52 protein-coding genes (2 of these 52 cut by a window edge) are annotated in these 57,671 nt (G+C 41.1%); 36 read left to right on the forward strand and 16 right to left on the reverse strand.

Translation table 11 applies throughout. The features are described from left to right. The 5 genes from IEW82_RS03505 to IEW82_RS03525 all read left to right on the forward strand — a co-directional run. On the forward strand, positions 1 to 546 hold the 3' portion of the coding sequence (locus IEW82_RS03505) for an aldo/keto reductase (RefSeq protein ID WP_188689281.1). The gene continues 381 nt to the left of window position 1, outside the view; the window shows 546 of its 927 coding nt (coding positions 382-927); the start codon falls outside the window, past its left edge; it ends in the stop codon at positions 544 to 546. A gap of 32 nt (positions 547 to 578) precedes the next feature. After that, on the forward strand, positions 579 to 785 hold the full coding sequence (locus tag IEW82_RS03510) for an NUDIX domain-containing protein (protein ID WP_229672303.1): 207 nt from the start codon (positions 579 to 581) through the stop codon (positions 783 to 785). Between the two features lie 195 nt (positions 786 to 980). Continuing rightward, positions 981 to 1,397 (forward strand): BlaI/MecI/CopY family transcriptional regulator, encoded by a 417-nt coding sequence (locus IEW82_RS03515; protein ID WP_188689287.1) that lies wholly within the window; start codon positions 981 to 983, stop codon positions 1,395 to 1,397. A gap of 2 nt (positions 1,398 to 1,399) precedes the next feature. Continuing rightward, positions 1,400 to 2,248, forward strand: a complete 849-nt coding sequence (locus IEW82_RS03520; RefSeq protein WP_188689291.1) for a M56 family metallopeptidase — start codon at positions 1,400 to 1,402, stop codon at positions 2,246 to 2,248. Positions 2,249 to 2,342: 94 nt separating this feature from the next. Then, entirely contained in the window at positions 2,343 to 3,044 is a 702-nt protein-coding gene (locus IEW82_RS03525) for a DsbA family protein (RefSeq protein WP_188689294.1), read from the forward strand. A 106-nt stretch (positions 3,045 to 3,150) separates the two neighbouring features. Here the strand turns inward: IEW82_RS03525 and IEW82_RS03530 are convergent, their stop codons facing one another. Further along, the gene (locus IEW82_RS03530; protein ID WP_188689297.1) at positions 3,151 to 3,519 is read right to left on the reverse strand and encodes a MerR family transcriptional regulator; all 369 of its coding nucleotides are present in this window, start codon (positions 3,517 to 3,519) and stop codon (positions 3,151 to 3,153) included. Positions 3,520 to 3,697: 178 nt separating this feature from the next. Here IEW82_RS03530 and IEW82_RS03535 point away from each other — a divergent pair, with 178 nt between their 5' ends. Further along, entirely contained in the window at positions 3,698 to 4,711 is a 1,014-nt protein-coding gene (locus tag IEW82_RS03535) for an alcohol dehydrogenase (RefSeq protein ID WP_188689300.1), read from the forward strand. Between the two features lie 453 nt (positions 4,712 to 5,164). Here the strand turns inward: IEW82_RS03535 and IEW82_RS03540 are convergent, their stop codons facing one another. The 7 genes from IEW82_RS03540 to IEW82_RS03565 form a co-directional block, all read right to left on the reverse strand. Beyond that, positions 5,165 to 6,556, reverse strand: coding sequence for an MATE family efflux transporter (locus IEW82_RS03540; RefSeq protein ID WP_188689302.1), 1,392 nt, complete (start codon positions 6,554 to 6,556; stop codon positions 5,165 to 5,167). Between the two features lie 280 nt (positions 6,557 to 6,836). Beyond that, a complete protein-coding gene (locus tag IEW82_RS03545) occupies positions 6,837 to 6,968 on the reverse strand; it encodes a DUF4023 family protein (protein WP_188689304.1) in 132 nt (43 codons plus the stop codon). Positions 6,969 to 6,985: 17 nt separating this feature from the next. Then, positions 6,986 to 7,147 carry a hypothetical protein gene (locus IEW82_RS03550; protein ID WP_188689306.1) on the reverse strand — a complete coding sequence of 54 codons (162 nt, stop codon included), beginning with the start codon at positions 7,145 to 7,147 and terminating at the stop codon, positions 6,986 to 6,988. 528 nt (positions 7,148 to 7,675) lie between these two features. Then, positions 7,676 to 8,518 (reverse strand): aldo/keto reductase, encoded by an 843-nt coding sequence (locus IEW82_RS03555; RefSeq protein WP_188689308.1) that lies wholly within the window; start codon positions 8,516 to 8,518, stop codon positions 7,676 to 7,678. A gap of 103 nt (positions 8,519 to 8,621) precedes the next feature. Continuing rightward, a complete protein-coding gene (locus tag IEW82_RS20355) occupies positions 8,622 to 9,077 on the reverse strand; it encodes a PTS sugar transporter subunit IIA (RefSeq protein WP_373285689.1) in 456 nt (151 codons plus the stop codon). An 18-nt stretch (positions 9,078 to 9,095) separates the two neighbouring features. Next, positions 9,096 to 10,493: a PTS fructose transporter subunit IIC gene (locus tag IEW82_RS03560; protein ID WP_373285690.1), complete on the reverse strand. Its 1,398-nt coding sequence runs from the start codon at positions 10,491 to 10,493 to the stop codon at positions 9,096 to 9,098. A 1-nt stretch (position 10,494) separates the two neighbouring features. Beyond that, on the reverse strand, positions 10,495 to 12,444 hold the full coding sequence (locus IEW82_RS03565) for a BglG family transcription antiterminator (protein ID WP_188689310.1): 1,950 nt from the start codon (positions 12,442 to 12,444) through the stop codon (positions 10,495 to 10,497). Positions 12,445 to 13,025: 581 nt separating this feature from the next. Between IEW82_RS03565 and IEW82_RS03570 the strand changes: the two genes are divergently transcribed. Next, positions 13,026 to 13,898: an aldo/keto reductase gene (locus tag IEW82_RS03570; protein ID WP_188689312.1), complete on the forward strand. Its 873-nt coding sequence runs from the start codon at positions 13,026 to 13,028 to the stop codon at positions 13,896 to 13,898. Positions 13,899 to 14,618: 720 nt separating this feature from the next. On the opposite strand, the gene IEW82_RS03575 is transcribed toward IEW82_RS03570, so the two are convergent. Then, a complete protein-coding gene (locus IEW82_RS03575) occupies positions 14,619 to 15,983 on the reverse strand; it encodes a sugar porter family MFS transporter (protein WP_188689314.1) in 1,365 nt (454 codons plus the stop codon). Between the two features lie 940 nt (positions 15,984 to 16,923). Next, on the reverse strand, positions 16,924 to 17,094 hold the full coding sequence (locus IEW82_RS03580; RefSeq protein WP_188689317.1) for an aldo/keto reductase: 171 nt from the start codon (positions 17,092 to 17,094) through the stop codon (positions 16,924 to 16,926). Positions 17,095 to 17,316: 222 nt separating this feature from the next. Here IEW82_RS03580 and IEW82_RS03585 point away from each other — a divergent pair, with 222 nt between their 5' ends. After that, positions 17,317 to 17,856, forward strand: coding sequence for a D-lyxose/D-mannose family sugar isomerase (locus tag IEW82_RS03585; RefSeq protein ID WP_188689320.1), 540 nt, complete (start codon positions 17,317 to 17,319; stop codon positions 17,854 to 17,856). A 224-nt stretch (positions 17,857 to 18,080) separates the two neighbouring features. Here the strand turns inward: IEW82_RS03585 and IEW82_RS03590 are convergent, their stop codons facing one another. After that, a complete protein-coding gene (locus IEW82_RS03590) occupies positions 18,081 to 18,635 on the reverse strand; it encodes a helix-turn-helix domain-containing protein (protein ID WP_188689324.1) in 555 nt (184 codons plus the stop codon). A gap of 115 nt (positions 18,636 to 18,750) precedes the next feature. Here IEW82_RS03590 and IEW82_RS03595 point away from each other — a divergent pair, with 115 nt between their 5' ends. Then, positions 18,751 to 19,338 (forward strand): LysE family transporter, encoded by a 588-nt coding sequence (locus tag IEW82_RS03595; protein ID WP_188689327.1) that lies wholly within the window; start codon positions 18,751 to 18,753, stop codon positions 19,336 to 19,338. 84 nt (positions 19,339 to 19,422) lie between these two features. Beyond that, the gene (locus IEW82_RS03600) at positions 19,423 to 19,893 is read left to right on the forward strand and encodes a DinB family protein (protein WP_188689329.1); all 471 of its coding nucleotides are present in this window, start codon (positions 19,423 to 19,425) and stop codon (positions 19,891 to 19,893) included. 353 nt (positions 19,894 to 20,246) lie between these two features. Here IEW82_RS03600 and IEW82_RS03605 read toward each other — a convergent pair whose 3' ends face one another. Both IEW82_RS03605 and IEW82_RS03610 read right to left on the reverse strand, forming a co-directional pair. Continuing rightward, positions 20,247 to 21,548: a thermonuclease family protein gene (locus IEW82_RS03605; RefSeq protein ID WP_188689332.1), complete on the reverse strand. Its 1,302-nt coding sequence runs from the start codon at positions 21,546 to 21,548 to the stop codon at positions 20,247 to 20,249. A gap of 18 nt (positions 21,549 to 21,566) precedes the next feature. Then, positions 21,567 to 22,655: a DUF4236 domain-containing protein gene (locus tag IEW82_RS03610; protein ID WP_188689337.1), complete on the reverse strand. Its 1,089-nt coding sequence runs from the start codon at positions 22,653 to 22,655 to the stop codon at positions 21,567 to 21,569. Positions 22,656 to 23,190: 535 nt separating this feature from the next. On the opposite strand from IEW82_RS03610, the gene IEW82_RS03615 reads away from it, so the two are divergent. The 11 genes from IEW82_RS03615 (at position 23,191) to IEW82_RS03660 (ending at position 38,700) form a co-directional block, all read left to right on the forward strand. Beyond that, entirely contained in the window at positions 23,191 to 24,354 is a 1,164-nt protein-coding gene (locus tag IEW82_RS03615; protein ID WP_188689340.1) for a YhgE/Pip domain-containing protein, read from the forward strand. Positions 24,355 to 24,404: 50 nt separating this feature from the next. Beyond that, positions 24,405 to 24,944 (forward strand): PadR family transcriptional regulator, encoded by a 540-nt coding sequence (locus IEW82_RS03620; RefSeq protein ID WP_188689343.1) that lies wholly within the window; start codon positions 24,405 to 24,407, stop codon positions 24,942 to 24,944. A 625-nt stretch (positions 24,945 to 25,569) separates the two neighbouring features. Beyond that, entirely contained in the window at positions 25,570 to 27,468 is a 1,899-nt protein-coding gene (locus tag IEW82_RS03625; RefSeq protein WP_188689347.1) for a site-specific DNA-methyltransferase, read from the forward strand. A gap of 11 nt (positions 27,469 to 27,479) precedes the next feature. Then, the gene (locus IEW82_RS03630; protein WP_188689351.1) at positions 27,480 to 30,455 is read left to right on the forward strand and encodes a restriction endonuclease; all 2,976 of its coding nucleotides are present in this window, start codon (positions 27,480 to 27,482) and stop codon (positions 30,453 to 30,455) included. Positions 30,456 to 30,495: 40 nt separating this feature from the next. Then, positions 30,496 to 32,640 carry a DNA helicase RecQ gene (gene recQ / locus IEW82_RS03635; RefSeq protein ID WP_188689354.1) on the forward strand — a complete coding sequence of 715 codons (2,145 nt, stop codon included), beginning with the start codon at positions 30,496 to 30,498 and terminating at the stop codon, positions 32,638 to 32,640. Positions 32,641 to 33,359: 719 nt separating this feature from the next. Then, entirely contained in the window at positions 33,360 to 34,442 is a 1,083-nt protein-coding gene (locus IEW82_RS03640) for a type I restriction endonuclease (protein ID WP_188689358.1), read from the forward strand. Between the two features lie 98 nt (positions 34,443 to 34,540). Further along, a complete protein-coding gene (locus IEW82_RS20550; RefSeq protein WP_505891271.1) occupies positions 34,541 to 34,711 on the forward strand; it encodes a putative holin-like toxin in 171 nt (56 codons plus the stop codon). Positions 34,712 to 35,183: 472 nt separating this feature from the next. Further along, positions 35,184 to 35,834 (forward strand): PspA/IM30 family protein, encoded by a 651-nt coding sequence (locus IEW82_RS03645; protein WP_188689359.1) that lies wholly within the window; start codon positions 35,184 to 35,186, stop codon positions 35,832 to 35,834. A 33-nt stretch (positions 35,835 to 35,867) separates the two neighbouring features. Next, positions 35,868 to 36,896 (forward strand): TFIIB-type zinc ribbon-containing protein, encoded by a 1,029-nt coding sequence (locus tag IEW82_RS03650; protein ID WP_188689361.1) that lies wholly within the window; start codon positions 35,868 to 35,870, stop codon positions 36,894 to 36,896. Then, positions 36,893 to 37,684: a TPM domain-containing protein gene (locus IEW82_RS03655; protein ID WP_229672254.1), complete on the forward strand. Its 792-nt coding sequence runs from the start codon at positions 36,893 to 36,895 to the stop codon at positions 37,682 to 37,684. The genes IEW82_RS03650 and IEW82_RS03655 overlap by 4 nt, the downstream gene beginning before the upstream one ends. Before the next feature lie 32 nt (positions 37,685 to 37,716). Continuing rightward, the gene (locus IEW82_RS03660; protein ID WP_188689365.1) at positions 37,717 to 38,700 is read left to right on the forward strand and encodes an SPFH domain-containing protein; all 984 of its coding nucleotides are present in this window, start codon (positions 37,717 to 37,719) and stop codon (positions 38,698 to 38,700) included. Positions 38,701 to 38,816: 116 nt separating this feature from the next. Here the strand turns inward: IEW82_RS03660 and ybaK are convergent, their stop codons facing one another. After that, positions 38,817 to 39,302 carry a Cys-tRNA(Pro) deacylase gene (ybaK, locus tag IEW82_RS03665; protein WP_188689367.1) on the reverse strand — a complete coding sequence of 162 codons (486 nt, stop codon included), beginning with the start codon at positions 39,300 to 39,302 and terminating at the stop codon, positions 38,817 to 38,819. A gap of 540 nt (positions 39,303 to 39,842) precedes the next feature. Between ybaK and IEW82_RS03670 the strand changes: the two genes are divergently transcribed. The 10 genes from IEW82_RS03670 (at position 39,843) to IEW82_RS03715 (ending at position 49,335) form a co-directional block, all read left to right on the forward strand. Further along, positions 39,843 to 40,868 carry a LacI family DNA-binding transcriptional regulator gene (locus IEW82_RS03670; protein WP_188689370.1) on the forward strand — a complete coding sequence of 342 codons (1,026 nt, stop codon included), beginning with the start codon at positions 39,843 to 39,845 and terminating at the stop codon, positions 40,866 to 40,868. 261 nt (positions 40,869 to 41,129) lie between these two features. Next, positions 41,130 to 42,392: an ABC transporter substrate-binding protein gene (locus IEW82_RS03675; RefSeq protein WP_188689372.1), complete on the forward strand. Its 1,263-nt coding sequence runs from the start codon at positions 41,130 to 41,132 to the stop codon at positions 42,390 to 42,392. A 65-nt stretch (positions 42,393 to 42,457) separates the two neighbouring features. Next, positions 42,458 to 43,342, forward strand: a complete 885-nt coding sequence (locus IEW82_RS03680; RefSeq protein WP_229672256.1) for a carbohydrate ABC transporter permease — start codon at positions 42,458 to 42,460, stop codon at positions 43,340 to 43,342. Further along, positions 43,339 to 44,181 carry a carbohydrate ABC transporter permease gene (locus IEW82_RS03685; protein ID WP_188689375.1) on the forward strand — a complete coding sequence of 281 codons (843 nt, stop codon included), beginning with the start codon at positions 43,339 to 43,341 and terminating at the stop codon, positions 44,179 to 44,181. The genes IEW82_RS03680 and IEW82_RS03685 overlap by 4 nt, the downstream gene beginning before the upstream one ends. 36 nt (positions 44,182 to 44,217) lie before the next feature. Then, positions 44,218 to 44,682 (forward strand): VOC family protein, encoded by a 465-nt coding sequence (locus IEW82_RS03690; protein WP_188689377.1) that lies wholly within the window; start codon positions 44,218 to 44,220, stop codon positions 44,680 to 44,682. Between the two features lie 12 nt (positions 44,683 to 44,694). Next, complete coding sequence (locus IEW82_RS03695; protein WP_188689380.1) at positions 44,695 to 45,102, forward strand: VOC family protein; 408 nt, start codon at positions 44,695 to 44,697, stop codon at positions 45,100 to 45,102. Between the two features lie 120 nt (positions 45,103 to 45,222). Then, the gene (locus IEW82_RS03700; protein WP_229672258.1) at positions 45,223 to 46,380 is read left to right on the forward strand and encodes a mandelate racemase/muconate lactonizing enzyme family protein; all 1,158 of its coding nucleotides are present in this window, start codon (positions 45,223 to 45,225) and stop codon (positions 46,378 to 46,380) included. 120 nt (positions 46,381 to 46,500) lie between these two features. Continuing rightward, positions 46,501 to 47,664 (forward strand): Gfo/Idh/MocA family protein, encoded by a 1,164-nt coding sequence (locus IEW82_RS03705; RefSeq protein WP_188689383.1) that lies wholly within the window; start codon positions 46,501 to 46,503, stop codon positions 47,662 to 47,664. 46 nt (positions 47,665 to 47,710) lie between these two features. Beyond that, on the forward strand, positions 47,711 to 48,559 hold the full coding sequence (locus IEW82_RS03710; RefSeq protein ID WP_188689384.1) for a sugar phosphate isomerase/epimerase family protein: 849 nt from the start codon (positions 47,711 to 47,713) through the stop codon (positions 48,557 to 48,559). A 68-nt stretch (positions 48,560 to 48,627) separates the two neighbouring features. Beyond that, positions 48,628 to 49,335 (forward strand): SDR family oxidoreductase, encoded by a 708-nt coding sequence (locus tag IEW82_RS03715; RefSeq protein WP_229672260.1) that lies wholly within the window; start codon positions 48,628 to 48,630, stop codon positions 49,333 to 49,335. A 60-nt stretch (positions 49,336 to 49,395) separates the two neighbouring features. Here the strand turns inward: IEW82_RS03715 and IEW82_RS03720 are convergent, their stop codons facing one another. After that, positions 49,396 to 51,111 (reverse strand): alpha-keto acid decarboxylase family protein, encoded by a 1,716-nt coding sequence (locus tag IEW82_RS03720; protein WP_188689387.1) that lies wholly within the window; start codon positions 51,109 to 51,111, stop codon positions 49,396 to 49,398. Between the two features lie 446 nt (positions 51,112 to 51,557). On the opposite strand from IEW82_RS03720, the gene IEW82_RS03725 reads away from it, so the two are divergent. Together IEW82_RS03725 and IEW82_RS03730 are read left to right on the forward strand one after the other, a co-directional pair. Beyond that, on the forward strand, positions 51,558 to 52,538 hold the full coding sequence (locus IEW82_RS03725; protein WP_188689390.1) for an aldo/keto reductase: 981 nt from the start codon (positions 51,558 to 51,560) through the stop codon (positions 52,536 to 52,538). A 490-nt stretch (positions 52,539 to 53,028) separates the two neighbouring features. After that, on the forward strand, positions 53,029 to 53,727 hold the full coding sequence (locus IEW82_RS03730; RefSeq protein WP_188689393.1) for a GOLPH3/VPS74 family protein: 699 nt from the start codon (positions 53,029 to 53,031) through the stop codon (positions 53,725 to 53,727). A 198-nt stretch (positions 53,728 to 53,925) separates the two neighbouring features. Here IEW82_RS03730 and IEW82_RS03735 read toward each other — a convergent pair whose 3' ends face one another. After that, positions 53,926 to 54,795 carry an aminoglycoside 6-adenylyltransferase gene (locus IEW82_RS03735; RefSeq protein WP_188689396.1) on the reverse strand — a complete coding sequence of 290 codons (870 nt, stop codon included), beginning with the start codon at positions 54,793 to 54,795 and terminating at the stop codon, positions 53,926 to 53,928. Positions 54,796 to 55,061: 266 nt separating this feature from the next. On the opposite strand from IEW82_RS03735, the gene IEW82_RS03740 reads away from it, so the two are divergent. The 3 genes from IEW82_RS03740 to IEW82_RS03750 all read left to right on the forward strand — a co-directional run. Continuing rightward, positions 55,062 to 55,763: an SDR family oxidoreductase gene (locus IEW82_RS03740; protein WP_188689399.1), complete on the forward strand. Its 702-nt coding sequence runs from the start codon at positions 55,062 to 55,064 to the stop codon at positions 55,761 to 55,763. Positions 55,764 to 55,870: 107 nt separating this feature from the next. Continuing rightward, complete coding sequence (locus IEW82_RS03745; protein ID WP_308422116.1) at positions 55,871 to 56,962, forward strand: tartrate dehydrogenase; 1,092 nt, start codon at positions 55,871 to 55,873, stop codon at positions 56,960 to 56,962. Between the two features lie 145 nt (positions 56,963 to 57,107). Next, on the forward strand, positions 57,108 to 57,671 hold the 5' portion of the coding sequence (locus IEW82_RS03750) for a flavin monoamine oxidase family protein (protein WP_188689403.1). The gene runs 891 nt beyond the window's last position; the window shows 564 of its 1,455 coding nt (coding positions 1-564); its start codon is at positions 57,108 to 57,110; its stop codon lies beyond the right edge, outside the window.

The following is a 57,671-nucleotide window of genomic DNA, read 5'->3' on the forward strand; positions in this document are numbered from 1 at the left end:
ATTATTGAGGCTTTGAATGCACATATTGAGGCAGGGCGCATCAAGGCTATTGGAGGGTCTAATTGGACAACAGCCCGTTTAGAAGAGGCTAATACTTATGCTGAAAAAAATGGTTTAGTTGGGTTTACTTTTAATAGTCCCAATCTAAGCTTAGCCAAAGCACAAGAGCCTTATTGGGAAGGCTGTATTTCTGCAGATGCTGCTTATTGTGAATGGCATAAAGCGCAGCAAATGCCGCTGCTCTCATGGTCCTCTCAAGCTCGGGGCTTCTTCACAGGACGTTTCACACCGGAGGATCGTAGCAATGAAGATCTTGTTCGTGTTTTCTATAATGAAGCTAACTGGGAAAGATTGCGCCGGGCAGAATCTCTTGCTAAAGATAAGGGGGTTACAACTATTCAAATTGCCCTAGCTTATGTCATCAATCAGCCGTTCCCAACCGCTGCAATTATTGGTGCGCAAAATGAAGAGGAGTTATCCTCTTGTAATGAAGGCTCCGAAATTGTGCTAGCTGAAGACGAATGGCATTGGTTAGAGCATGTCTAATCAATAAAAAATAAAGAAAGCTTAGATTGTACGTGTTTCCTGGTGGTGGCATTAAAGCAGGAGAAATGCCTGAAGAGGCAGCCATGCGAGAAGCCTATGAGGCATTAGGCATGCGCGTTAAACTGGAAAGGTGTTTAACGACAGTCGCGTATCAGGGGACACAGTATTTTTTTGGGGCTAAACGACAAGCAGGGCTTTGGGGGTACGGGCGATGGAGCAGAATTTACGGACCCTCATAGAATTAGGGGGAGCTATCAGCCTGTATGGGTAATTTTAGATCGTCTCTTTCATCTAAACATTAAACGTTTTGTAGTGGCTCGCGAATTCAAGAGTTTTTTTAGTTTAGGAAATAGGAGGCAAATATAGTCTTCAAAATGAAAAGACTTGATCTTTGTAAGTGATGGCACTACAATCTGTAGTGGAGGGTTTTATAAATGACGATTAAAAATTTTAAATATGATCAGGTCGGCCTGGATCGTTTCTTTGGTCCTTTAGAGGCTAAGATTATGGATTACTTATGGGCAAAAGAAAGTGAGCAATCGATCAAACAGGTTCAGCAACATCTAGAGAAGGACAAGCCTATCAATTTTAACACTGTGATGACTGTCATGAAGCGATTGGTTGATAAAGGAATTTTAATGAAAAGAACAGAAGGACGTCTCTCGCTCTTCCGCCCTGTTCAATCTAAGAAAGCCTTCATTGATGAGCAGTCAAAGCAATTAACAGAAACTCTTTTGGACGAATTTGGTGGTGTTGTCATTAATCATATGCTTGATGCGATGGAAGATGTGGATGAGGATTTACTAGCCAAGCTTGAACAGAAAATACACTCTCTTAAAAAGGAACATTGATAATGTGGAAAAAAAGAGCGTTGTACCTATTTGGCATAGGGGTGTTGATGGCGGGGATTGTCTGGGGGCAAATGGGGATGTATGTCCTGCATTTGTTATTTGGCATACGACTTCCTCTCAATTTCTTTGATTTTTGTCTCGGTCTTTTTATAAAACATTCTGTTTACTATATGCTGATTCTGTCTTTACTGAATGCGTGGGTTACTTATAGTTTTTTAGCTATTTTCATGGGGGGCATCATGCACTCTATTCGATCGAAGCGATTTAAGGCGAGGTTGTCTCGACTTGTGAATATTGAATTAACAAATGTGATCAGCCAAAGGTTCGAATTAAACAGGCATCAATTGATCGTGATTGATCAGAAGGATATATCGGCCTTTACAGTTGGATTACGCCGACCGCTGATTGTCGTTAGCACAGGTTTATTGACATTACTTGATCCGCAAGAGCTTCAAGCTGTGATGAAACACGAGCTCAGTCATCAACAGCATGTCGACCCTTTAAAGCTTTTTATTCTTGAACAGATATCGAGATCTCTGTGGTTTATTCCTCTAGCAAAGTGGCTGTATCATAATTATAAAATTATCTGTGAATTGGCGGCTGATGAATTTGCGATAAGGAAGACGGGATCAGAGTTAGGTCTTAGCAAGGCGCTACTTAAATTGATCAATCATTGTCCTAGGCGGATGCCTTCGCCAGTTGTTGTGCCATTTGCTGATACAGCAGTGAATTATCGTTTACAGCATTTGCTGGAGCCAAGGTATAGCATTCCGTTACGGCTGAACACACAGTCACTCCTCTTGTCGCTTTTTGCGATGAGTATGAGTGCGCTTATAGTGGCAGTGGTCTGACTCTGTCACTTATTTTTACTCCTTTACACTACGTTGTGTAGTGTTGTTTGAGGGTTCTATTTACAAAAAATCTATCAACGAATGAGGTGTCATTATGGCCACGAAGAAAAAGGGAAAACAAGTTAAGAAAACTCATACAAAGAAGCGAGGCGCTCGAATATGGATTTTTGCAGCTATTGGAGTGTTTGCTGTCGCACTTATCGTTCTTTTAGTTGTAGGGAACGTCCAAAACGGTCAAACAACCTTTGATTATACAGGACAGCCTTACTTAGGAGATAAACATGCGCCAGTAAAAATTGTGGAATTTGGTGATTATAAATGCCCTTACTGCAAGAACTTTAATGAAACAGCTTTTCCTGACATGCAAAAGGATCTTGTGGACACGGGAAAGGCTACCTTCTACTTTATGAATGATCCATTTATCTATACGGATTCCTCAAGAGCGGCTTTATTTGCTGAGACTGTCTATCACAAATTAGGCAATAAGGTGTTCTGGCAGTTTCATGATGAGCTATACGCCAGGCAACCAGACGGGGCAAAGTATGAACAAATGGATGTTTATAAGCCAGCCTTTTTAGAAAAAACATTGAAAACAGTGACCAACGAAACGAATGTTAATAAAGTTGTTAAAGCATTTAATGCAGGCACATATAAGAAGGGGTTGAAAACGGATCAATCTTATGTGAAGAAATTAGGGATACAAGGCACCCCTGCCTTTTATGTCAATGGAAAAGCGTTTAAAGGTACAACCTATGATGAACTCATCGATATGGTCAATAAAGCAGCAAAAAAATAAGGGACAAAGAATGGAGAGGGACGGGGCGATACCTGTCCCTATTGTTATGGGTATATTTGCCTTCGAGTGACCTCTAACTCATGAGGTTTTATTCCAAAATTGTTCCTTAGGAAAGGATATCAGTTCTGTTCGAATTATAAAAAGCAACCTTTAAATCGATGATGTTGAGATTTTTCTTTAATTCACTGATTTGTCGCATGACTTCTTTACGATGATCTAAAATGATTTGCTTTCGGGTGTCGAAGGTTTCATCACCTTCCATGAGTAAGTCAATATAATGTTTGATGTCTTTGATTGGCATCCCGGTATTTTTTAAACAACAAATCAGCTTTACAATTTCCAAATCGTCTTCGGAAAACATGCGATTGCCAGTTTTATTTCTTGAAATAAATGGGAGGAGGCCTTCTTTGTCGTAGAATCGTAAAGTATGCGCGGATAAATCGCATATTTGAGCCACTTCATTAATCGTATACATTGCTTCTTGTCACCCCCAAAATTTTTTATCTTGACTTAGATATAACTCTAAGTAATACCATTAGTATAAACCATGGGTGATGAATTTCAAGTTCACCTTAGGGGAGCATTCATGAAGTGAATGTAAGCTGACGTTGGCACCCATAGTTTAAAACTGAGTAAAAAAAGGAGCAATGACAATGGTATTAATGAAAGCAGCACAAATATCCCGCCCAGGCGGTTCATTTGAAATTGTAGAAAGAGAGATTCCAGAGCCGGATAAAGGCCAAGTCCGCATTAAAGTTGAGGCTTGTGGTGTTTGTCACAGTGATTCGTCGGTGAAGGATGGTCTCGTACCGGGGATTGTCTATCCACGCATTCCAGGCCATGAGGTAGCTGGCTATATTGACGCTGTGGGGCAAGGGGTGACTAACTGGAAAGAAGGTCAGCGTGTCGGAGTCGGCTGGCATGCGGGACATTGCCACGAGTGTGACGCTTGTCGCAGAGGGGACTTTATCAATTGTGAGCATGGTTTAGTCAGTGGTCTCTCTTATGATGGGGGATATGCAGAATATATGGTAGCTCCTCAAGAGGCCTTGGCCTTGATCCCTGACCAGCTTAGAGCTGTAGAAGCAGCACCGCTTCTTTGTGCAGGAATCACGACTTACAATGCTTTGCGCAAAAGTGGGGCAAAAGCTGGGGATGTTGTTGCCGTTCAAGGAATTGGTGGATTAGGTCATTTAGGCATACAATTTGCTAATAAAATGGGCTTTAAGACCATTGCTATTTCCGGAGGCAGTGATAAAGAAGCGCTTGCCAAGCAACTTGGTGCTCATCACTATATTGATGCCAGTGCGCAGGATATTGGTGAGGCATTAGGTGCTTTTGGTGGGGCACAGGTTATTCTTGCGACCGCTCCAAATGGTAAAGCAGCCTCAGAGCTTGTAAATGGCCTGAATAATAATGGAAAGCTGATCATTGCCTCAGTCATGGGAGAACCGATTGAGATTAATCCATTTGTGTTCTTCGGTACAAGAAAATCAGTACAAGCCTGGAATAGTGGTTCGTCGATCGACTCACAAGACACCTTGAATTTTAGTGCCTTATCGGGAGCAAAGCCTATGATCGAAACCTTTGATTTGGAACAATTAAATGAGGCTTATGATGAAATGCTGAAAGGGAAGACAAGATTTCGTGCGGTCATTCAGTTTTAAGTAGGAGACAATAGGGGAAGGGGACTTTGTCCCCCTGTACCTGTCCCTAATGTCAAACAGATGCCACATGAAGGAGATACTATATTAATTATTTTATTTTGGCTGTTAAGAGGATATGCTGACATATTGCCAATGGGAGTTATTAATTTTATGAAGCATAGGCTGGCAGTTGCATTACCTTACAGCAATTAATAGAGGATATAGATTGACTATACGATCGACCTAGTCTTACCTTTTCGGCATTAATTTAGAGAAAGTGATAAGAATAGGTGGATTAAATGGGAATTTTATACAAAAATTATAACTTTAGATCCAACATAATAACCTTTGCTAACAAGAGCACTTTTCAAATAGAAAAATGCTCTCTAACCTTACTCCAAGGTTCACTTCGTTTTCCCCCTGTAGGTTTGTAGAATATAAGCTTGGGCTCTACGATCATGAATGCATAGATGTTTAGCTCACAGGGAGTACTTCATCCTCTTTTTTATCAGTAGGCGATTGAAACGTGCGAATCCAGCGATAACGATTGACTTTTACAATAGCAACAAAGCATTTTAAAATCTGATCGGACTTGAGACAAATAAAAACCATTAGTGGTGAAAGGTGCAAGGCAAAGGCACATAAGGATGAGGCTGGAAGGACAATCAACCACATAAAAATACTATCATTGTACAGTACAAAGCGCGTATCTCCTCCCGCACGGACAATGCCTGTCAAAGCCGGCATCTGATAAGCCGTTCCACAGACTGTGATGGAAAGCACGATCATGAACTGTAGCGAAAGGTCGCGAGCTTCTGCTGTAATTGAATAAAAATCGAGTACGAAATCCTTTAGAATAAAAAGAATGAGACCGGTAAAAAGTCCAAATGCGAGATATAGGATCTGAAGTGTTTTGGCATAGGCCCTAATTTTATCCATATCCCCCTTGCCAATGGTTTTGCCAATTACAACAGTGGTGGCATTCGCAGAGGCATAAATTCCCACCGTTACAATGCCAAAGAGGGTCGTTGCGATACTGTTTGCGGCAATTGCGGTACCTCCCATATGCCCCAAAATAGCGGTTTGTATGGCCATCGCAACACCCCAAATAAAATTGGACATAAGGATGGGGGACCCGATCTTAATGTATTGTTTTAGCAACTCTTTTTCCATCTTAAAGAAATCATGTAGTTTTAACATAAGCTTCCGGTCAAAGCGTTTAACGTAGAGACAAATGATCACGAGCTCGATGATTCTTGCTGCTAATGTGGCGATGGCGGAGCCTTTTATACCCAGCTCTGGAAAACCTAAATGGCCATAAATTAAAAGGTAGTTCAGACAGATGTTAATGATCAGCGTAGAGGAGGACAGGATAAACCCAATTTTTACTGTCTCTACACTTCGGAGTGTTGCAAGCAGTATGTTGGTTATGGCAAAAAAGATATAGGAAAAGCAGATTATCTGTACATATTTTGTTCCTTCGTGGATCACGCTCGTATCGTTAGTAAATAAAGCCATGCAGCCTTCAGGAAAGAAAAAGACAACCGCCCATATGATTAAACCGACGAGGATAGACAGGCGCATGCCAATGCTAGCGATTTTTTTTATGGAAGGGATATCCTTGGCCCCCCAATATCTTGAAGCCATAATGACCAAACCTTCTCCTACACCCATCACCAGCATTTGCAGCACAAACTGAATTTGATTAGCAAGCGCGACCCCAGATAGTGCAGATTCACTATATCCGCCTACAAGGAAGTTATCGGACAGGTTAACGCCAAATGTAATCATATTCTGGAGGCCAATGATGATGGTTAAGGCAAAGAATGAGTGATAAAATGGCTTTTCACGGACGAATAAGCTCATAAGTAGAACCTTCTTTATATTAGATTGTCATTGCATAAATTGCTCTAAATACAAATTGTTAACGTTATCATAAAAGGGGTTTAAAAGAAGCTGCTGCTGATTAGTGCAACGTGTAACGCCTTCCTTTTTACTTTTTATAGAGATAGTGTGATTTTATCAGATTATTAATAAAAAACAAGAATTTTGCATCGTTTATTTTTCCTGCACTATAGTACTTTGCAAGGGCAAAAGAAAAGGACAGCTCCCTTGTTGTTCATCAACAAAAGAAGTGTCCAGAGACTCATTTATTAGTGCTGTGCTGTTTGCCCGGGAGCTGACGATTGTCATGCCCTTTGTTTTGCCGCTTTTCGTTTTTCTCAGCTTTCGCTTGACGCTCATGTATTTTTTCCACAAATTCATGCGTGTCTTCCATACCGTGTTCCTCCTAGGTTATCCTTGGCTATCTTCACTATTTTTGTGTGCCTCGTAGGTTGCAAAATCGGCAACGACTCTTCCAGACTTATCTGGGGTCTTCTCCTCAGTCATTGATGTGTTAAGACCATTTTCTGGGTGTCCCTTTTTCTTATGATTAAAGCTTTTACCTCGACCCATCCTCATTTTCTCCTTTCCTAATTTTAGTTTAGTTTTAGCCAACATTGCGAATTTATAACTGTAAGGTTTTTACTTTTAATGAGATTGCGTCGTGCATTAAGAAATTTTACTTATTCGTTTTAACTTTGTACCTTTTTAAATCATACAAAGTCGCAGATGAGAGAGGCTACGTTTCCATAGGGAACATCAGCATAGGACTGAAAAAGGGTGGGATAAAACTAAAATAGACACTCTAATAGCAAACGATAGGATTTTGAAAATTGACAGGAAGAACAGAAGTGCAGCCACTCCTATGGGGAAAAGCACATGGCCACTAAGAAGTTCCCTTTTCTTATTTTTATGGTGTAGAAAAAGAAGGTCTTTCGGGGGTCCCGATTGTATGTCGGAGGCGGTGCCAGTGGAAAGTGGAATGTTTGATGGAGCGCTTTATGACTCCATCAAAAAGCCGAACGCATTCACCAATTCTATGCGTTCGACTTCTCTATGAGCTTCAATACTTCTGTTCCAGCCTCTTTAAAATTCTTAGCATTAAAATTCCTCGTAAGTCGCTGGATCTTGGTTTTTTAGGCGACCATCGGAGTGAGAGAGGTCAGAAATTTTCTTCATTTCAGCTTCATCTAAAGAAAAATCAAAAATGGAGATATTCTCAAGCTGACGCTTTGGAGAAGCAGACTTTGGAATGGAAATGTCCCCGAGTTGATAATGCCAGCGCAAGATGATCTGCGCTATCGTTTTTTGATGGTGCTGAGCAATATGTTGGAGAACAACATTGTCCAGGATTTCACTTGCTCGTGCTAAAGGACTCCAGGACTCTGTTACAACTTGACGCTCCTGGTGCCAGCTTCTTTGAGCCTCTTGATTGAAAAAGGGGTGCAATTCGATCTGATTGATGCTTGGCATCACTCCAGTTTCGGTTTCTAAACGCTCAAGATGCTCAGGGAGGAAATTGCAGACACCGATAGAACGAATGAATCCCCATTTTTGGGCGTCAATTAAAGCCTGCCAGGCTTCTACATATTGGTCTTGTTTTGGGTTAGGCCAGTGGATCAAATAGAGATCATAATAGTCAAGGTTAGCGCGATATAAAGACTCCTGGATGGTCGTAACCGCTTTGTTATAGGAGTGGTAGCGTCCAGGCAATTTTGAGGTAATCTTGAGTGCGTGTCGAGGAATAGACGTGCGTCTGATGGCTTCTCCGACAGTGCCTTCATTTTCGTAATTATAAGCAGTATCAATGAGTCGATAGCCGATATCAATGGCGTTTACGATGGCATTGGCTCCTTCATTCCCATTGAGATTATATGTACCAAGGCCGATAACAGGTAACGTCATGCCATCATGAAGGGTGATCTCAGGAATTGATGGTTTCAAAACATAGCACTCCCTTTCATTTTTGTTTTAGGTTAACACATTTGTAATCGCTTGTATAATGGAAGCCACCGTTTATTCTGAACGGTGGCTTTTGGACAATGAATTAGGCAATTTCCTTTAAAAGGGTTATGACTTCGTCTTTGTTCTCAGCATGGATGAGGGCCTCTCTAAAGTCTTCGTCCATCAATTTTCGAGAGAGCATTTGCAGAATTTTTAAATGTGTGTCGCCAGCAGCTTTTTCTGGGACAGCTATCATAAAGATCAAGTTGGCTTTTGTTCCGTCAATGCTCTGCCAGTCAACGCCCTCCTTTTTAAGACCAAAGGCAACGCGTGGGGCTTCAACAGCCTTCGATTTTCCATGGGGAATAGCGATGCCGTAGCCGATGCCTGTACTGGATTCCTTTTCGCGCCCATCTAAGGCTTTACGGAATTTTTTCTTCTTTTTGATGACGCCTGTGGCATCAATTTTATCAACGAGCTCGTCCATCACTTCGTCTTTGCTATTTCCCTGAAGCTCCATTATGATTAAGTCTTCACTCATTAGATCAAATAATCCCATTATACGTCAAACCTTTCCTTAAGCTTTTACTTTTCGTTTTAAAAGATTGGCCATCAAGGCGGTGACTAAGACGCCGACGATAATGGCTACAAAGAACATAATGACATGACTGACCGCACCGAACGCTGCGACAATTGGACCGCCATGGGGCACTCTGTCAGTGACACCAAAGACCATGCCAATAATGGCACCAACGATTGCCCCAGCCATATTGCTTGGGATGACACGCAGTGGATCGCCAGCTGCTAGGGGAATCGCACCTTCAGTGATTCCAAATAAGCCCATAGTAAAGGAGGCTTTCCCGGCTTCTTGCTCTTCTGGAGCGTATTTCTTTTTCCCTAAAAATGTCGCGAGTCCCATGCCGATAGGAGGAACACAAATAGCAATGGCAATTGGACCCATGATCTCAGTGTTTCCTTGAGCAATCATTGCAGAGCCAAATAGAAAGGCAACCTTATTGAATGGGCCTCCCATATCAAAGGCAATCATTGCCCCGAGGATCACCGCTAGGATGATTTTGCTGGCTCCTTGCATACCGTTTAATCCATTTTCAAGCCCCGTCATAAGTGAAGCAATAGGATGACCTAAGACAAGAATGAAGATGCCTCCAGCAATGGCAGCAGTCAATAAAGGAATGACCAAAATAGGCATAATGGGTTGAATCATCTTCGGCGCTTTCCACATCTTAATTAGTTTAGCGATATAGCCTACAAGGAAGCCTGCTATAATACCACCGATAAATCCAGCACCAGCATCACTGTGATAAAAGCTTCCTGTATTAGCGATGAAGCCGACAATCATACCGGGTGCAAGTCCAGGACGGTCAGCAATACTCATTGCAATAAAGCCCGAGAGTATGGGGACCATGAGTTGGAAGCCAAGACCACCGATTTGTTGGACTTGGTACCAGAATGAATCTTTAGGAATTTGAATGCCATTTGCAGTCGCGTGCCCACCGAAGGCAAGAGCAATCGCAGTGAACAAGCCACCAATGACAACAAACGGAATCATATAGGAGACCCCATTCATCAAATCGCGATAAAAGGCAGGCTGTCCAGATTTACTGGTGCCCTTTTGAGCGGTCTCTTTATTACCAGTGCCTTGATAGACCGGTACATCGTCCGTCTTAAAACGGGTGATGAGTTCCTCAGGTTTACGAATTCCATCCGAAACAGGCACCTCGATGAGCCTTTTTCCGACAAAACGATCTTTAGCTACGGTCTTATCGGCAGAAATAATAATGCCGTCGGCTTCAGCAATTTCTTTTTCGGTCAATGCATTGTCGACACCCACAGAACCTTGTGTTTCGACTTTCATACCAACGCCCATTTCATCGGCTGCCTTTTGCAGATTTTCAGCCGCCATATACGTATGGGCAATCCCGTTAGGACAGGATGTAATAGCAAGTAATTTCATGTTAGTGGCCTCCTTCACGGACAAGGTGTTGATAAAATGTCTGGTGATCTGTTGATTGCTTTAAAAGATTAAGTCTTTGTAAATCATCGGTAAGATCACTTATTTCTCTAAATAATGCACTTAATTGTTTTTTATCGAGCGCGCTGGTTGCAAGCATGAAGACAAGCTGAACAGGCTCTCCATCCCAGTCTGTCGGTTGCGCTAATTGTGCCACGGCGATGGTAGGATAATGTATCTCTTTGGCTTCACCGTGGGGAATGGCTACACCATTGCCAATATTTGTTGTTGCCAGCTTTTCTCTTTGTAAAGCAGAAGCTTTATAGTGGCGAGACACCGCTTCCTTTTTATAAAGCTGGTCGCTTAAAAACTCGATGATGGCTTTAGGCCCCTCCAGATTTACCTGTGTAAAGACTAAGTCCTTTGGAATGAGCTCTTTAAGCATGCTAGATTGGACAAAAGGATCACGTTGCTTGCGTCTGATTTTATCGATCACTTGGTCAATCAATTTGATCTCAGCCTCCTTTAATAAAGGCGAGACAACAAGCATTTCTGTGGAAGGTTTCTCAATAGGCACGGTACTGATGATCAGATCCGGCTTATAGAACTGTATGGCTTGTCTGAGTTCATAAATTGAAACGGTATCCTTGATGTCAAGCTCGGGAAAACTGGCCTGACATTTTGCCGCAAGCAATTGAGAGGTGCCTGTTCCTGTCGTGCATACGATGAGTGACGACACACGCTGCATCTGAGATTTATTAATTCGCTCCAATGCTGCTTGAAAATGTAAGGTTAAGTAACCGATTTCGTCTTCCGGCATTTCAACGTCTAAGCCGATTAGACGGGTGCTTTCAGAAAGAATAATGTCAAACATGTACCCGTACATTTTTTTAATATCGGCAAGCAATGGGTTATAAAGCTTTAAGTGATAACGCAAACGGTTAAGGGTGGATTGTAAATGAATCATGAGACCATTTACGAGATCCTGATCATTTAAAAAGCTAATAGAAGTGGCTGCTGAAACCCTTTCAATTAACTGAGTGGCAAGCTCATAGCTCTCGGAATTGTTCAGGCGCGCTTGCGTCGATACGTCTTTTTTATAAGCTAATCTGGCACCAATCAGATGAATGGTTATATAGGCCACCTCGGTATCAGGAATGGTGACAACAAAGACTTTTTCTAATGCTTGAGCGAGATCGCTTGCAAAATGAGATTCGCTAACCCTCTTCAGTTGTTTCACTTCTTCTATGGACAACTGAATGTGCTGGCCAAGCTTGATTCTTTTGATTGCGATGGCGATATGGATCACTAAGCTGATCATGGATTGGTCAGTAAAATGTATCCCTGATTGTGAGGCAAGCTGCCTTATTTCGTTTTGAATGAAAAGAAATTCATAGGGAGCGATGAGCTCAGTTAAGGCAGAAAGCTCATCCGAACCTTCATAAACGCTTTCGGTGGCCTTCGATAAAGCAAGCCTTTTATTCTTTTCAGTGCCAATGATTTGAATGCCGATTTTTTGGCGGCGTTCAAGGGTAAGATCAAACCTCTGTATAAAGGCCTCGATTTCTCCAAGTGCATTGGCAAGCTTTGTTCGACTTGTGAAACACTGAGCAGCCAAATCCTGCATTCTCATAAAATGATTGGTGAGAATCAGCGTTTCAATAATCTTATAGGACAGCCATTGGTCCGAAAGAACAGTCTCATCCTTTCTTTTTAGAAAAAGAAGAAGGCGCTGTTTCTCTTCAGCTGTTCCCTTTACAAATACCCCTTGCCCACGCCTGCGAATGAGAGCAATAGCAAAGGCATGCTCTTTAATGTAATGATCAAGTACTTTAAGATCATTGCGAATGGTTTTTTCTGAGCACTCAAGTGCGGTACAAATCTCTTGAATAGAAATGGGCTCCTGCTTTTTCTGTAAAAGTAATTCCAGCGTTTGTTCTTGTCTTTGATTCATAACACCACTGCCTTCAGGATCAGTTTTATCCTGTATATTTATCGTACAACTAAAGTCATGCGCAATGCGTCTATCTTTTACCGTTGCAGCGGTAAAATGAAAATGCTTATCCTAAAGGGCACTTAGTTAGATGGCCCGTTATAGAATATGACGAATTTGGTCGCGTGCATTTTTATTTCATGCTTAAGGAAAATATAAAAGGAGGAGGATAACCTATGACTTTGGCCAAGGGAAATGGGACCCTCTCTGTTTTCTTTATATCATGACCGCTGCTTAAACTCCATCCCCTTTTGTACGGTCAGAATGTATACCTTTACTGAGGCCCTCTAAGGATGATCGTACATCAGGGAGTACGAAGCAAAGGGGTTCAAGCTCAGTTTTCTTTATTGACTTTTTATGAAAGCTCTATGATGGGTCGTATTATTAATTGAGCGTCAAAAGCATGGGCGAATTGAAAGGGGTGTCGGGCAGATCGTTTGACTTAAAGGGATAGCCTAGTGATAATATAGGAAAAATAGGTAAAGCACAACCCTAGTCGTACATAAAGTGTCATCATTATTTGAAAAAAGGAGAGAGAGTACATGACCAATCAACACATCACCGCAGCTCAGTCTGGCACGTTTAAGATCGGTGGAGAATTAATGGTTAATCGGTTAGGCTATGGCGCAATGCAGCTCACTGGAAAGGGGATCTGGAAGGAACCGCGTGATCCTGAGGAAGCGATTCGCGTCTTGCAAAAGGCTGTGGAACTTGGTGTTAATTTTATCGATACCGCTGATTCATATGGTCCTTTTGTTTCTAATAGACTAATCAAAAAGGCTTTACATCCTTATAAAGAGGATCTTGTCATCGCTACAAAGGTGGGTCTCACACGGAGCGGTCCGGATGATTGGCGTCCTGTTGGTCGCCCTGAGTATTTGCGACAGCAGGTTGAACTCAATCTCATTGATCTTGGGTTGGATACGATTGATCTAATGCAATTGCATCGCATCGATCCAAAGGTTCCACTTGAAGATCAGATCGGTGAACTCGCGATGATGAAAGAGGAAGGGAAAATTCGTCATATTGGTTTAAGTCAGGTTAGCATTGAGGAGTTTGAAGCAGCAAACAAAATCACACCCATAGCTTCTGTACAGAACTTATATAACTTAGCTAATCGTGAATCTGAGGATTTATTAAATTATTGTGAAGCTAACGGCATTGCCTTTATTCCTTGGTTCCCATTAGCTACAGGGCAACTCGCAAAAGAGGGCAGTCCATTGAATCAGCTTGCAAGTGAGAAAGGTGTACAGCCTGCACAACTTGCTTTAGCATGGTTGCTTAAACGCTCCCCGGTTATGTTACCTATCCCAGGTACATCTTCTGTAGGACATCTGGAAGATAACGTTGCCTCAGCAGGCATCGAATTAAGTGAAGATGAATTTAATGCATTGACCGAAGCGGTAAAAAGCTAATTTACGTGTAATTTGTACAAGCCTCTTGTATTTTGAAGGCACCTCATAAAGTGAGGCACGATTTTTTCAAGTAAATAGCTTGTTGGGCAGGAACTCGATGGTGTATCGGGTTCCTGCCTTTTCATCTTGCCAAAACTCATATCAGAAGTACAAAACAAAGTGGGCAAGTACAAGCCAAGTTTTTCTAATGATATCAGTTTTTAAATCTGTGGTGGGGGGAATACCAGTGAGAGTTAAACATGGAAGAAAATGAAAAGAGATCACCCTCATACCGAACGCAAACGATAAGAGTTAAAAAGGATCTGGAGAAACCGGAAGCGTAGTCAAAATACGGAGCCGCCTATTGGAACGGGGCGGGCGTTGTTACTTCAGGAATAGACCCCTGAGTTGTTCCGAGGAAACGGACTACAAAGCCTATTTAGTAGACACAGGAACTACTACCCCAAAAAGTAAAGCACACTTTCGGGGACCGATTGTGCCCCTAAGGTCGTGCTCGTGGAAAGCGGAGTGTCTTGACGGCGCGCTTCATGGCTCACTATAATAACAAATGGATTAAGGCGAAATAAAAGGCAAGAGTCCGATACACTATCGAACCCTTGCCCAACAGGCTGCCTAATAACTAACCTGTCTAAATGTCTAACCTTTTGGGTCACTTCATAAATATGAATGCGTTCGGATTCTCTATGAGCTGCATCCTTTTGTCTTAGCCCCTTCCAAGCATTAAATAATGTGCTGTTTGCCTTTTTCAGCTAACTGTGATGGTACTCGCTTTTTTAAATCCAGTTCAATTTCTTCAAGACTGCGTCCTTTTGTTTCTGTGACGTATATGGAGCCGAAGATAAAGGACAGAATGCCCATAACGCCATAGACGACAAAGAGCATGTTACCGAATTGATCGAGCAAGGATGGGAAGGTTAAGGAAACAATCAAGTTCGCAGCCCAGTTCGCCACACCACTAATACCAATGCCTAGACCTCTCACACTAAGAGGGAAAATCTCTCCCAACATAACCCAAACGACAGGGCCCCATGTTGCCGCAAAGAAGACGATGTAAGCCGCCAAGCAAATGAGTGTAATATAGCCAGTAGCACTAGAACCCCCGCCAAATTTAGTCAATAATCCGAGAGCGAAAAGACAAACCGCCATACCAATGCTTCCGATTAAAAGCAGCTTTTTACGACCAACCTTATCCATTAGCCAAACAGCAAGGATCGTTACAACGACGTTGAGAACCCCAATGCCAATGGTTCCTAAAAGAGCAGCCGAATTGCCTAAGCCAACCTTGGTGATCGTTGTTGGTGCATAATAAATGACCGTGTTACAGCCGATAATTTGTTGGAAAATCGCTAAGCCGATGCCCACAATTAATGCAGGGCGGATCCATTTTTCTTTAAGTGTTTTCCAACCGCCGTTTTCTTCTGAATTTGTTTTCCGAATTTCAGCTAATTCTTCCTCAACCCCAACCCCTTTACGGAGGTGATTTAAGACCTTCCGAGCTTCTTGTTCACGGTGCTGTTTGAGAAGCCATCTTGGGCTTTCAGGTAAGAAGAGCATGCCAATAAGTAAGATAATACCAGGGATTAAGGCGAGACCAAGCATCCAACGCCAGCCTTCGATCGGTGCAAAAATATAGTTGATGATATAGGCAATTAAAATTCCGGTAACAATCATTAATTGATTGAGACTAGACAAGGCGCCGCGAATATTGGCTGGGGCCATTTCTGAAAGATATAAAGGGACAAGAGCAGAGGCACACCCGACTGCAATGCCAAGCACAATTCTAAAGAGTATCAAGACGACTGTGTCTGGGGCGAATGCGGTTCCAATTGCGCCAATACAAAAGATAGCGGCAGCGACCATGACGTTTTTTCGGCGTCCATATTTATCGGATAATTTACCGCTAAAGGCTGCACCAATCATTGCTCCAACTAAAATAGAACTGACAACAATCCCCTCTGTCATAGATGTTAAGCCCAAACTTTTCTTAATGTAAAGAATAGCGCCAGAGATGACACCGGTATCATAACCGAATAACAGACCACCTAATGCTCCAAAGAAGTAAATGACAGCGTTATTAATTTTCATTGTAAATCCTCCCCTGAGATGTCTAGTGTTGTCTAAAAGCAGATTGCTGATTGAGAGCACTGTATTTGATTGCGGTTCCATTTTTATAAACTTAAGGTGTGTCTATGCAATCTTAAAGAGAATGCAGCACAATTAAGCGCATACAGAGCACTCTGGAAAATAAAGCGTATTCATAATCGTGAAAAAATAATAAAATAACTTTGTTTATTTATTAAACTATCATAATATGGATATAGCATAACAAATCTTAATAAAAAAATCAATACATGCAATATTTATTAAACAGTTAGACTGCTTTATATGCGTATAAAATATTTATACTGCTGACATAATGAAGTCATTTTGATTATTAATTTAAATTTTAATAGTACCTATTTTGATATATTGCTTAGATTATGAATGGGATTATTTCTTATAGAGGGAAAAGGAGTGGCTAGAAGATGGAGGAGGCTTATTTATTTTAAGTAAAGAATAATTACAAGATAATGGTATGGTTATGAAGGTATTGCAGAGGAATGAGCCTTTGAGGCAGTGGATTTAGCGAGCAGGCCGTAGAAATACTTACATGTAAAGGGAACACTTAGAATAAGCGCTGGCACGTTATTACGATGCACTGCTTTGTATATTTAGTCATACATAAATAACTACATTTTCAAATGGTAGTGGTGTCTAACATGTGAAGGTGTAGTTCAGTGTTGATGCGGCCTTGTTGTTTAAGGGGAAAATGCGTGACTGCCACTATCTTTTAGGGTGTCGATGTTAGCTTGGAAGTTGCTGTTATTTTTCACTATCTAACATTTGCATTTCTCCGGCTGCTACCTGTCTCCAGCGACTCAAGACGCTGGAACGGCTTGTTCGATCCGTGTGAGGTCCTCTTGACTGAGTTCGATGGTACGGCCATCAAGAGCATCTTCAAGTTGACTTCTTTTATGTGCACCGATCAGGGGAATAGCAACAGCTCATTATGTCCAATACCGTAAAAATCTCCAGTATCGAACAGCGTGATGTCTGCGTCTAAGGCTTCATGGATCGTCGCACTGCTTTCCGCACGATTGGCTTCACCATATAAATCAGACATCCCCATACACCCGAGACCAATTTGGGAAACCATAGGCCCTTCTTTCCCGATCTTTCTTTTTTCTAAAGGACATCCCTCCTTATAAGTTGATAAAAGAGTAACAAATGACAAAGCTAATCACAAATATATGGAACGTAAAGCCATGTAAATAGAGCGAGGTGGCAGCACAGGAGAAGTATATTAATTGTAATGTGAATGCGCTTTAATTTATTTGAGTTTCAAGCTATACTTATTAAAATGATGGGAGGGCTATATATGGAGCGGCAAGAATATGAAGCGATCAAAACAAGAGCTTTAGAGCTGTTTGAAAAGGCAAATATTGTACTCACAGAACACGAAAAAGCAACACTGGAAGTTGCTGATTTTGGCTTGAACACCATCGAGGTTTCAGGGCTACAGTTGATTACTTATGTTAATACCAATAGAGTCTGTGCCAAGGAACTGGCACTACTTCCGAATCAAACCTGCCCAGAGCATAAGCATCCTAAGCGTTCATTCGATGAGGGGAAAGAAGAGACCTTCAGATGCAAATACGGTCAGGTGTTTCTTTATGTTGAAGGTCCAGAAACGAGTCTTCGTGCTGTTGATCCTCCTTTAGGTGATGAGGCCTATTACACCGCAGGGCAGGAAGTGCTGCTTTCACCTGGTGAGCAATATACGATCCCACCCAATACCCTTCATTGGTTCAAGGCAGGAAGTGAAGGGGCAATCGTCTCTGAATTTTCGACCAAAAGCACAGATGAGGAGGATATTTTTACTGATCCAAGAATTAAAAGAGTCCCCGAAATCTTATAAAGGCGATGGGAGGCTTGGCTGGTCCTGCGTGTGCCAGATAGGCTTCGTAATCAGCCTCCTCGGAACAACGCGGGGCGTCTATTCGTGAAGTGACCCTCGCCTCCTTCCTGAAGGCGTCTCGCACCTTGTGCACCAATCCACTTGACTTAGGCAATGAAGCCTCTTCCATATAGAATGCTCTATGCCCAGACAAGGACTGGGCACGCTTTTAAATCCGGTTTTTGTTATAGGGGATAGTAGATGACCATGCTTAATCGCGTCACTGTATCCCCCGAATTATGATAGGTGTGGGGACGGTCTGCTTTAAATCTTATTGAATCCCCGTCTTTGACAACATAATCATTTCCGTTGACACCTATCGTGATTTGACCCCTAAAAACTGTCAGGAATTCTTCCGTTCGGTCTCCGTGAGATTCAGAGCTGAGATAGCCATCCTTTTCAAGATCAACAGAAAAGATTTCGAAGCGTCGATCCTCTTGAAAAGGGAAATAGGGGTAGAGCATATATTTTCCCTCACCCTCCGAAAGGGGATGCACCTCACTTTTTCTGATCAGTTGCGTGTCAGGCTGTGGCTGATTGATTAATGATGTGAAGGAAATCCTAAGCCCGTTAGCAATCTTCCAAATGGTTGTAATAGTCGGACTGGACTCACCTCTTTCGATTTGTCCAATCATTGTTTTACTGACCCCGCTAAGCTCTGCAACTTTTTCTAAGCTTAATTTCTTACTTTCTCTCAATGCTTTTAAATTTCGAGCAACGATGAGGTTGATTTCTTCCATATGGACACCTCGATTTTTGTTTACAATATAACGTCTATATCGTACAATAAAACGTAATAAACGTTATAGTGTTCATTTGGGACATTATAGCATACATCAGGGGGAGGAAACACGCTTGTCCTTATTTTCCTTTTTAATTTACGTTTTTGTAATGACCTTTACACCAGGGCCAAATAATATTATGGCCATGGTTACTGCCAATCAGCAGGGGTTTAAAAGGTCATTTTGCTTTTGTTCTGGGGTGGGGCTCGGCTTCTTTGTCATTATGATTGCCTGTAGTTATTTTAACCTTATGTTAAAAACGAGTGTGCCTAAAATAGAATGCATCCTAACTGTGGTAGGCTCACTTTATATGCTTTATTTAGTGGTAAAAGTTTTTATAAGTCATGCGGATGATGAAGACAATGAAAAAGGCAAGAATAAGGGCTTCTTTTCAGGGATGCTTTTACAATTTATTAATCCCAAGGTGTTTGTGTTTGGACTCACAGTTATTGCGAGTTTTGTTATCCCTTTTTATCACTCTAATATGAGCTTAATTCTATTTTCATTATTTCTGGCTGGCGTTGGTCTACTTGCACCCGTGTGTTGGAGTGTATTTGGCTGTTTGTTTAAAAGATTTTTAACAAAATATCAAAGGGGATTTAATATTGCCATGGCTCTATTACTCTTATACAGTGCTGCTGCCTTATATATGGAAGGATAATACAAAAAATTAAGCAGAGGATTAGAGTTATTGGGTATCTACATATATAATAAAAATAAATATAAAGGAAATGAGGGATAGAGAATGAGTCAACATGTCTTTACTCCACTAAAAATTGTCCGGCAACGTACGATTAATGCAGTAAAAGGCTTATCAGATCACGTGCTTGATACGATTCCAGAGGGCTTTAACAACAATGTCCGTTGGAATCTTGGCCACGTTTACTTAGTTCAGGAGAATTTTGCCTTTCGTTTGGCTGGCGAGCCTGGAGAAATACCAGAGGCGTTTAATGAATTTTTTGCTAAGGGGACCAAGCCAGCAGATTGGGACTCCAAGCCACCGACATTAGAAACATTGATAGAAATGCTAGAAAATCAGTCTAAACGCATTGAGGAGACCTTCAAGGATCGCTTGGATGAACGTGTCAAAAAACCATTTACGACAGAAAGTGGCTTAAACTTAAACACTATTGGTGAGCTCTTGACCTTTTCACTCTATCACGAAGGTATTCATTTTAATGCGATCAATCTTCTCAAGCGTTTCGCTGAAAAGTAAGTAGCTAAAATGCTCTTAGGTGAAGGGGGATGTATGTACTTACTCTAAAGTACTCGCTACCATTTAAAATAACTCCCCATTATCTAGGAGAAGTATGATGCGGAAAAGGTGACCGTCCCTGATTAACTATGGGCGGTCTGTCTTTTGGCTCAATAGTATATATTTTTTAGAATCTTGCATTTAATCCTTTCTCTGCTGTTCGAGGTTTGCTATAATAAATCTATCAACTTCCTCGTCAAAAACTACGAATTTCTATCCCCTTTTCATCGTATTTTTTATTTCATCGTAAGTCTCCTGAGCTAAATAAAAAGACACACAAAAGGTGTACTTCTGCATGTCTTCTTAATCATTTTTTAGTGAACAACCAATGTCTTATTGATTGATTTTCCTGCTACATGGATTTCAACTTTATACCTACCAGGTGATGTTCGAGTGCCGACTTTCCATGTCCAAGTAATGGTTCCGTCACTTCCAGCGGTTTTATTAGTGAGTCCTTGAGCGGTACTGGGACCAGAATTATAATAAACGGCAATCGTTCCAGATGTACCCGGACTTGTCTTGACTGTCACCGATGCCATTTGTCCATGGGAGACATCAAGAGAGCCAGTGACCGTGGGTGGAGTTGATGACTTTTTGGTTGGTGTTGAATGCTTTTTAACTGTTGAAGCCGTTTGCGTACGCGTTTTCGGCGACGATTTCGTTACTGCCTGCTTCGTCTGAGTGGTTAGGGTGGCAGTTGACCGTGTGGATGATTTTTTAGTTTGAGTAGCTGCACTACATCCAGCGGTAGAGTAACCATTGCTCTTTGCCCATGAACAGGATTTCGTCAAGCTGTAGCCATTTTTAGAAACATAGCCGGCCATACTCCAGATGCCTAGGTGCTTTGACTTTGCTTCATCTTGAGCCGCCTTTAAGTCAGATAAGTAAGCGGTATTGGGTTCATAAACATAGGCGACGCGGGCAAGACCTTTTTTCACCACATCAAGGTTGTACATATCCTTCGGTGTGAGGTAGACATAGGCTAAGAGGCGATTGTATTTGTCTCTTTCTGCTCCTTTTTTCCCTAACTGAAGATAGATCTTTTTCCCTACAGGTAACTTTTCTTGTGCATATTTACTAGCCTGTGGCCCATAAGGTTCAACAGGTTTTCTGGCATCGTGTGTTTCAGGTGTATCGATTAAAAGCATCCTAACTGGTTCATCTTTCCCCTTTAAATTGACATGGATCGTGTCACCGTCTACATCCTTGCTGACGGTTGCTGTCACAAGGTAAGAAGGGATGGAAGTTTTTTTGTCTTTGGATTGTTTTGTGGATGCTTGTTTCACTGGTGTCGTTTTATCTGAATTTGATGGCTTAGCCTTGGTGCTGGTGGTTTGGACTGACTCTGTTTTTTGATGAGCCTTATGCTGTTTAGTGCTGCTTACTTTATGGCTATTGGATGATCCGGAAGCCGCCACAGCTATGCCGCTTATTCCAACACCAAGACCTATCATGAGAACAATGAGTGGCATCAGGCTCTTTGCCTTAAGCTTCTTATTAATTGTTAACTCATATACTCCCCAAATAAGAAGGCCGAGGCCAATAAGGATTAATGGAAACTTAAATAGTAGAATTAAAAAGAGTATGAGCATAATCATTCCAACAACAATTCGCAACGTGTTTCCCCCTATATCTTATATCTTAATCGGTTCAATGAACTTGAAGCCTTTTGTTTTTCTAAAAGTCATGTGATGCTCAAAGCCTTCGATCGCATCAGAGCAGTCAATGTGTTCAAAGTTAAGCTGATTCAATCGCTCTTTGTCTAAGCTGACAGACACAAGAGTGCCTTCGATCCTTTGACCTAATGAGGTATCAAGTTCTTTGCCAATAGCGTGAATGAGAACTGTATCAACTGGCAGGAGAGCAAAGAGTTCTCTACCCACTCTTAAAATACAGCTGCACACGTAATCTTGATAGAGCTCAAAGTATTTACCCTTTGCCATGTTGCGCTCAGAGACTTTGCCCGTCTTAGTCAAGGTTTTAGTCGTTTCTGGAATGACCTCCTGTGATTGGATGTTAAAGGTTACCTCTATTGTTTTGGCATCAATCACATTGAATGAAAACCGGCTCCCCAAGGCTTCAATATCTTCAAAGGGTGTTTCATTTTCGAGAATGTCTAGGTACGCATTGACATCGCCTGACAATACCTTTCTTGCATTAGAAACAGTTGCTTTCCAGTTTTCAAGTAAGCGTTGGTCTTCCGTTTGAGCGGGTTTGAGATCTTCTGAGAGCTGTCTTTTTCGTGCTTCTACACGACCAAATAAGCGATCGCGGAATGTGGGTTTATAATGATCGATTATTTTTTGTGCTTCAAGCTCGTGAGGTCCCATTTCTCCTTCAAGAAACGGGGCGGGTGTTTTCATCACGCCTTCCCAGTTAATGGGTGAGCTGCATTCGAGATGGACAGATTGAAGCAGATCAATATAATTTTCATAAGCTGCCACGATTTGCTTATTCTGCTCTACTTGATTTTGTTTCTGTATTTCCCTTTCGCGCTGATTGAGAGACTGGTAGCGCTGTCTAGCCGCTCGCGGTGTCTTTGAACTGAGACGTTTTTCATAATAGATCCCTGTCCCAGGAATAGTCGATCGCATTCTTGTACCCGAGGGTCCTGTACTTACCCTAAATCCTTTAACACCCGCACTGACTCCAATGCCACGCTTTCCAACATTGAGCCGCATGCCACCGCCAAGCTTAATGCTTTTTCGAAATCCAAACCCCATGTGTTGACCCTCCTCATTTAATTGAGTAGAAATTTAAGAGAGCTTTTCTATCATTATTGTACGTGTCTTTGCCTAAATTTAGTATAGTGCATTTTTTATTTTAGGAAAATAAGAGACTGATGAACGTTGTAATGCTTTTGGACTTTTAGTCACATAATGAGAAAGTCAATTGTGGGGTAAGGAGCCTTCTACCAACATTTGATCAATCCTTGGAAAGTAAAAAAGCTTTACATCCTGTTTATTTTACAAATAACGTGCCTAAAGGCAGCTATTCACCTCATATCTTTGTTTTCAACAGAGTGGTGAAACGGAATGAAAAAAGTTGATGATGCTAAAGTACTTAGAACGTCAACAGGTCCTAATAAGAATTTAAGAGAGGAGAAAGGGAGAGAGACTGTGATAAAGCTATAAATAGAAACAGTCTGTCAAAGCATTAAGAAAAAATTTTAATTGACAGAACCCATCTTTATTATTACTATAATAATTGTACTCTAATTAGAGTGTTTTTATTTAGGTATATAAAAAGGGTGATAAGATGAGCTTTGGGAAATTTTTAAAGAATCAGGGCGTGATTGCAGCGTTGTTCATGGCGATTTTTTACCAGATTATTTTTATGGTGATTTATCTTCCAGGTTATAGCGCAGTACCGAAAAATATTGATGAGTTGCATGTAGCAATTGTCAATGATGACGATAATTATGGAAAAGCATTAGCCAAGCAGTTAAAAGAATCCCTGCCGTTTAAAGAGATTGACACAGATCAAACGTTAAAAGAAAGTAAAGATTTATTGGAAGAGCGAAAAATAAGTATGGTGATTCATATCCCCAGTGATTTTAGTGCAAACTTGCAGAGCTCAGAAAATAAACAACCGAACATCGATTATTATGTGAATGGCTCAAATCCAACGATGATCACGAGTACGTTAACAAGTATCACTAACCAAATTGATACAAAGATCAGTGGGCAATTCTCTTTAAATAAAGCTAAAGGTATTTTAATGAATCTCAATGTGCCTGAAAAACAAGCGGATCAGCTGGCGGCATCGATTCAAAATAGTTTTGATTCAAAGACGGTAACCATTAATAAAATGCCAGATGGTATGCACAATCAAATGGCACCAATGTTTTTAACCTTAGTTTCCTATGTCGGGGCCATGATTGCTTCTCTTACCTTATCTGGAGTGTATAGAGGTGTAAAGAATGTCATAGGTAAATGGAGAGCCTTTTTTTATCATCAAGCAGTAGCCGTTTTGATTGCTGTTGTCGCACCATTAATTGGGATTTCTATTCTTTATTTGATCCATGGGTATGGTGGCGGAACCTTTATACAATTATGGTTACATCATGCGTTAGAGTTACTAGTCGCACTAGAATTTACCTCTGTCTTTTGCCTGTTATTTGGACAATTGGGCATGATCATTAATCTGCCAATCATGCTGATTCAAGTCATTGCAAATGGTGCTGTCTTGCCGCGTGAAATGATGTATCTTCCATATAAAATTGCAAGCTATATTTCACCAATGTACTACAGTGTGCAATCAGATTATAGCCTGCTCTTTGGCGGTGGACGCTTAGCGAATTATGAATGGCACCTTGTATTAATTGGGGCTGTAGTTCTCACTCTTAATGTGCTTGTAGTGGCAGTCGTTCACCGCAAGTCAAAAGAAGTTTCTATTGAAAAGGTGCCATCCGAGTCGTAATTTTGTTATGATACTGATGTGAGGGCTGTTTTATAGGAGGCGTTTTGAGAGTGTCCATTCGTTTATATATATTAGGTACGTTGGCCAAAGGCAATGACTATCCATATATGATAAAGAAGAGATTGGTGGAGTCCCTACCTGATATCAGTTCCCTTTCAATTAGTGACGGAAAGTTCTATTATAATTTCGAAGCCCTTCAAAAGAAAGGTTACATTGAAACAGCGGAAGTTGTTCATACAGAAAAGCGACCTGATAAAACATTATATTCAATAACGCAAGAGGGAAGGCTAGCTTTAGAAGACGATATCTATAATAGCTTTAAAAAATTTACCACCATCAAAGACCTATATATATCTATATATTTGTTAGATTTTGTAGACACAAATAAGGTGGCTGTCTTTTTTGAAGAAACAATCAAGCAAGAAAAAAAACGCAGGCAAACTTTTGAAGCGATGAAGAGGCAATCTGAAGCAGCAGGTGAAAAGTTGAGTAAGTCTGTTGCGTTTATTACTGATCATTCATTTAAAACGATGGATTTTAATATTGAATGGATGGAAAAGCTTCTTGAGTTAATTAAGAATTATGAATGACGGGATAGATAAAAGCTGTGGGAAGTGTTATTTCCCACAGCTTTTGATTTGACTAAAGAAGGGATGACTTAATTGGGTTCCTTTGTTTTATATATAACTGCTAAAGGAATATGGATAAGGGTAATTTTTGCCCATTTAATTCTTGTAAACGATATTTAAATCCACCTTGAAATTAGATAGAATAAGGTAGAGTCCATAAGGCTTAACAGATAGCTGGCTACTTTAATATAGGGACATATGGAGACTTTGAACGAAAACAAACACCTTTCACTTTTATATACGTTGTCCACTTCTTGTGTCAACGCGTTGAAGCAAATCTCAATTTGAACATCTAAAATTAATCGAGTGTTGACGCTTGAATTTCATCACAATGGATAAATTTATACATAAAGGCTGCTTAAGATTCATGGATTGGGCAAGAGCTGCCAATCAACCTAAAATGCAGCTGGGTATTCATCATCTCCTTTCACTAGAGAATAATCTGTTATAACATTGCGAGAGCTTGATTGACAAAGGGATCAATGAGTCAGTTAAGGGAAGCAAAAACAAATGAATAAACATATTGCTTTGCCAGTCAAAGCTTTAAGGTTAATAGACACATGCATAATTGAAAAGGAGCAATAGGATGGTTAATAAATTGAAGGGTGAATCATTGGATATCACTAAGCAAAATATCGAGAGACTAAAGAAACTCTTTCCTGAAGTTTTAACAGATGGAGATAAGATAGATTTTGACCTGCTGAAAACAGTATTGGGTCAAGAGGTAGAGGAGAGCAATGAACGCTATCAATTCACGTGGCATGGTAAAAAAAAGGCCATATTAGGTGCACAAAAACCTTCCAAAGGCACATTACGACCAGTCCCGGAAAAAAGTAAAAACTTTGATACAACAGAGAACCTGTACATTGAAGGCGATAATTTAGAAGTATTAAAGCTGCTGCAGAAATCCTATAATGGCAAGATTAAGCTAATTTATATTGATCCTCCATATAATACAGGCAAAGACTTTGTCTATAAAGATAATTTCACAGATGGTGTGCAAAGCTATTTAGAACAAACAGGGCAAGTTGATTTACAAGGAAATCGACTTTCGACCAATACCGAGAGTAATGGGAGATTTCATACTGATTGGTTAAACATGATGTACCCTCGTTTAAAGTTAGCACGTCATTTACTTACCGATGATGGGGTTATTTTTATCAGCATCGATGATAGTGAACAAGAAAAGTTAAAAATGATATGTAATGAAGTATTTGGAGAACATAATTTTCTTGCTCAAGTCATTTGGGAAAGGGCATATTCTCCCGTTAACTTAAAAAAGAACTTTTCTGAAAGCCACGATTTTATTTTAGTCTATGGGAAAAACACAAATGGCCTCGTATCAAATGGCTTAAAAAGAACAGAGGCGGCTAATGACAGATATGCCAATCCAGACAATGATCCAAGAGGCTTGTGGAAGTCCTCCGATTTATCCGTTGGGCCGGCCATAGAGAAAAACATTTATGAGATTATGACACCAAGTGGTAGAAAGGTTATGCCTCCCAATGGATATAGCTGGCGATTAAGCAAGGATAAATTTGCAGAGTATGTTGAAGATAACCGGATATGGTTCGGTCCCGAGGGAAATAATGTTCCGTCTATAAAGAGATTCTTATCAGAAGTAAAAGATACCATTACCCCTATGACGATATGGAAATATCAAGATGTAGGACATTCACAAAATGCAAGTCAAAGTTTAAAGAAATTATTTGATGGTAAGGCGTATTTTACTTATCCCAAGCCTATCGAACTGATTAAAAGGATCATTGAACTCTACTCTAACCCAGATTCAATCATTCTAGATTTCTTTTCTGGGTCAGCGACAACCGCTCATGCGACGATGCAGTTAAATGCCGAGGACGGTGGTCAGCGTCGGTTCATCATGGTTCAATTACCAGAAGGATTGGAGGAGCGTTCAGAAGCGTATAAAGATGGCTATCGAACGCTTTGCGATATTGGTGTGGAACGGATTCACCGCGCGGGTGAGCAGATTAGACAAACGTTCATTGAAAATCAGGCAGGACTTCTGTCAGAGCCAATCGATCCTGACAGTTTGGATATTGGCTTTAAAGTATTAAAACTTGATACATCGAATATTCGTGAATGGAATGCGACTTTTGAGACGATCGAAGAAGAATTAGATTTATTTGCAACACCCTTTATTGAAGGACGTTCAGAATTAGATATCGTTTATGAGATTATGCTAAAACATGGTCTAGCGTTAACATCTGTAATTGAAACCTTTAAAGTAAATAAACATCGTGTGTATGATATCGCTTGTGGTCATCTCTTTATTTGTCTGGCGGATAATATCGATACCCATATTGTCGAAGCGATTATTGCCAAACGTGATGAATATGGGATGGAAACAAGCAGTGTGGTACTTAGCGATGCGGGATTTAATGGGAATGATTCAGAAAAATTGAATTGTATTGAACGGTTAAAGGATGCGGGGTATCCGGAAGATAACGTGTTGACGATTTAGAGGTGAGCAATATGAACATTCAATTCAAAGAGCTAGATTATCAAGATGCGGCGATACAATCTATTATTCAAGCGTTTGATGGTCAACATGTACGTCAATCCGAATTCACCATTATGGATCAAGCGCAAGTGGGTCAAGGGAAATTATTTGGTGATAAGGGAATAGGCAATAAAATTGATTTATCGGCCAGCAAGCTATTGCAAAATGTACAGCAAATTCAAATTGGACAAGGGATTCCCATTTCAGAATCACTGTCGACCCCATTTCCACAATTTAATATAGAAATGGAAACAGGAACAGGGAAAACATTTGTCTATTTAAAATCAATTCTTGAATTAAGTAGAAAATATGGGTTTACAAAGTTTATTATCATCGTTCCTTCTGTTGCCATTAAAGAAGGGGTTATGAAATCGATTAGTATCACAAAGGAGTATTTTAAAACGCAAATGCAGGGGATTGTTTATCGCGCCTTCATGTACGATAGTAAAAATTTAAATCGTGTTCAAGGTTTTGCGACGAATGAGGATATCGAAATCATGATTATCAATATCCAGTCATTTAATAGCAATGACAATCTATTTAATCGAACAGATATGGACGCACTTTACGGCTTATCTCCTAAGGAATTAGTGAGGGAAACCCATCCCATTGTCATCATTGATGAACCACAAAGTGTGGATAACACGGAGAATGCTCAACAGGCTATTGCGGCATTAAATCCATCCATCGTTTTCCGATTTTCAGCAACACATAAAAATAAAAGCTACCCGCTCCTTTATAAGCTCGGCCCTGTAGAAGCCTATCGACAAAAGCTCGTGAAACAAGTAGAAGTGGCTGGAATTAAGCCAGCCATTGATGGCAACAAAGCTTATATGAAGCTAATCGCGATCAAGGCGACGAAAAAAACAATGACAGCCATCGTTGAAATGTATGTAAAAAACAAGACCTCTATTGAGAAAAAAGAAATCAAGCTAAAAAAAGATGACGATGTTTATCTTAAATCAAAGCGGATTGCAGCCTATGAACACGTTGGGTTTGTAAAGGATATCTCAGCTGAGCCAGGACAAGAGTATATTGAGTTTTCAGGAGAGCCCTCCATTATTCGCCTAAGTCAGGCGCTTGAAGATGATTTACAGCTGAAGCGGGCTCAAATTCGTAAAACTATTGAGGCGCATTTAAATAAGGAATTAAAACTCAATCCATTAGGAATCAAAGTACTGAGTTTATTTTTTATTGATAATGTCATCAACTATCGGCAATACGATGACAAGAATCAGCGGATTCGGGGGCCTTATGCAAAAATCTTTGAGGAAGAGTACGAAGCGATCATCAGTTCCGAGAAATACAAAGCTTTGCGCGATCGCCATGTTCCTGTATCTGAAGTGCACGATGGCTATTTCTCTGTCGATGGAAAAGGAAAAATCAAAAATACGAATGGCATGGGTCAATCAGATGAAAGCACATACCATATTATCATGAAAGATAAAGAGGATTTGCTGACCTTCTATGATGAAGCAAAAGGAAATGTGAAAAAAGCACATAAATTGCGTTTTATTTTCTCACATTCAGCCTTAAAAGAGGGATGGGATAACCCAAATGTCTTTCAAATTTGTACCTTAATTGAAACAAAAGATATTATTACAAAACGGCAAAAAATAGGACGCGGATTAAGAATTGCTGTCAACCAAGAGGGAGAGCGTGTTCCAGGCTTTGAGGTCAATACACTTACAATTATGGCCAATGAAAGCTACGAGGAATTTGCCTCAGGGCTACAGAAAGAATATGAAGAGGAAGGCATTGAATTTGGCGTATTTCTAGACGATATTTTTAGTTCACTCGTGATTGCTGTTGATCCTGAAACCGGCTATAAAACTCCACTTGGTCAGCAAAAATCCAAGGAGTTAGTGCGTTATTTAAAAGAGCAGCACTATTTGGATGCCGAAAACAAAGGCACGGAAATATTGGCAAAAGCAATTAAAGCAAACACCTTTGCCATCCCAGAAAGCTTTAAAAGCATGGCAAAAGATATGAAAGAAAAAATAATCGCTGCGATTCAAGGCAAATTCAATGTTGATAAAATCGACATTAAGGATCGCAATAATAAAGTCTCTGTAAAATTAAATAAAGAAGCATTGGCGACTCCATTTTTAGAGCTTTGGGAGCGAATAAAATATAAAACAAGCTATTGTATTCAGTTGGATTCAGAGGCGTTTATAGAACAAGCAGCCCATAAATTATCGGAAGAACTTGAAGTCCGAATCGCTAAGCTTGAGTATGAAAGACATCGATTAGAAACGACAGGTATGGGAATAGAAACAGTGAAGAAGGAGCAAACCACTTTTTCAGTATCCGCAGCACAGTATGAAAAGGCGCCAGATCTCTTAACTTATTTACAAAATGAAACGAAATTAACACGTCAAACGCTCATTGCCATATTAAAACGAAGTGATACCTTACGTGATTTTAAACGAAACCCGCAAACATATATGATGGAAACAGCACGCCTTCTCAATTCTGCTAAACGGTTGGCCCTAGTAGATGGCATTCAGTACAAAAAATTAGCAAATGGGGAAGTTTATGAGCAATCCCTATTCTTGCAAGAGGATATAGAAAGTTATAAAGATTATATTGTCCCCGTTCATGACAAGCGTTCACCCTATGACCATGTGATTGTCGATTCCACTGTGGAACGTGAATTTGCTCAGGCATGTGAGCACGATCAAAATGTTAGCTTTTACATTAAACTGCCGGCAGGATTCAAAATTAAAACTCCATTGGGAAACTACAATCCCGACTGGGCCCTTTCATTGCAGCAAGAAGGACAAGATAAGCTATACTTCATTGTCGAAACAAAAGGAAGTATAGCAACAGAAGATTTACGCCCGACAGAACTAGCAAAAATCCGCTGTGGAGAAAAACATTTTGCAGCCATTAATACAGGAATCACATTCAGGCGAGCTCCGGATCAGCAGGCGATATATTTTTAAGCTTTCGGGCGGTGACAGGCACCGAGAAAGGAGGGCTATCATGCTTAACGAGGCCAGAGCGCTTCTAAAGAAGACATTTGGCTATGAGGATTTCCGTAAAGGACAAAAGATTATTATTGAAAGGCTGCTTGCTCATCAGGATACAGTCGGTATTATGCCGACGGGTGGTGGAAAATCATTATGTTATCAGATTCCCGCTCTGCTTTTTCCAGGAGTAACATTGGTGATTTCACCCCTTATCTCTTTGATGAAGGATCAAGTCGATGCATTAGATGAAGCAGGGGTTCCAGCCACTTTTATTAATAGTTCGTTATCCAGTCTAGAGGTTCAAGAGCGCCTTGATGTTGCGGCGAGGGGCGGTTACAAGATGATTTATATGGCCCCCGAGCGGTTGAATGCGCCTTACTTTATTGAGTGGCTCAATCGCCTTCCTATTTCACTGGTTGCTATTGATGAAGCTCACTGTATCTCGCAATGGGGGCATGATTTTAGACCAAGCTACCGCTACATAAAACAAATGATTGATCAACTAGAGAAGAAGCCTTCTATTGTTGCTTTAACTGCGACTGCAACACCTCAAGTCACTCGAGACATCTGCGAGCGGCTCGCTATCGGAGAATCTTCTGTGGTTCAAAGTGGCTTTGCACGTGATAATCTCTTTTTTCAAGTCATCAAAGGACAGGATTCTAGAAAATATATCACAAACTATCTTAAAAAGAATGCATCGGAGTCCGGTATTATCTATGCGGCAACCAGAAAGCTAGTGGAACAGCTTTATCACTTCTTAAAGGAAAAGGGTTTTAAGGTTGGTAAATATCATGCGGGTTTAAGTGAAGAGCAAAAAATAGCGTACCAAGAAGCCTTTTTGTATGATGAAGTGACCGTTATGATCGCGACGAATGCCTTTGGAATGGGAATTGATAAGTCCAATGTTCATTTTGTGATTCATTATAATATGCCAAAAAATATTGAAGCCTATTATCAAGAAGCGGGACGCGCTGGGCGTGATGGACAAGAGAGCGAGTGTATTCTTCTCTACTCCCCCCAGGATACGCAAATTCAGAAATTTTTTATCGATCAATCAGAAACGATGGATCCCGTTCAAAAGAAATTGGAGTATGAAAAGCTTCAGCAAATGGTGGGATATTGTCATACAGAGGGTTGCCTGCAACAGTATATTCTCGAGTATTTTGGTGATCAAGCATCCAATGCTTGTGGGCACTGTGGCAATTGCCTAGATGATCGAGAGTCGATGGATATGACTCGTGAGGCCCAAATGGTCCTTTCCTGTGTCAAGCGGATGAAGGAACGGTTTGGCAAATCAATGATTGCTCAGGTTTTAACCGGATCCAATAACCAAAAGATTAAGCAAATGCATTTTAATAAACTACCAACCTACGGCATTATGAAAAACTATAATCAAAAACAAGCCTCGGAACTCATAGACTTTTTAACAGCTGAAGGGTATTTAAAGCCAACGAGCGGCGCTTATCCTGTATTGATGTTAACCGATCTTGGGGTTAATGTGCTATTAGGCGAAGCCACTGTCATGAAAAAAGAAGCGGTACAAGCAAGGCAATTTGTTGTGGATAATGAACTGTTTGAAATCTTGAGAGACCTTAGAAAGCAGCTGTCAGAAAAAGAAAATGTGCCGCCTTATATCATTTTTTCTGATGCAAGCTTGCGAGAGATGAGCTCCAAGCTTCCCCAAACTCTAGAGGCGATGTTAGAAATCAAAGGTGTCGGCGAACAAAAGCTAGAACGCTATGGACAAGGCTTTTTAGCTGCAATCATGAAATATTGCGAGGAAAACGATGTGAAGGAGCCGGAGGAAAAAGACCCAACCTCATCCGCTCCACAGAAGCCAATCGCCACAGCGAATGGAAAGTCCTATGAAGTGACCCACGCGCTTTATAAAGAAGGCCACTCCCTGCAGGAAATCGCTAATGCACGAGCCATGTCGATCATTACCATTCAAAGTCACCTCGAACAAGCCGGCGAAAATGATCTCGAAGTCGATTGGGACAGTTTTATTAATGCTGATTATGAAGAACAAATTATAGAAGTGATTGAACAAATCGGTACAGACAAATTAAAACCATTAAAAGAGGCGCTGCCTGAAGAAGTGGATTACTTTATGATTAAGGCGGTTATTCAAAAACTGAAACAGAAACAAATTAATTAAGTAAAAAAAGGACACCCAAGATTGTACAGAAAAAAGTACGACTTGGGGTGTTTTATTTTATACTATCAGAATGTATAATTTCGCTGACGCTCTCAAAGGAAGAGAGTATAAGTGTCACTTTGGCTTACGCCATCTAAGGCTTGCGGGCACCCTAAGTGTGTGATTGGCAAAAATCACATCAGGAGTACCAGCGAAGTGGTGCAAGCCAAGTTTTCTAAAAAGATCAGAAGGTATAAAATTTCTGATCATAAGGACGGTGCGGATTTCCGCTCCAGGCCGCTCACTTTCCGCGGGGGAGTGGTAAGCCTCCTTGCGCTGCGTAACTGCTAAGGTCTTACCGATCTCCCCACTTCCCGCAGGACTCTAGTCTCCGCATCATGAGTCAGCGGCGTCCGAGGAACACACGATTTTAGCGTGTTCCTCGGGCGCCTTGCGCTCCCGTCCACTTGATCAGGCAATGAAGTCTCTTTCATATTGGATGATGCTCTATACTAAGGACAAGGACCGGGCATGCTTTTCGCCCGGTTTTTCTTAATGAAGTAGTAGCGTTTAACAAAGGGGCAATAAGGATTTGCGGTAACATCATTTAAAAATATAGTTATAACATGTGAATAGGGCAATGGTCATATTGTCCTATTTTTCACTTGTTTATTTTGAAATATTTGGTATAATTTAAATTGAGTATTCAGAATTATTTTAGAAAAAAGGAGGAGAATGCGGTGGAAGAGTTTATTCAACAAATCAAGGCATTAGCTAAGCGGATTGAAAGAATAAAAGATAACATTCAGACAGAAGAGGCAACAAAGACCTCTTTAATTATGCCTTTTATTCAAGCTTTAGGATATGATGTGTTTAACCCGGAGGAATTAGTGCCAGAATTTATAGCGGATGTAGGCATTAAAAAAGGTGAAAAAATTGATTACGCTATCATTCAGGATAATGAGCCTGTCATTTTAATTGAAGCGAAATCTATTAATGAGAAATTGGAAAAACATGATTCACAGCTTTATCGCTATTTCGGTACAACCAATGCAAAGTTTGCCATCTTAACTAATGGGCTAACCTATTATTTTTATACGGATTTAGATGAGCATAATAAAATGGATGCCAAGCCATTTTTTACATTTAACATGCTTGAACTGAGAGACTCTCAAGTTCTGGAAATCGCTAAGTTTAGAAAAAATGATTTTAATGTAGAACAGGTCTTAACTACAGCATCTGAACTTAAGTATACCAATGAGATCAAAGCCTTTTTGACTCGGGAGTGGGATGAGCCGAGTGAAGAGTTTATCAAGTTCATATTAAATGATGTCTACCAGGGCATGAAAACGAAGAAGGTGATCGATGGTTTTAAAGATGTGGTGAAGAAATCACTCAACCAATTCGTAAACGAGAAAGTGAATGATAAATTGCAAAAGGCATTGAATTCAACGAGCGCAAATACTGAAGAGCCTGAAGCAGATGGAGTGCGTGAAGTAGCTGCAACAGAACAGGTACCTGTAACGCCCCCTGAAGAACAAATAGTTACTACTGAAGAAGAGCTAGAGGGTTATGTATTCATTAAGCTAATACTAAAGGAATTAGTTGATGTGAGCCGGGTTTTCTATCGAGATAACAAAAGCTATTTCAATGTGTTATTGGATGATAATATTCGGAAATGGGTGTGTCGTTTAGGGTTCAATACAGGAAATAAATACATACAACTGAATGATGAAAACAGAACAAGCTATAAAGTAGAGCGTGTTGATGAAATAATGGAATATAAGGAAGAAATTTTGAAGGTTGCTGAACAGTTTGTGTAAGGTTATTAACTTGCATGTTTGTTAAATGAAAGATTCAGATGCGAAAATTCGTTCCTTTTTTTTACTCGTTTTCGTTATAATAATAGTGTGATAAAAAAGTGGGTTTTTCAAAGGGTGGTCGGCGCATCTCCGAAAGGGGGTGTTGCCCCTTATCCGTATATGAAGCACTCATGGTCATGCTCGCGTTTGGGCTTGTGATCATTTTTTTAGTTATGAGCGGTAAGCGCCCTGCCCCCGTTGGTGTCCCTGCTTATCACTATAAATGGTAAGAAGCAACAGATGCTGTGTTATCCTTTTAGGTGCAGGCTTTCCTCATTTCCCTCTCCCCCTTTTCTTGAAACGTAAATCCCTTCTTTAACGTATATATAATAAAAGTATGAGTTGACCTTTTCCATTAAAAGGCGGATACATGCTGACTTTCATATTTTTATTCAGGTAAGTCAAACATAAAACGGTATAATGGAGAAAAAGCGCCCATCCATTTCGTAAAGGCGGATTTTTTGTACTATCAGAAATTATAACTTCGCTGACGCTCATACATAAAGGAAGACAGTATAAGTGTAACTTTGACTTTCGCCACCTGAGACTTGCGGGCACCCTAAGTGTGTGATTTGCAAAAATTACATCAGGAGTACCAGCGAAGTGGTGCAAGCCAAGTTTTCTAAAGCGCTAGCGCTAGGCAGTTTGGCAATGCGGGAGCATCCGCTGATCTACTTTATGACAAGTTAAGGAGGCAGGAATATGGGGATTTTATCAAGATTTAAAACCATTATGTCGAGTCATATCAGTGATGTCTTAAATAAGTCCGATAATCCGGAGAAGACCATCCAGGACACTTTAAGAACGCTTAATCTGGATTTGGGAAAGGTAAAATCAGAAACCGCCGCATTGATGGAGGAAGAAAAGCGAATAAAAAGGGGACTAAATGAATGCCAGCGTAATATAGAAAAAATGGAACGTTACGCGATGAAGGCAATCGAAGCGGGCGATGAAAACGATGCGAGAACCTATTTGGAGAAGAAGGCCGCATTTGCCTCAGAGCAATCCGAATTGGAAACCTCTTATCAGCGGGTAGCCTCGGAGACCACTCAGATGAAACAATTGCTGGAAAAATTGACCGCTGATCTTCGTGAACTTGAAGCCCGTAGCCAGGTGTTAAAAACGAAAATGATAGCCTCCGAAACACAGAAAAAAATAGCTGACTCTAGCACGAGCCTTGGGCAAATGGAAGACAAGGTCGATCAGACCTTGTTTGAAGCGGAGGCCTTGGCAGAGCTGCGCAGCACCCCATTAGATGAACTAGAAGAATTCGCAGAACCTGCTGATCCACATATAAAAACGGATGTGGCTGCCGATCTTCAAGTGCTTAAAGCAAAAATAAAGAAAGATTAAGCCTATAATTCTATGATAAGAGGGGGATAGAGCATGATCCTTTATTATAAATGTCCGAGTTGCGGCAGTGATATGACCTTTGATCCAAAAAGCGGGGAATTAATTTGTGACAGCTGCGGTAGGATTGAAAACATTGAAAGCTATCCTGAAGAGTTAAAACAAGCCGAGTTTTCTCCTGAAGAAACTAAAGAGTACCAATGCGAGAATTGCGGGGCGGTACTCATTACTACGGCTGATACTGTTGCAACGCATTGCAGTTTTTGCGGGGCGGGTGTCGTCATTGGTGACCGTGTGTCGGGGCATTTAGCGCCAAAAAGAGTGATTCCTTTTACCATTACTAAAGAAGAGGCGATCCAGGCCTTTAAAAAATGGTGTCGCAAAGGACTGCTCACACCAAAGGGCTTCATGACGGCGGATCGCATTCAGAGTATTACGGGTATGTATATTCCTTTTTGGCTATTTGATCTTAATAGTAAAGTTCAGGTTAGTGCTATATGCACAAGAGAGAGTACATATGAGGAAGGCGACTATATTTGTACGGAAACCGAGTTTTACGAGGCGTTCCGTGACATCAACTTGAATTATGTGAAAATTCCTGCCGATGCCTCTGAGAAGATGGATGATGAGTTAATGGATAGATTAGAGCCGTTTTCTTATGATCAATTAAAAGAGTTTAAAACCCCTTATCTCGTCGGGTATCTTGCAGAAAAGTATAATTACACAGATGAGGAGCTGCTGCCACGCGTGAAGGGCAAAATCAATGAATATATTGAAGCCTATATCAGCTCGACCTTCAGAGGCTATCATTCTGTAGATTACAGGCAAAAACAGATTGAGACAAATAATGTAAAAAGCTTTTATGTTTTACTGCCAGTATGGATGGTTAACTATGATTACAATAATAAGGTGTACACCTTTGCGATGAACGGGGAGACAGGAAAGGTTGTCGGTTTTCCGCCATTAAGCAAAGGGAAAATGGCGGCATGGTTTGGCGGCATTGCTGCGGGAACATTGTTAGCTTTTAAATGCGTAGCTTTGCTTATGGGGGGTGGATTTTTGTGAGGCATGGGCTCCTGAAAAAACCGTGGTTAATCTTATTCTTCGTAGTCGTCTTTTTAATAGGGGGATCCTGGGGTACCCTTGCAAAAGCAGCATCCCCGCATGAAGCGATCTTTGATCAGGCGCATCTGTTAACACGTGTACAAAAAGCCAAGCTTCAAGCCTTATCCAGTCGATTAGGCAAAGACAGGAAGACGGATTTCCTAATCTTAACGGTTAATGGAACGGGTGGTCAGACACTCGAGCGGTATGTTGAGGATTTTTATGATAGCCAAGCTCCTGGTTATGATAAAGCGCATGGCAATGCGGCGATTCTGGCAATCGATATGAAGGAAAGAGATGTCTATTTGGCAGGGTTTCAAAAGGCAAAACGCTATTTAGATAGCGGGCGAATGGATCAAATCCGCAATGCAATCACTCCAGAGCTCTCTGATGGTCAGTATTATCAAGCGTTCTCAGATTTTATGCACAAAGCACATGACTATATGGGCTACAAACCGGGTGTTAATCCCAATAGTATTCTCTTTAAATGGTGGTTTCAAATCACAGTTTCTTTGCTAGCGGGACTTATTATTATCTTCTTTATGGCCTATCGTTCCGGAGGTAGAGTGACGGTCAATGCCAAAACGTATTTAGATCATCAAAGCTCTGGAGTCGTCAATGATTATGATACCTTCCTAAGAAGAACTGTGACGAGAAGGAGAAAGCCATCCAATAATTCTAAAGATGGCGGCGGGGGTGGCGTGACCCCAGGAGGCTACTCGCACAGCGGATCAAGTGGCAAATTTTAATCGTGTCTATGTTGATAAAGGAGAGATGTTGGGTGTCTTTTTTTAGGAATCAATTTGCCAATGTTGTAGAATGGCAAGAATTCAGAGATGATATGATTTTTTATAAATGGAATAACAATGAGATTAAAAAAGGGAGTAAGTTGATTATCCGCCCAGGTCAAGATGCTATTTTCTTAGATAACGGGAAAATTGAAGGGATATTTCGTGATGAGGGGGAGTATGATATCGAATCGGAAATCATTCCCTTCCTGTCAACGTTAAAAGGATTTAAGTTTGGCTTCAATAGTGGGATGCGGGTGGAGGTATTGTTCGTCAATACGAAGGAGTTCACCGTAAAATGGGGAACAAAAAATGCCATCAATATTCCTGCGCCCGGTCTTCCTGGCGGGATGCCCATTCGAGCGAACGGCACTTTTAATTTTAAAGTGGATGATTATGTGGCCTTGATTGATCAAATTGCTGGTGTGAAGGACCGGTATTTAGTTGAAGACGTCAAAATTCGCATTACCTCGGTGCTAGATCAGCTCCTTATGAAATGGATATCCCAGGAAGGCAAGGATATGTTCAATCTTCAGGCGCAGGCTGCTGATATTTCGAGAGGTATTCAAGAAGATCTCGACATGCAGATGATAAAAAGCGGGATCACGATCACGGGCTTCTATGTGATGAGCTTTAACTATCCGAAGGAGATCCAAGACATGATTACGAAGAATGCTTCCTTTGGTATGGTAGGGGACCTTGAGAAGTATCAGCAAATCTCCTTAACTGAGGGCATGGCCTCAGGAAAAATGGGCGGATCAGGCGTCACCTCCGATATGGTTGAGATGATGATGGGGATGAATGTCGCAAATAAAATGATGCATAATATGAACTCATCGGCGTCCACTCAGCCTGCCCAAAATCAAACGATCGAGCCTGCATCAGAGGGCGAGAAACGCCCCAATTTTTGTCCGAATTGCGGGACAAAAACTGGTCAGGCTAACTTCTGTTCCAATTGTGGGCAAAAACTCATTTAAAATTTTAGATAAGCGCTATAAGGGGAGTAGCTTACAAAAAACAGACCGCCATCCATGAAGAATGGGCGGTCTGTTTGACTGCACCTTAAAGCTCCTTATAGAATGGCATCTAGGAGTTACCCCTTTACTATATCAGCGAGCTTCCCTTCCGTGAGAGCTTGCAAATGATTTACAGTAAGCTCGATTTGCACACCGATTTTTCCTCCACTAACGACAATGGTATCAAGTTGGTTGGCTTGATTGGCAATAAAGGTAGGATAGAGCTTCTTCATGCCAATCGGCGAGCAGCCGCCGCGAATATAGCCAGTCCATTTCAGTAAGTCTTTGACCGCAAGCATTTCTATTTTTTTCTCACCAGCGGCAAGGGCAGCTTTTTTTAAATCTAATGCCTCGGCTACTGGAATGACAAAGACATAAACAGCCTGTGATGTCCCTTGTGTGACAAGTGTTTTGTAAACAATACGGGGATCTCTGTCCACTTTATGAGCAACAGACACCCCATCGATCTTGCCATCTGTGACTTCATATGTATGGCTGTCATAGTCAAGCCCTTGTTCATCTAACAAGCGCATGGCGTTGGTTTTCTTTTTTGATTTTCCCATCTTCGTTCCCTCCATATGGTTAACCGATCGTACCAAAAGCGATCTCATAAGCAAGAGATATAAAGGATTTGGCAGAGAGACCCTTTCACTAAGTAAATAATAGCACAGATGTTTATAGACATTGACTTTGAATACCAATGATGGGATAGGGATGTGTCCCGTTGCCTCGAAGGATTGGGTGCCAGACATTGAAGCGGGAAAAGGAGCATTGACGGCCCGCTATCTGAATGGGCAGAGAAAGTTATAGCAGTTGAAAAGGATTTTAGCTATACGGCCGTATTGTAAAAGCGACATGGTCAAAAACAGCGGTGACTATCATTCATGATGATTTTTTAATATGCATTTATCCAAACGTCCATTCTTTGTTGTGGCCAACCTGCTCTTTGGTCTGATAACAAAAATAATTGGGACCGCTCCCAATTATTATTTTTTGAAAATAATGTGTTGACTAAGTATTTAATGTTGTGTTAATCTTACTTACATAAACGAGGTTATATAAAAACAGTGTTGGGAGCGGTACCATGTTGTCGGTGAGTTACTTTGGTTAGTATTTATGATGTCGCCAAGCATGCTGGTGTATCAAAATCTACAGTTTCTAGGGTATTAACAGGGAATAGCAATGTAAATAAGGATACAAAACAAAAGGTTTTAGATGCGATTGATGAATTGGGATATAGTCCCAATGCCTCTGCAAGAGCACTTCCTATGAAGAAAACGAATTCAATTGGGATTGTGCTAGAGCGTTTATATGATCCATTTTTTTCAGAATTAATTCAAGGTATTGGACAGCAAGGAGAGGACAGCCAGTATAATCTCATTTATTGTGACGCCAAGGGGTTATTCGATGTGAAAACAAGGTACATTGAATACCTGACACAGGGAAGAGTCGATGGACTTGTTATATTTGGATCATACATAACTGATGAGTCAATTATCCGGAAGCTTTCTCAGCGGAAATTTCCTTTTGTTTTAATTGAAAATGAGTTCAATTTTCCAACCAATAGCATCCTTCTTGATAATGCTGGGGGAGCATTAAATGCTACGAATCATCTTATTATGCTGGGACATAAGAAAATTGCCCATATCACTGGGAATATGAATACTAAAGCAGCCTTAGATCGGTTAAATGGTTATATTCAGGCGCTTCAGAAACAAATGATAGGCGTTGAAGGAAAATACATTGCTTATAATTATGGAAATAACAAGTTTGAAGAAGGATATACGTCCATGCAGAATTTACTTGCGCTTGATGAGCTCCCGACAGCTGTCGTTGGTTTTGATCTCATCAGATCCTATGGAGCGGTTCAAGCTATCTATGATGCTGGTTTGAAGATTCCAGATGATATAGCCTTCGTCAGCTTTGATGATCAGATTTTTTATGATAAACGCTTCAATGGTCCAGAACTCACGGCCATTAAGCTTCCCTTATATGAAATGGGGAAAGAAAGCATTAAGGTATTAATTGATACTATTGAAAAGAAAACGGATCGTCCCGTGCGTAAAATTTTTGAAACCGATCTTATTATTAGAGAATCCTGTGGTGCTTTAAATCAAAACAAGAACTAAAAAGCAGTGTTCAGCAATTATGGCAATGCGTGAGAGAGGAAGCGGGGGACTTTTTCCTCACTGAACAAGAAGACATCTGATTTTTGCTTAAAATCTCAACGGAACTGAAACGCTATTTTTCTAGCAAGGCTGCTGAAGAATCACCAAAATGTAAGCGTTTGTATTTGTTACCGAGCTGTAAAGGAGGTGGTATAGCCAGCAGTGCATCTTCTCACAGGTTAACAAGGTGGTTAGAATTTAAGAACAAAAGGAGGAAGTGTTTTGTTTAAGAAGAGGGTCATTTATAGTATTGTATCTTTGCTGCTCTTGTGCTTGATACTTTCCGGATGTGGAAATAGTGATGCATCTGGGTCTGGTGATGGAAAGAAAATCGTATTAACTTATTGGGACGCCTCTTGGAATAAGGATAAAATTGGGCCGAAGGTCATTAAAGAATTTGAAAAAGAAAATCCAAATATTAAGGTTAATGTCCAATATTTTCCTGTTGATGGCATGGAAGATAAATTTTTGTTAGCGCTTAAAAATAAGTCGGGCCCAGATCTTGTAGATATTGCGTGTGATTGGACAACCCCACTGGCTGCTGTTGGCGGATTACTCCCATTGGATGATTATATAGACAAAGATAAAGTAGATATGAATGATTTTTGGAAAGGCGCACTACAAACTATTCATGTTAATGGTAAAGTCTACGCTCTTCCCTACCGCAGTGAAACACATGGTATTTTTTACAACAAGGACATTTTTAAGCAAAGTGGCTTAGATCCATCCAAGGCACCTCAAACTTGGGAAGAAGTATTGGCTGATGCCAAGACTATTACTCAAAAAGGAGGCGTTGGCTTTGGACTTGTAGGAAAAAACACGGGGGACTTATCCTATCAGGTGATTAACTTTATCCGCAGCTTTGGCGGAGATGTCTTATCCACAGATAATAAAAAATCTTTATTAGATCAACCTGAAGCCATTGCGGCTGTGAAATATTATGTAAGTTTGTATAAGGATAAGCTGAGCCCCTCCAGCACGATGTCAAACACGAATACGGAGGCCAGAAACCTATTTTCTTCTGGTAAAGTGGGCATGTACTTAAGTGGTGTTTATGATGTGGACCCAATTAAAAGCGATAATCCTAACACGAACTTTGGTGTAGGGATGTATCCTGACACTCCGGGTAAAGACAGGAAGCTGACATTGGGTGGCTGGAACATTGCTGCTACATCATTTACCAAGCATCCAGAAGCTGCGTGGAAATTTGTGAAATTTATTTCGTCACCAAAAATTTCTGTACAATATAGCAATACGTTCTCATCCAGAAAATCGGAAGCAGATAATCCAAAATATAAAGATCCACAGGTCAAACCGTTTGCGCAGATGCTGCAATATGGGGTTCCACTACCAGCTATTCCACAGATCACGCAAATTAGACAAATCATTAATGATCAAGTTCAAAAAGCAATGCTAGGAAAAGCCTCTGTAGAGTCGGCGATGAAGGATGCTTCCAAGCAAGTCAATGAACTGCTCAATCAGTAAACTGGCAATCATCATGTGCGGCTTGTTAGGGGCAAGCCGCCGCTTACAAAGGGAGGGGTGATCGTTTGAAAAAGAAAATACATCTAAACCCTGGTGCAATGTACGTAACTCCAGCTGTTATTGTCATAGCTCTTGTTATGCTGTTTCCCTTGGTTTATACATTTTATCTCAGTTTTAATGAAAGCAGTCTGTATTCTACTGGCTTGAAGTTTGTCGGCTTTTCCCAATACGTAAAGCTTTTTCAAGATCATCTTTTTGTTAATTCGCTCAAAGCAACCTTTTATTGGACCTTTGGAAGTGTCGTCTTCCAATTCTTGCTCGGCTTCTTTGTAGCAGTAGTCCTCAATCAAAAGTTTATCAGATATCGGTCAGTATTGCGAATATTTATTATGATTCCTTGGGTATTGCCAAGCATTATTGGGGTTAATGTTTGGAAATGGGCCTATCATCCTGATTTCGGAATCATTAACTATTTTCTTAAATCAATGGGACTGATCTCACATAATATTACTTGGCTGTCTGGGGCACATACAGCATTGTTGTCAACAATTATTGTAAATGTATGGAAGATGTTTCCTTTGGTGATGTTGATGATCGAAGCATCTTTGCAAAGTGTCCCTGAGCATTTAAAGGATGCAGCTAAGGTAGATGGGGCAAACATGGTCAGAACATTTTTCACAGTTACAGTGCCACATATCTCATCGACCTGCTATACAATCATCATGTTATTGGTGATTTGGACACTGAATTCTTTTGTATTTGTTTATGCCTTAACTGGTGGTGGGCCTGCCCATTCATCAGAGGTGATGTCCATGTATGTGTATAAATACGCCTTTGAAAATTATAATTTTGGCTTGGCGGCTGCCGCAAGTGTCGTGCTCTTCTTAATTACAGTCGTTTTTGCGCTAATCTATGCTTTGGTCACCATGAAAGGGGAGGGTGAGCGATGAAGCAAAGAAAAATGCTAACTTTCAGTGGGCAAACACTTAGTTACTTGTTTCTTCTCGCTGTCATTATCTTTGCGATATTTCCAGCGCTGTGGATGTTTGTTACATCTATCAAACCGCATAGTGAGATATTAACCACTCCACCGAGGTGGATTACACATCATCCAACATTGTCAAGCTATTCGAGAGTCCTTTTTCACAGTAGCATACCACGCGCCTTCTTAAATAGTGTTGTTGTGACCGTTTGTACTACCATTTTAACCCTGTTTTTTTCAATCTTAGCTGGATATGGATTTTCACGGTATAAGTTTCGCGGCTCTCGTACACTGTCAACAGGTCTATTATTTGGGCAAATGATGCCAGGGGTTGCGATTGTTATTCCTCTCTACATGGCTTTAAATAAGGTGCATTTAATAGATTCTTATGCAGCCTTAGTCATTGCGAATATGGCCATTACGATACCACTTGGTGTCATTATGCTTCGGTCCTTTTTTCAAAGCGTTCCAAGAGAATTGGAAGAAGCTGCGAAGATCGACGGCACGACAAATTTAGGTGCGTTATTTCGCATCATTCTGCCAGTGTCGGCTCCCGGCATCATTGCTGTAAGTGTTTATACATTTTTAAATAGCTGGGAGGAATTCTTATTTGCCTTAAACTTCACCAACTCAGCTTCAGTGCAGACGCTGCCCATTGCTGTTAACGAATTTAGTGGTGAATTTGTCATTGATTGGGGCGGTATGATGAGTGCTTCTGTCGTAGTTTCAATCCCTGTTCTCGTCGTCTTTCTCGCCTGTAGTAAGTATTTTGTGAAGGGACTGGCCGACGGCTCAGTTAAGGGATAGGCAGTTTAATATTTTTAACTTGGATGGTGACAACCTATGAATAATATTCTTAGTAAAGACATTGTAAAAATTGGGATTGTTGTACAAAACATCGAACAAGCTGTCTTAGAATATGCAAAACTCTTTGATATTGATGTGCCAGAGGTGAAAGTTCCAACGCTTTCTACTGAGCAGACAGCTAACAAAAATAATTTGTATAGAGGTGAATATAGGCAAACAGGGTGTAAGACTGCTGTCATTCCTCTAAGACCTGTCTATATCGAATTAATCGAGCCTCTCAACCATCCAAGTCCTTGGACTGAATTTCAAGAGAAGCATGGACAAGGTGTGCACTATCTCGCTTTTAATATTGACGGGTTTGAAGAGCATGCCAACTTTATGGAGAGTCAGGGAATAGGGATGATTCAAAAGACAGAAAAAGGTCATGAACGCTATGCTTATTTTGAAACAGAGGATCGTCTTGGCGTGACCATTGAATTTAAAGAAATTGGACAAAAATGAGGAGGAAGAAAAATGATTAAAGGGATTGGACATACAGCATATGTGGTAGAGGATATGGAAAAGGCTTTGGAATTTTATTGTGGGGTTCTTGGCTTTCAAAAATTATTTGAGCTTCATGATCGGGAGGATAAGCCTTGGATCGTTTATATCAAGATTAATAAAGACAATTTTATTGAGCTGTTTTACGGAGGAACCACCAAAAACAAAGTTGATATGGCTACAACTGGCTATAACCATTTATGCTTAGAGGTCGATGACATCCATGCGATCGCTGATCATATTAAAAGCAAGGGACTTACTTTAGATGTTGAGCCAAAGCAAGGATTGGATCTTAATTATCAGTGTTGGGTGAAGGACCCTGATGGCAATCGTATTGAATTTATGCAATATCATCCTGAATGTCCACAGTTAACAAAATAAGTAAAGGCTTTTAGCATTCATAGCGCAGGTATAGGCGGTGTCGGCTGATGCCGCTTATATTGAATCGCGATAATACAATCAGAGAAAGAAAGTCACTTAAGGAGAAGGAGTTATCATAGATTGAAGATTACTAGTGCAGAGACATTTATCATAAAAAATCCACTACCAGATAAAGGTGGAGACTATTGGTATCTGATTAAATTGACGACTGATGATGGCGTTGTTGGCTGGGGAGAAGCAAATATGCATTTTATTACGCGCAATCCTGTTGCCTTTCGAGCGATGTTCCATGATATGGTCGATCAATACGTGATTGGGCAAGACCCCTTTAAAGTAGAGTTAATGTGGCAAAATATCTTTCATTACTATTGTTATGGGCATGCCGATTTACCAAAGATGACGATTTTAACGGCAGTTGAAACCGCATGCTGGGATATTATTGGTAAGGCTTTAGACAAACCAATCTATGAATTGCTGGGCGGTTTGTACCACGAGCGTCTTCGATCTTATACGTATTTATATCCGGAAAATGAAAAGGATCTACATAGGGATTTGTGGAAGAACCCCGAAGCTTGTGCTGAACGCGCGCTATACTATTGTGAACAAGGGTTTAATGCCATTAAATTGGACCCTGTATTAGATTTTGAAGGCGTCGTTCCCCCTTGGCAGCCTTCTTTGGGTATGCTTGCTCGGGCGGAAAAGACGATTCGTCTCATTAGAGAAGCTGTGGGGGACCGCTGCGACATTATCATTGGCACGCATGGGCAATATACTGGAGCTGCTGCTATTCGCTTTGCCAAACGTATGGAAAAATATGATCCATTATGGTTTGAGGAGCCATTGCCGCCAGAAAATTTTGAACAGATGGCAAGGTTGAACGAATACACCAGCATCCCGATTTGTACAGGAGAACGATTAGCGACAAAATTTGAATTGATTGGCTTATTAACAAGTCAAGCGGCAGATATCTTGCAGATTGATTTAGGCTCTGTTGGTGGGATATTAGAATCTAAAAAAATAGCGGGAGCAGCAGAAGCCTTCCATGCTCAGATCACCCCCCATTTCCACGGTGGGCCGATCATGTATGGCGCTCAGGCGCAAATTTCAGCTTGCAGTCCTAATTTCTTAATACAAGAAATCATTGAGAAAATGAATGGCTTTCACCAATTACTTGTGAAACAACCTTTTGAATTTGATGAAGGCTATATGATTCCTTCAAAATTACCTGGGTTAGGAATCGAGCTGAATGAAGCAGAATTACAAAAATATATGGTGTAAACCAAACGATTGAAGGAACTGGACTCGAGCTCATAACAAGATTCTATGGGTGCGGGGCTGATGAAGTGGCATTGAACGATTGTTGGTTTGGTTATGAACAACTAAAAAAGGGTGCAGGGTATGAAGGAATTTAATGTAGCACTAATTGGTTATAACTTTATGGGCAAAGTACACAGTTATGCCATGAATAATGTTTCTTTTTTCTTTGATAACACAGTGAAGATTACAAAAAAAGTGATTGTCGGTCGCACGGAGCATCTAGTGAAACAAGCTGCTGAGACATATGGATGGGAAGCGTACGCAACCGATTGGAGGCAAGTGATAGAGAGAGCAGATATTGACATCGTGATCGTAGCCACCCCAACGGCCTCGCATATGGAGATAGCTGTAACCGCGGTAAAAGCGGGGAAGCATGTTCTGTGTGAGAAGCCTTTAGGACTGAATGCAGACCAAGCAAAAGAAATGCTTGATGCTGCGAAACGTGCTCAGGTTGTTCATATGCTAGGGCATAATTATCGCCGGGTACCGGCAGTCAGTCTAATGAGAAAATTAATTGAGGAAGGTAAGTTAGGCGACATTTATCATTTTCGAGGAGTTTATCTTCAAGATTGGCTAACAGATCCTTCTTTTCCTGTAAATTGGAAGTTGAAAAAAGAAGTATCAGGATCTGGTCCTCATGGGGACTTGAATTCGCATCTCATTGATTTGGCAAGATTCTTGATTGGAGAGATTGATCGGGTTGTTGGTATGAAAAAAACATTTATTAAAAAACGTCCTAAAGTGACTACGCCACAGAGCTTGAGTTCAAATCTTCATGCGAGCAGTGATGCTGAGAGGTGGGATGAGGTAACAGTTGAGGATGCCAACCACTTTCTTGCTGAGTTCAAGTGCGGGGCAATGGGGACATTTGAGAGTTCAAGATTGGCAAGTGGCAGAAAGAATCATGAAGGCATTGAAATCAATGGCAGCAAAGGGTCAATGGTTTTTAATTTTGAAAGAATGAATGAGCTGCACTATTGGTCGAAGGACGATGCGGTTGATGTTCAAGGGTTTCGGACCATTTTGGTAACAGAGGATGTTCATCCCTATATTCAACACTGGTGGCCACCTGGTCATATCATCGGCTATCAAAATACCTTTGTTAATCAGTTCGCGGATTTTATTCAAGCCATTGTCACTGGAGAAGAGGCAAGTCCTAATTTTTATGATGGTTGGCAGGGAAATAAAGTGCTTGACGCAGTCACGCGTTCGGTTCACACATTGACTTGGGAAAACGTTGAGTGAAAATATTTTCTATAACAGTCTATAACAGACTTAGGAGGCTCGAAATATGCGATTAGGAGGTCCTGTTCAAGCTGCTGACCCAGACCAATGGATAAAGCAATTAATAGAGCATGATTACACGTGCGCAGCCTTACCTAAAAATGTTGGTATTGCACAAAAGGAATTACAAGATACCTATCAGCAAGCGGCAAAATCAACAGGCATTGTCATTGCAGAGGTTGGAGCATGGAGCAATCCTCTGAGTATGGATGAAGAAGTGAGAGAACAGGCTATTCAATACTGTCAAGAGCAATTACAGGTAGCTGAACGGATTGGCGCGTGTTGTTGCGTTAACATCGCGGGTTCAAAGAGTACGAAGTGGGATGGGCCACATCCTGACAATATAACAGAAGATACCTTTGCATTAATTGTTGATACAATCAGAACGATTATTGATGCTGTAAAGCCCAAGCATACGTTTTATACCTTAGAGCCTATGCCTTGGATGTATCCGTATGATGTGGATTCCTATCTGCGACTTATTGCTGCAATAGATAGACCGCAATTCGCCGTTCATCTTGATCCAATGAATATGATTTCAAGTGTTGAGCGTTACTACGCAAATGCGGAATTTTTAAGGGATTGCTTCAAAAGGCTAGGTCCATATATTAAAAGCTGTCATGCAAAGGATATTGTGTTACGCGATCATCTAACCGTTCATTTAGAGGAAACCTGGCCAGGAAATGGCAGGCTAGATTATAAAGTGTTTCTAAATGAAGTGAATAAGCTATCTTCTGACATGCCTGTATTATTGGAGCACTTGCAGAAGGATGACGAATACAAGCAAGGGGCAGAGTATATCCGGCAATTAGCGAGACAAGAGAATATTACGATAAAATCTGTTCATAGCAAATAAGGCGTTCAGTCTCCTAAAAAGAGATTCTATTGTTGTATAAAGAGTGATTAACTTAAGGGAGGGAAAACGTGTTGAGAATTGTCATCACAGGCGCCAATCGTGGTTTAGGTTATCAATTTACAAAGATTGGTTTAGAAAAAGGCAATACCATTGTTGCTGGGGTAAGAGTCCTTGAAGAGGGTGGCAAAGCATTCCGCGCTTTAAAGGAGCGTTTTAATGAGCGGCTTCATATTATCCAACTGGACGTCACCAAAGAATCAACCTTAAGTGCGGCAGCACACTATGTTCGGGAGACATTGGGAGGCATTGATGTCATTATTAACAATGCAGGCATACTTGTAGAAAGGGATAAAACCATTGAAGACTTAGATATGCGGCAATTGATCCGCACCTTTGAAGTCAATACCTTCGGCCCTATGCGAGTGATTCGCAACTTCTTACCACTTATGACACCCTCTGGTGAACAGCAAGCGATTATCAACATTTCATCAGAGGCTGGGACCATTTTGAATGCGTTTCCCACCAATTATCCATATAGCATGTCGAAAACAGCGCTTAATATGTTTTCAGAAAGACTGAGAGAATACTTGAAAGAAAGAGGGATTCGTGTCTATGCAGTTCATCCAGGATGGATGAAAACGGATATGGGCGGAGAAGAAGCGCCATACGATCCCGAGAATACCGCCAATGGTGTTTATAATATTATTGAGAATAAGGTGAATGTTTATAGTAAAATTTCATTCATCGATTTTAATGGAAGACCAATGCCACTATAACCATAAAGGCTCACTAACAAAATTAAAAATTAAATGACACAAATTGAGGCATGGATGGATTTACTCCCTATGCCTCAATTTTTCTTGTTTCTCAAGATACTGACGCATGTGCTGCATATAGTCTGGCGCGTCCATGGCATCTTCTACGATCAGTTCAATTAAGCACAGCCTGGCCTGGCAGTCTGTCTCTGCTCGCTTAATGGCGTCATCGAGCTCCCCGTTGGTGCGGACACTGATAGAAAAAGCATCGCCGCCAAAGGCTTCGGCAAGCTTTGTATAGGACCAATTGGGCACTCTGTTATACGCCTGGTTTTCAGTTTTGACATTTAAATATTTCTCAATAGTATAGCCCTGATTATTGAGCACAAAAATGATGGGCTTGCAGCCATGAACCAGCATGGAACTGATCTCTTGGACGGTCAATTGTAATGAGCCATCTCCTGTAAATAAAAGAACCCGGCGCCGCGGGGCAGCGATGCAAGCGCCGTAAGTCGCTGGTGTAGCATAACCAATAGACTGCCAGCCGCCTTGGGCAATCACTGTTGTGCCACGCGGAAGCTTGACTTGTCCGATGCCATAGTAAAAGGTGCCCGTTTCAACAACAAGAATGTCGTTTTCCTTCAACATGTTTTGAAAGCGAGGATAATAAGTCGCAGCTGTTAATAGTTGATCAGGTTCACTAATCAAAGCATCATAGGTGAAATCGCCCTTGATCACCGGACTTCGTTGACGAAAACCACTCCTTTGTAACGCTTGGAGCATGTCCTTTGCCATGATATGCGGATATTCTGCTACACCGATTTTAACGTGATCGGGTTGTATTTGAATGAGACGGAGGGGATCAAGCCTGGCCGTAAAATTGGCAGTATTGCTATCTGCCCATAATAAGCCAATGGCAATCACACAATCGGCCCTTTCAACAGCCGTGCGAACCTCTTGCCTTCCAAAAGCTCCGCCGTATGTACCAATAAATTGCGGATGACTTTCATCGAAAGCCCCTTTTCCATAAAGTGTGGTGGCAACAGGAATAGTCAAAGCTTCGGCAAGCTGTAAAACAGGCTCTTCAAGATGAAAACGCATTGCTCTAACATCGACTAACACTACGGCATTCTGTGCTTGCTTTAAAAGCTGCATGGCGTGATCAACGGCAGCCTGTAAGCTTTGCGGTTGTGTTGTTTCTGGTGCCGGCTGCTGCGTGAAACGCTGGATGATGGGTTTAGCGACTAAATCAATGGCGATCATTAAATAGACAGGCTTCTTTTTCTCCTTAGCCATTTGGATAGCTAGCGGAATTTCTATAGTAGCATTTTCTGGTGTGAGGACAGCTGTATAGGCTGTGATCGGTTCATAGACTTTACGAAACACGTCATAATTTCCATCCATTAACGTGTGATGCATCAGTTTATGCTGTTGCTGCGCCATGGAGGGCGGTGCGCCTACAATATGGATAAGGGGGATATTTTCACTATTGGCACCCGCAATGCTATTACAAGTACTCATCTCTCCGACACCAAAGGTTGTAATCAGTGCGGCTAACCCTTTTAATCGTGCATAAGCGTCCGCAGCATAACCCGAATCCAGCTCATTTCGGCCATTGACAAACTGGATGCCCTTATATTTTTCAAGCGTATCAAGAAGGGAAAAATTATAATCACCTGGCACGCCAAATATATCTGTGATGCCTTCCTGATACAGGCAGTCAAATAAATAGTGCCCTACTGTTTTCTGTATAGGTAAATCTCTATTAGAGCTATTTGAGGAGTTAGGGGCGATCATAATCGTGTACACTCCTTAGAATTGGTTTCAATAGTAGTAATTTATCCAATTGCTTGTGGGTTATACAGTGAGAGGTTAAAAGAGAGTCTGAAAGAGAAAGTGATTTGAAAGCCTCGAAGAAAAGGTAACTGATGTGACAGGGTGAAGGGATTAAAGGCTTTTATTTGGGGATAAGCCTCATACGGAAGAGGCTTCATCGCAGGTCAAGTGAATGGGAATGCAAGGGACGAGAGATTCAGAATCTAAAATCTTATATATCCTTATCATTTGAAAAATAATACAAGTCCCTTATTGTGATATGTATCCTTATTTTAAATCGATGCATATTGGTGGCAATCGATGATTGCAGTCGCTTATACTGATAATAAAATAAATAGAGAAGTAAATGGTGTAGGTTAGCATGTGATGGGGTGGCAAGTATTAATTGAACAAAGGAGAGTGCAAACATGGAATATGTGAAGCTTGGAAACACAGGTCTTGATGTCTCACGCTTGTGCATTGGCTGTATGAGTTTTGGTGTACCAGAACGTGGGAATCATCAGTGGGTATTAGATGAGGAGAAAAGTCGGCCTATCATCAAGCGGGCTCTTGATTTGGGAATAAATTTCTTTGATACCGCTAATGTGTACTCCGATGGAACAAGTGAGGAAATTGTCGGTCGCGCGTTAAAGGATTTCACCAGACGTGATGAAGTGGTCATTGCAACGAAGGTTCATGGGAGAATGCATCAGGGACCTAATGGTGGAGGACTTTCAAGGAAAGCGATAATGACGGAAATCGATAATAGTCTAATGAGATTGGGAACAGATTATGTTGACCTTTATCAGATACATAGATGGGACCCGCAAACGCCGATTGAAGAAACAATGGAAGCCCTGCACGATGTAGTCAAGGCCGGAAAGGCAAGGTATATTGGTGCGTCATCCATGTATGCCTGGCAGTTCTCCAAAGCCCTACATGTTGCAGAGACACATGGCTGGACGCGTTTTGTTTCCATGCAAAATTATCTCAACCTTTTATACCGAGAAGAGGAACGTGAGATGCTGCCTCTATGTAAAGATGAGGGAATCGGTGTTATTCCTTGGAGTCCGCTGGCACGAGGAAAGCTGACACGGAATTGGGATGAAACAAGCTATCGCTCAGAAACAGATAAATTTGGCCAGACTCTTTATGCAAACACACAAGCGGCAGATAAAGCCGTCGTTGAAAGAGTGGCGGAAGTAGCAGCTGAACGTAGTGTGCCGCGTGCTCAAATTGCGCTAGCATGGGTCTTACAAAAAGAACCTGTGACCGCTCCAATAATAGGTACGACAAAGATGAGTCATTTAGAAGATGCGGTAGCCGCTCTCTCAATAGAACTGACACCAGAGGAAATTACCCGTCTCGAAGAACCTTATGTTCCGCATGGTGTACTTGGGCATCAATAATTGCGGACGATAACCTCGTTTTCATGAAAATGAGTAGTGAATACCTTATGATCGATAAACACGGCGATAGCTATGCAGCTGTCGCCTTTTTCTAAAGATCAGAAAGTATAAAATTTCTGATCATGAGGACGGTGCGGATTTCCGCTCCAGGCCGCTCGCTTTCCGCGGGAGTGGTAAGCTTCCTCGCGCCTTCGCACTGCTAAGGTTTTACCGCTCTCCCACTTCCCGCAGGACTCTAGTCTCCGCATCATGAGTCAGCGGCGCCCGAGGAACACACGATTTTAGAGTGTTCCGAATCGCGCGCCTTGCGCTCCCATCCACTTGATCAGGCAATGAAGCCTCTTTCATATTGGATGATGCTCTATACCAAGCAAGGACCGGGCATGCTTTTTGCCCGGTTTTTCTTAATGCAAGTTAAACGAAAAAGCCTTGTCGGGAACTTTTTTGCATATCATTCGTAAATCCTATTAGGAAATAAGGGGGGGCTAACTTGTTAACTTTAGCTGAAGAATTACTTCTTGTCGCTTATGATGATGAAAAAGGGACTGTGCTGTCATCGGCATCCTTTGGTTTACCTTATGGGATCGCTGGGGCTGTACTAATGGAGTTCGCGCTAATAGGTGCTGTGAAGTATCAAGATCATGTGCTGTTATTTCAAGATGGGCAGGATCTTCAAGATCCGTTCCTATATCAATTGTTTAGCTTTCTAAAACAAAAAGATCAATCCCATTCTAGACGAAGGAAAATAAAGTATTGGGTACAAGTTCTTGGGCGACAAGTCAGGTCTAAGCGCTATCGTCAATTATTTTTAGACCGCCTTCAAACAAAGGGAATCCTTACAAAAAAAGAAAAGCCCTATTTTATCTTTTTTAAAAAAAGGGTCTATCCTTCCACTGATTCAGGTATAGAGGCAACCATTCGTCAAAAAGTGAGAGAGGCAGTATTGGGAGAGACTGAGACGGAGGTCAAAACCGTGATGCTTGTCGCGCTTTTAAAAGCATGTGATGCCATCAAAGTCATTTTTTCTAAAAATGACTATAAATCAGCGAAAAAAAGGATCGATATACTCTTAAAAGAACAGCCATATGGTCAGGCGGTGTCAGAGACGATAAAAGCGATGCAGGCGTCCATTATAGCTTCAGTTACTGCTGCTTCTGTGGCGGCCAATTCATCGTCCTCTTCAAATTAATAGGATAAGCTTTTTTGGGGATTAGGCGTCAATGCCTTTAATGGTAAGTAAAAGGCCTTATACACCATAGCGTACAAGGCTTTTTCCACGCAACAAATAATGGGCAAAATTTATAAGATAACAAAAAGCTACTGCTACGAGGGCTGCTTTTATTAAATTCTTAACAAAAAAAGCTGATCATTTTCTCGATTTTTCTCATCAATAAATTGCTGTCGCATTTGGATCTAGCGTCTTGACGTGTTTAAGATGGGCTTTAACCTTCCTGGCTTCTGCCAATGAATACTGGAGATCCAAACGTTCGGCTACTTCGAGTGCAACCTGTTCAAATAAAGTGGTCATTGTAAATAAAGCTTGCCAAACCTGCTCATAGTCACCGCTGGGATAGGTCATTAAAAGTTTTTGCCACGTTTCTGCATCAAGATAGCGCTCTAAATATTTGCTATTTTTTCCGACGCTAAGTGAAAATTGTGTCTCTATGCCGACCTTCCATTCTAGCATTTTTAGAAGCATGGCCCTTACGATGGATAAATGATCTATGGCATAAAGGATTTCTTGACGCCACAATCCCTTGACGACGTAGGTCGACACCCACCAGAATTCATTACAACAGTCAGAAAAGCAGGTAGAGGTGGGGTGTTGAACCCAATACTCTCTATCCGTTGGTGAAGGTATAGCAGGAAGAGCGTTGTCTTTATCCAATAAAACAATGGTTAACTTATCCTCGTGGCAATAGCGCTCCTTCTGCTCGAAGGGAATGAGGGTTAAATCGATGCGATTCCCATCAGTAAACAGGAGAAGATAGGCAAAACGGTCACGGGATTCAGAGGGAAACAGTGTCATATCGTCAGGTGTTTGCATGATGATGCGGTCTCCAAAATGATTGATCCACTGTGGCTCTTTTATAAAAGATGGGAACTCTTTGACGAGATAGACAATGTCATAATCTTGAAATGGATCTTTAGGTGCGTTTGGATTTGTCCTTGATCCATTCATTGCAACGGCCCTTATACGCTGATCCTCTTGGGCTACTCTTAAAACTAACGCCATCATTTCTTGTTCTGATCGCATGTACGTCCCTCCTAAAATGAGTCGTATAAAAAAGCTTTCTTATATAAGGAGGTCCTCGAACATCATAAATACGGCGTTATGTAAATGGTTCGAACCTTATCATGTTATGTCCTCCTAACATTGAGAGTAGGAAGCTTAAATGTTTCAAGTATTTAAGCGTTTTCCATTATAATAGCAGTATAACGTTTATTATTATAATTTTCAAAGAACAATGGGTCTGGTGATCGGCAGTTTGAGGAGTCATTCCATTAGAAAGGAAGAAGTATATGAAGCTATTAGTGACAGGTGCTAATAGAGGGTTGGGTTTAGCATTGACAACCGTTAGCATCAAACGGGGACACACTGTTTTTGCAGGTGTTCGTGAGCAAGGAGACCGGACAGAAGCTTTAGAACAGCTTCAGACATTGTTTCCAAAGCAACTGATGATCTTACCCCTAGACATCACGGAGGAAAGTACATGTGATCATGCAGCACAGCATGTGAAGGCATCGGTTGGTACCATTGATGCAATTATTAATAACGCTGGCTTATTAACCGAACGTGATAAAAGGATCGAAGAATTGGATATGAACGAGGTCCATAAAACATTTAATGTCAATGTCTATGGACCAATGCGGGTTATCAAGCATTTTTTGCCAATCCTATCACGAGGAGATCAAGCGGGCATCATTAATATTTCTTCGGAAGCAGGGAGCTTTGCCAACGCTTACGGTGGTGACTATCCTTATGCGATGTCAAAGCATGCACTGAACATGTTTACAGAGCAGCTTCGCCACGCCTTAAAGGGGACAGACATTTCGGTGTTGGCGATCCATCCTGGTTGGATGCAAACCGATATGGGAGGGCAGGATGCCCCACTTTCTCCTCAAGAAGCAGCAAACGGTATCGTTGATATTATTGAAAGAAAAAAGCACATTCAAGCTTCATCTTCATTCATTGATTTTAAGGGTCAGCCTATGCAGGTGTAATAATGTCAATCACATGATCAATCGTTTTAGAATAAGGCCTGTCTGCGCTAGGAGGCTACGATGTCCAATTTAAAAGAAAACCATTTGTGTAAGAAGGAGAAGAGATAATGAAGACTTTTGATATTGCTGTTATTCCTGGTGATGGTATTGGAAAAGAAGTGGTGCCGGAGGCTTTAAGTGTTTTAAATACCCTTGCGGAAATTCACGGTGGATTAGCTTTTCAATTTACCCAATTTCCGTGGAACTGTGAGTATTACATAGAACACGGGCAGATGATGCCGGAGGATGGTATTCAAATCCTACAAGGCTTTGATGCCATTTTTCTCGGTGCGGTTGGCAATCCACAATTGGTACCCGATCATGTTTCTCTCTGGGGATTGCTGATTAAAATTCGCCGAGAATTTGAACAATCTATCAATATCCGCCCAGCTCGTTATTTTGAGGGACTGCAGTCCCCATTAGTCCATCCAAAGGCCTTTGATTTCATAGTTGTAAGAGAAAATAGTGAAGGCGAGTATAGTGAGGTTGGTGGTCGAATACATAAAGATGAGGATGAGATTGCCATCCAGAATGCGGTATTTACACGGAAGGGAACAGAACGTGCGATGCGCTATGCCTTTGATTTGGCGCGTGAACGAAACGGTCATGTGACCAGTGCGACAAAGTCCAATGGTATTGTTCATTCCATGCCCTTTTGGGACGAAGTTTTTCAGAAAGTAAAGGTGGATTATCCTGAAGTAAAAACGGCTTCCTATCATATTGATGCGCTGGCTGCCTATTTCGTTACGCGCCCTGAGCAATTTGATGTGGTTGTCGCCAGTAATTTATTTGGTGACATTCTCACTGATATTGGTGGCGCCATTATGGGCAGTATCGGGATTGCTCCTGCCGCTAATATTAACGTGAATGGTAAATATCCATCGATGTTTGAACCGGTCCACGGTTCTGCACCAGATATTTATGGCAAAGGGATTGCCAATCCTGTGGGACAAATTTGGACGGCGAAAATGATGCTTGATCACCTTGGTGAAGTAGAACTTGGACAAAAATTATTAGAGGTCATGGAAGCGGTCTTAGCCGATGGGATTAAAACAGTGGATATCGGTGGCATAGCAACAACAAAAGAAGTCACTCAGGCAATTATTCAGCGGTTAAAAAATGATAAAAAGGTAGGTAGGAAGCTCGCTCGTAAACTATAAAAGTTTACTCCCTCCTAGTATAAGGATTTCATTATTATCAACGAGTTAAAGACATTTTAATGAAGAAATTCCATAATTATAGATAGTGGATCGGAGTCATTGATCATCGTAACGATTTGGACTTACACACGGGGAGGGAGTACTAATGCCATTAACTTCAAAGCAGATGCTATCTATCATCAGAAATGGTTTGGCGAGAACACCGCATCCTAAAAAAATAATTGTGGTTGGAGCGGGAATGGCGGGACTAGTGACAGCATCTCTCTTAAAAGAAGCCGGTCATGAGGTTGTTATTTTAGAAGCGACTCAGAGGGTGGGCGGACGAATTTATACGTTAAGAGAGCCATTTGTAGATGACCTCTATCTTGATGTTGGTGCCATGCGGATTCCTAGCCATCATGAACTTGTGATTGAATATATTAAGAAATTTGGTTTAGAGATCAATGCTTTTGTCAATACGACGCCTAATGATATTATTTTTGCCAACGGCGTTAAAACCACTCGAAAAAATTATCAGCAGCATCCAGATATTTTGCGTTATCCCGTTGCCCCCCATGAAAAAGGCAAGACAGCAGGTCAACTGTTGCTTGCAGCCATACAGCCTGTCATCGATTATATTCAGCAGGACCCTCTGAAGCATTGGCAGCAGGTGATAAGACAATTTGATAGATATTCGATGGAGACTTTCTTGAGATATAATCCTGTTGGC

Origin of the sequence: Pullulanibacillus camelliae (assembly GCF_014642655.1) — a bacterium.
In the GTDB taxonomy this organism is placed as follows: Bacteria; Bacillota; Bacilli; order Bacillales; family Sporolactobacillaceae; genus Pullulanibacillus; species Pullulanibacillus camelliae.

Excerpts from the sequence above, each read along its gene's own strand:
- IEW82_RS03745 (WP_308422116.1), top strand. The coding sequence starts at position 55,871 with ATGAAGACTTTTGATATTGCTGTTATTCCTGGTGATGGTATTGGAAAA.
- IEW82_RS03650 (WP_188689361.1), top strand. The coding sequence starts at position 35,868 with ATGATCCTTTATTATAAATGTCCGAGTTGCGGCAGTGATATGACCTTT.
- IEW82_RS03740 (WP_188689399.1), top strand. The coding sequence starts at position 55,062 with ATGAAGCTATTAGTGACAGGTGCTAATAGAGGGTTGGGTTTAGCATTG.
- IEW82_RS03695 (WP_188689380.1), top strand. The coding sequence starts at position 44,695 with ATGATTAAAGGGATTGGACATACAGCATATGTGGTAGAGGATATGGAA.
- ybaK (WP_188689367.1), bottom strand. The coding sequence starts at position 39,302 with ATGGGAAAATCAAAAAAGAAAACCAACGCCATGCGCTTGTTAGATGAA.
- IEW82_RS03545 (WP_188689304.1), bottom strand. The coding sequence starts at position 6,968 with ATGGAAGACACGCATGAATTTGTGGAAAAAATACATGAGCGTCAAGCG.
- IEW82_RS03590 (WP_188689324.1), bottom strand. The coding sequence starts at position 18,635 with ATGGAAGAAATCAACCTCATCGTTGCTCGAAATTTAAAAGCATTGAGA.
- IEW82_RS03515 (WP_188689287.1), top strand. The coding sequence starts at position 981 with ATGACGATTAAAAATTTTAAATATGATCAGGTCGGCCTGGATCGTTTC.
- IEW82_RS03625 (WP_188689347.1), top strand. The coding sequence starts at position 25,570 with ATGGTTAATAAATTGAAGGGTGAATCATTGGATATCACTAAGCAAAAT.
- IEW82_RS03630 (WP_188689351.1), top strand. The coding sequence starts at position 27,480 with ATGAACATTCAATTCAAAGAGCTAGATTATCAAGATGCGGCGATACAA.
- IEW82_RS03565 (WP_188689310.1), bottom strand. The coding sequence starts at position 12,444 with ATGAATCAAAGACAAGAACAAACGCTGGAATTACTTTTACAGAAAAAG.
- IEW82_RS03540 (WP_188689302.1), bottom strand. The coding sequence starts at position 6,556 with ATGAGCTTATTCGTCCGTGAAAAGCCATTTTATCACTCATTCTTTGCC.
- IEW82_RS03520 (WP_188689291.1), top strand. The coding sequence starts at position 1,400 with ATGTGGAAAAAAAGAGCGTTGTACCTATTTGGCATAGGGGTGTTGATG.
- IEW82_RS03610 (WP_188689337.1), bottom strand. The coding sequence starts at position 22,655 with ATGGGGTTTGGATTTCGAAAAAGCATTAAGCTTGGCGGTGGCATGCGG.
- IEW82_RS03735 (WP_188689396.1), bottom strand. The coding sequence starts at position 54,795 with ATGCGATCAGAACAAGAAATGATGGCGTTAGTTTTAAGAGTAGCCCAA.
- IEW82_RS03560 (WP_373285690.1), bottom strand. The coding sequence starts at position 10,493 with ATGAAATTACTTGCTATTACATCCTGTCCTAACGGGATTGCCCATACG.
- IEW82_RS03705 (WP_188689383.1), top strand. The coding sequence starts at position 46,501 with ATGAAGGAATTTAATGTAGCACTAATTGGTTATAACTTTATGGGCAAA.
- IEW82_RS03725 (WP_188689390.1), top strand. The coding sequence starts at position 51,558 with ATGGAATATGTGAAGCTTGGAAACACAGGTCTTGATGTCTCACGCTTG.
- IEW82_RS03530 (WP_188689297.1), bottom strand. The coding sequence starts at position 3,519 with ATGTATACGATTAATGAAGTGGCTCAAATATGCGATTTATCCGCGCAT.
- IEW82_RS03575 (WP_188689314.1), bottom strand. The coding sequence starts at position 15,983 with ATGAAAATTAATAACGCTGTCATTTACTTCTTTGGAGCATTAGGTGGT.
- IEW82_RS03720 (WP_188689387.1), bottom strand. The coding sequence starts at position 51,111 with ATGATCGCCCCTAACTCCTCAAATAGCTCTAATAGAGATTTACCTATA.
- recQ (WP_188689354.1), top strand. The coding sequence starts at position 30,496 with ATGCTTAACGAGGCCAGAGCGCTTCTAAAGAAGACATTTGGCTATGAG.
- IEW82_RS03585 (WP_188689320.1), top strand. The coding sequence starts at position 17,317 with ATGGAGCGGCAAGAATATGAAGCGATCAAAACAAGAGCTTTAGAGCTG.
- IEW82_RS03690 (WP_188689377.1), top strand. The coding sequence starts at position 44,218 with ATGAATAATATTCTTAGTAAAGACATTGTAAAAATTGGGATTGTTGTA.
- IEW82_RS03710 (WP_188689384.1), top strand. The coding sequence starts at position 47,711 with ATGCGATTAGGAGGTCCTGTTCAAGCTGCTGACCCAGACCAATGGATA.
- IEW82_RS03615 (WP_188689340.1), top strand. The coding sequence starts at position 23,191 with ATGAGCTTTGGGAAATTTTTAAAGAATCAGGGCGTGATTGCAGCGTTG.
- IEW82_RS03535 (WP_188689300.1), top strand. The coding sequence starts at position 3,698 with ATGGTATTAATGAAAGCAGCACAAATATCCCGCCCAGGCGGTTCATTT.
- IEW82_RS03600 (WP_188689329.1), top strand. The coding sequence starts at position 19,423 with ATGAGTCAACATGTCTTTACTCCACTAAAAATTGTCCGGCAACGTACG.
- IEW82_RS03580 (WP_188689317.1), bottom strand. The coding sequence starts at position 17,094 with ATGGTTTCCCAAATTGGTCTCGGGTGTATGGGGATGTCTGATTTATAT.
- IEW82_RS03570 (WP_188689312.1), top strand. The coding sequence starts at position 13,026 with ATGACCAATCAACACATCACCGCAGCTCAGTCTGGCACGTTTAAGATC.
- IEW82_RS03685 (WP_188689375.1), top strand. The coding sequence starts at position 43,339 with ATGAAGCAAAGAAAAATGCTAACTTTCAGTGGGCAAACACTTAGTTAC.
- IEW82_RS03525 (WP_188689294.1), top strand. The coding sequence starts at position 2,343 with ATGGCCACGAAGAAAAAGGGAAAACAAGTTAAGAAAACTCATACAAAG.
- IEW82_RS20355 (WP_373285689.1), bottom strand. The coding sequence starts at position 9,077 with ATGGGATTATTTGATCTAATGAGTGAAGACTTAATCATAATGGAGCTT.
- IEW82_RS03550 (WP_188689306.1), bottom strand. The coding sequence starts at position 7,147 with ATGGGTCGAGGTAAAAGCTTTAATCATAAGAAAAAGGGACACCCAGAA.
- IEW82_RS03645 (WP_188689359.1), top strand. The coding sequence starts at position 35,184 with ATGGGGATTTTATCAAGATTTAAAACCATTATGTCGAGTCATATCAGT.